This is a genomic window from Helicobacter pylori SA37A, assembly GCF_000476015.1.
GTDB lineage: Bacteria > Campylobacterota > Campylobacteria > Campylobacterales > Helicobacteraceae > Helicobacter > Helicobacter pylori_DB.
Map to the genome: position 1 here is coordinate 57,101 of NZ_CBOO010000001.1, position 57,671 is coordinate 114,771.

Consider the following 57,671-nt stretch of genomic DNA (forward strand, 5'->3'; position numbering starts at 1 on the left):
GATATTTTAGAAAAAGATATTTTAAACAGAAAAAAACTTGGCGCGATCGTGTTTCAAGATGCTCATGAGTTAAAATGGCTAGAGGATTTTTTACACCCCTTAATCCGTGAGTGCATGCTTAAAAAAGCCTATGAATTAGAAAAGAATCATCAAGCGTATTTTTTAGACATCCCTTTGTTTTTTGAAGTGGGGGGAAAAGAGCGCTACCCTGTGAGTAAAGTGGTTTTAATCTATGCGCCTAGGGCTTTACAAATTGAGCGCCTTTTAGAGCGAGACAAACTCAAAGAGGCTGAAATCTTGCAGCGCTTAGCTTGTCAAATGGATATAGAGCAAAAACGCGCCATGAGCGATTATATTATAGACAACAGCTCCAGTTTAAAAGATTTAAATAAGCGAGTTGAACGCTTTTTAAAAACGCTCTTATAAGCTCGTTTTGTCTCTAAGCATGTTAAACTACCATTAAATTTTTTAATAAGGCTAAAAACATGATCACTTTAAAACAAGCCCTTTCTTTATCCCAAGATGAATTAGAAACCCTTAAAAACGAAATTGACGCTAAGGTTAGAGCTTCAGATTTGAACGCTTACATTAAAGCTCCTAGCCTTAATGGCGCTAGCGCTAAAGGGGTGCCAATCCTTATTAAAGACAATATCAGCGTTAAGGGGTGGGAAATCACTTGCTCCAGTAAGATTTTAGAAGGCTATATCGCTCCTTATCATGCGAGCGTGGTAGAAAATTTGCACCAAAACAGCATGGCAGGGTTTGGGCTTTCTAACATGGACGAGTTTGCGATGGGAAGCACCACAGAATCTAGTTGCTATGGGATCACTAAAAACCCACGAGACAAAAACAGAGTGCCTGGAGGGAGCAGCGGGGGAAGTGCGGCAGCCGTGGCGGGTGGATTAGCCGTGGCGGCTTTAGGGAGCGATACAGGCGGGTCTATCAGGCAGCCGGCGAGCTATTGTGGGTGCGTGGGGTTAAAGCCCACTTATGGGAGGGTGAGCCGTTATGGTTTGATCGCGTATTGCTCTAGTTTTGATCAAATCGGGCCTATCACGCAAAATGTAGAAGACGCTTCTATTTTATTTGACGCAATTAGTGGGTATGATAGCAAGGACTCCACGAGCGCTAATCTCAAACCCACGCAAACCTTTAAAAACCTTAACAGAGACAAACGCTTTAAAATCGCTATCTTAAGAGATCACATTAAAGACGCGAGCAATGAAGTGCAACTCGCTTATGAAAACACCCTTAAAGCCTTGAAAGAAATGGGGCATGAGATTGTGGAAAAAAAGATGTTGGATTCGCATTATCAAATCTCTATCTATTATATTATCAGCATGGCTGAAGCGAGTTCGAATCTGGCCAGATTTGATGGGGTGCGTTATGGGAGAAGGGCTCAAAATATTAAAGATTTGAAAGAATTGTATCTCAAAAGCCGCAGTGAAGGTTTTGGCGATGAGGTGAAACGGCGCATCATGTTAGGGAATTTTGTCTTAAGCAGCGGGTATTATGACGCTTATTATTTGAAAGCCCAGCAAATGCGATTGATAATCAAAGAGCAATACAACAAGATTTTTGAAGAAGTGGATTTGATTTTCACCCCTGTTGCTCCTACGAGCGCCCACTTATTCAATTACCATGCAAGCCCTTTAGAAATGTATTTGAGCGATATTTACACGATTGGGGCGAATTTGAGCGGTTTGCCGGCTCTTTCCTTGCCGGTCGCTAAAGATCCTTTAGGCTTGCCCATAGGGATGCAATTCATTGCTAAGGCTTTTGATGAGCAAAGCCTTTTAGACGTTTCTTACGCTTTAGAGCAAGAATTAGATTTAAAATTAGATTAAGGATAGAAAATGAGAATTGTACAAAGGGCTTTGACTTTTGAAGATGTGTTGATGGTGCCTAGAAAATCCAGCGTTTTACCTAAAGACGTGAGCTTAAAGTCTCGCCTAACCAAAAATATTGGTTTGAATATCCCTTTTATTAGCGCGGCTATGGATACGGTTACAGAGCATAAAACCGCTATCGCTATGGCGCGCCTTGGGGGTATTGGCATCGTGCATAAAAACATGGATATTCAAACGCAAGTCAAAGAGATCGCTAAGGTTAAAAAAAGTGAGAGTGGGGTGATTAATGATCCTATTTTTATCCAAGCGCACAGGACGCTAGCGGACGCTAAGGCCATAGCGGATAATTACAAGATTTCAGGCGTGCCTGTGGTAGATGATAAGGGGTTGTTGATTGGGATTTTAACCAACAGAGACGTGCGTTTTGAAACCGATTTGAGTAAAAAAGTGGGCGATGTGATGACTAAAATGCCTTTAGTTACCGCTCATGTGGGCATTAGTTTGGATGAAGCGAGCGATTTGATGCACAAGCATAAGATTGAAAAATTGCCCATTGTGGATAAAGATAATGTTTTAAAAGGCTTGATCACAATCAAAGACATTCAAAAACGCATTGAATACCCTGAGGCCAATAAAGATGATTTTGGGAGGTTAAGAGTAGGGGCGGCTATTGGAGTGGGGCAACTAGATAGGGCTGAAATGTTAGTTAAAGCGGGGGTGGATGCGTTGGTGTTAGACAGCGCGCATGGGCATTCGGCGAACATTTTACACACTTTAGAAGAGATTAAAAAAAGTTTAGTAGTGGATGTGATTGTGGGGAATGTGGTAACTAAAGAGGCCACAAGCGATTTGATTAGCGCGGGAGCGGACGCTATTAAAGTGGGTATTGGGCCAGGAAGCATTTGCACCACTAGGATTGTGGCTGGAGTGGGAATGCCTCAAGTGAGCGCGATTGATAATTGCGTAGAAGTGGCGTCTAAATTTGATATTCCTGTGATTGCAGATGGAGGGATCCGTTATTCAGGCGATGTGGCTAAGGCTTTGGCTTTAGGGGCATCAAGCGTGATGATAGGCTCTTTACTCGCTGGCACAGAAGAATCTCCTGGGGATTTTATGATCTATCAAGGGAGGCAATATAAAAGCTATAGGGGCATGGGCAGTATTGGGGCTATGACTAAAGGGAGCTCTGATAGGTATTTTCAAGAGGGCGTAGCGAGTGAAAAATTAGTCCCTGAAGGCATTGAAGGGCGTGTGCCTTATCGTGGTAAGGTTTCAGATATGATTTTCCAATTAGTAGGGGGCGTGCGCTCTTCTATGGGGTATCAGGGGGCGAAAAATATTTTGGAATTGTATCAAAACGCTGAATTTGTAGAAATCACTAGCGCAGGGTTGAAAGAAAGCCATGTGCATGGCGTGGATATTACTAAAGAAGCCCCTAATTATTATGGGTGAATTTTAAAAGAAAGCAAGACAAATCGTTAAAAAACTCGTTAAAAAGCTTGGTTTAATGAGTTTTTAAAACTTAATTGCTACAATTAAGAAAATTTTCAATAAGGCTTAGAGAAACTTTTTCATGGAACACAGAGTATTTACTATTGCTAATTTTTTTAGCTCCAATCATGATTTTATCACCGGTTTTTTCGTTGTTTTGACAGCGGTTTTAATGTTTTTAATTTCTCTTGGTGCGTCGCGCAAAATGCAGATGGTGCCTATGGGGTTGCAAAATGTGTATGAAAGCATTATTAGCGCGATTTTAAGCGTGGCTAAGGATATTATAGGCGAAGAATTGGCCCGCAAATACTTCCCCCTAGCTGGCACGATCGCTTTGTATGTCTTTTTTTCTAACATGATAGGCATCATTCCTGGTTTTGAATCCCCTACGGCTAGCTGGAGCTTTACGCTGGTTTTGGCGCTGATTGTGTTTTTTTATTACCATTTTGAAGGCATTAGAGTGCAGGGTTTTTTTAAGTATTTCGCCCATTTTGCAGGCCCTGTGAAGTGGCTCGCCCCTTTCATGTTCCCTATTGAGATCATCTCGCATTTTTCTAGGATCGTGTCTTTATCGTTTCGTTTGTTTGGGAATATCAAGGGCGATGACATGTTCTTGCTCATCATGCTTTTATTAGTGCCTTGGGCGGTTCCTGTAGCGCCTTTTATGGTGTTGTTTTTTATGGGGATTTTACAAGCTTTTGTTTTTATGATTCTCACTTATGTGTATTTGGCAGGGGCTGTTTTAACCGATGAAGGGCATTAAACAAAGCGTCCTTGTTTGGCTTTGATATTATTTTTTAAAACTTTATTTTATGGTAAAGCTTAAAAGGATAGGGGGGGTGGTTTTGAAACCATGTTCCCCTTATCCTTTGATAACGCTTTTTAAAATTACCGCTTGCTTGTGTAAGTTCTATTTTATTATCAATACCCAATTTTAATAGCTTTTATAATTTTTTAAGCAATCATTAGATAAAATCCACCATACTTCTGTTTTGGATGTGTTTGGGTTTTAGAAGTGTTACTTTTTTATAACTTTTTCATATTCTTATGGGTATGTTGTCATTTTTTTACCGGAGAATTTTATCTTGAAAAACATTTATGTAGGGAATTTGGTTTATAGTGCTACCAGTGAGCAAGTCAAGGAGCTTTTCAGTCAATTTGGTAAAGTTTTTAATGTCAAACTGATTTATGACAGAGAAACGAAGAAACCTAAAGGTTTTGGCTTTGTAGAAATGCAAGAAGAGGGCGTTAGCGAAGCGATTGCTAAATTGGATAATACGGATTTTATGGGCAGAACGATTAGGGTAACCGAAGCCAATCCTAAAAAGTCTTAATCTTAAAGCGTTAGAAAATTAGAAAATAATTTTCTAATGTGCTTCGTTCTTTTAATGCGTCTTATTTAGATTGCTTATAGAAGCTAAAGGGGGTTAAAAACCCTTTTAAAATCCATTTAAAATTTTAATCCATTCTTAAAAGCGATTAAAAACTGGTTTTGTTCTAATCAAACAAGGACAACTAAAATTTTAAAACGCTCTTTAGTATTTTTATTATTGACTATACAAACTGCCAATATTTCAAATATTTAAAATGGAGTTCTCTCATTAAGGCGATTTTAGGGCTATAAGGTTCTTCTTTTCGCACTATCGTAGAGATCTGCTCATCATCAGCGATCACAAAAGGTTGTAACACCAGATTTTTCACGCCATGGATAAAAGTAGCGTCCATTATCGTATCCACAGGAACAACCCATTTTCGGCTGTGTTTCAAAAAAACTTTGGCAATCTTGGGCGTGATCACATAGCCTTGAGTCCCCACCCCATGACTATAAGCTTTAATGATCCCCACACGCTCTTGTATCTCGTGGTTTTTATGGCTCAATGGCTCACTTTTCACACTGGCTTCATACAATAAATACATCAAGCGGATATAGCCTAACTCTTGGATGTGTTTTTCTAAAAAATCCAAGCCCTCTTTAAAATCCTCTTTCAAGGTTATATCGTCTTCTAAAATACAGATCGCTTCATTGAGCTCTATGCATTTTTGCCACAAGGAATAATGACTCGCATAGCACCCAAGCTCCCCCAAGCTCATAAACTTCGCATGGTATTTTAAAGCGTAATAAAACTTAGAAACCTCACTGATGAGATTGGTTGTAATCCCCATGTCTTTGATGTTTTGCGTGATGAAATAAGGGTGTAAATGCTTTTTCACTAAGGGGTGCAACCCGCCTTCAAAAGTTTTAGAATAAATCGCATCAAAAATTTGCGCTTGGTGGTGGGTGGCATTGATGCTATTGAGTAAAGTCGTGGTGTCTCTAAAAACCAAACCAAATGTATCGCACACTTTTTGATTTAAAGAAATGATAAAAACACGCAAAGCTTAGACTCCCATAATTTTTAATAGAGTATATCGTTTTTAGGCTCTGTTTTACAATAAAACTCTTAAGAGAATAGGGGGTATTAAAATAGTTCTCCCCCCTACAACCCCCAACTAAATCCCCACAACCCCCTAAGGAGTGCTTTTTTGATTAAACAAGTTCTTTTATTATATTGATTGTAAAAAATGTTTTGAGCGTTTTTAAATTTTGTGATCAGTATTTAATTAAAACAAAGCAAGAGAACGAAATGACATTGCAATTAAACAAAAAACTAAAATACCTTACAAGCTTTGAAAATCCAATGAATGTTTGAAGCGAGAACTCATAACCCTAAAATCTAGGGCTATGAGCTTGATTTAATGGTGTTCTAAATAAGAAATCACGCTTAAAGCCGCCGTAGCGCCATCGCTTGCAGCGCAAACCACTTGCTTAGGGGCAAAAATGCGAATATCTCCTGCCGCAAACAAGCCTTCAACATCCGTTTTCATGGAAAAATCCACGACTATAGAGCCGTATTCATCGCATTTGCACAGCATAGAGCCGTCTTCTTGTTTCAACACAGCGTTATTCACATCATAACCCACAAAAATAAAAAACCCCGGCACGACTAATTCTCTTTTTTCGTTAGTGGCTGTGTTTTTAATGCTTAAAGAAGACACGCCAGAAGTATCGCCCTTGATTTCTTCCACCACATAAGGGGTTAAAAACTCAATCTTATCATTGTTTTTAGCATGCTCTAAAGTGATAGGTGCACACCTAAAACCATCTCTTCTGTGGATGAGATAGACTTTTTTGCAGATATTGGCTAGATAAATCGCCTCTTCTACGGCGGTATCGCCCCCACCAAGCACCGCTACTTCCTTATTTTTGTAAAAGAAGCCATCGCATGTCGCGCAAGTGCTAACGCCTTTACCCCAATATTCTGACTCGCCCTTGATGCCTGTGCGTTTAGGGCTACCACCGGTAGCGATGATCACGCTCTTAGCTTCAAAAGTCTTGCCATCTTCTGCCAAAATAACAAAATGAGAGTCTTTTTTAGAAACCCTTTGAACAGCAGTCATCTCATGCTTTAAGCCAAAGCGAAAGCACTGCTCCTGCCATGGCTGCATGAAATCCAACCCGCTCACCACTTCCTTAACGCCCGGATAGTTTTCAATCTCACTACTGCCAGTGATTTGCCCTCCAGGCATTCCTTTCTCAAACAAAACGGCGTTTTTAACACCGCCTCTAGTGGCATAAAGCCCTGCACTCAAACCCGCAGGACCACCTCCAATAATCGCGCAATCTATCATGGCTACTAGCCTAGAAGTTTGTTCAATTGCTCTTTTAAAGCAACTTTAGTTTGCACGCCTACCAACTGATGGACCACTTCGCCATCTTTTGTGAATAAAAGCGTAGGAATGCTTCTGATACCAAATTTCGCACTCAATTCTTCTTGCTCATCGGTATTGACTTTACAAATCTTAGCCTTACCTTCATATTCGCTAGCTAATTCATCAATCACAGGGGATAGCATCTTACAAGGACCACACCATGGTGCCCAAAAATCCACTAACGCAACCCCTTTTTTAATGGTGCTTTCAAAATTTTCTTCAGTTAATTCAATATAGTGACTCATTAGTTACTCCTAAATATATGATTTTGATTAACGAGAATTATATTAGCTTAAGAATGTTAATGAAAACGCATGGGTTTTGGATAAAAATCTAAAAAGTGATATTTTCTAAAAGCTCAAATTTACCATTTTTCACAATAATAGCGTCTATGCAAAAATCGCTATTGGGATCTTTTTGGGACAAATAACAGCGGATTGTTTTGATCATCTTTTTTAATTTGCTCGGCGTGATCGCATAAATGGGATCAAAATTTTCCCCGCTTTTGACTTCAATGAAATGCAAAACCCCTTTTTTCAAAGCGATAATATCAATTTCGCCAAATTTTGAAAAAAAGTTCCTCTCTACCATTTCAAAACCCAGCGTTTTTAAAAATTTGCAAGCTTCTTCTTCAGCCTTCAAGCCCTTTGCCCTATGTTTGTTATTCAAAAAGCGCATTCAATTTTCCAAACGGATCATTTTAGGGGCGTCCAACACGCTTTGTAGATTTTCAAGCTCTTTAAGGGCGTTCAGCATAGACTTTTCGTTGGTGGTGTGCGTGGAAAATAAGATTTTAGCCTTGTTGGAATGCGGGATTTCTTTTTGTAAGACATTGTTGAGCGAAATATCATTTTGGGCTAAAATCGCACTGATTTGAGAAAAAACCCCTTTTTCATCGCTCACCAACAAACGCGCATAATAAGCGCATTGGATTTCTTTTTTGGGTTTTAGGGGGAGTTTTTGAGGGGTTTCAAAGCCTAGCATTAAAGAGCTTTTTTTCCTTGCGATTTCTATAATATCGCTAATGACCGCGCTTGCGGTAGGCTCTCCCCCAGCCCCAGCCCCATAATACAAAGTCTCGCCCACCTTATCCCCTATAACGCTGATTGCATTCATCACCCCATCCACTTTAGAGAGCATGCATTCATTTTTAATCATGCTTGGATGCACCCTTAATTCAATGCAATCTGGGTGTTTTTTAGCGATGCCTAAAAGTTTAATGCTATAACCAAATTCTTTAGCAAATTCCATGTCGTCTGGCTCTATTTTTTCAATGCCTTCAATTAAAATTTCTTCTAATTTCGCATCAATGCCATAGGCTAAAGACGCTAAAATCAATAACTTGTGCGCCGCATCAATGCCCTTAATGTCAAATTCAGGGTTTAATTCCGCATAGCCTAAACGTTGGGCGTCTTTCAAAGCGTCCTTAAAGCTCGCTTGATTTTTAAACATCTGGCTTAAAATGTAATTGCTGGTGCCGTTTAAAATCCCTTTAAAAGAAAGGATGTGATTAGCGCTCAAGCCGTCTTTTAAAGCCTTGATAATAGGGATACCCCCACACACGCTCGCTTCAAAGCCTATGGGGGTGTTTTTAGCGGTTTGCTCTAATTCATAGCGGTGGTACGCTAACATGGCTTTATTGGCTGTAACGAAGGCTTTTTGTTTGGCTAAAGTTTTTTTAGCTAGAAGATAAGGCACTTCCACCCCACCCATAAGCTCCACGATAATATCAATTTCTTCATCTTCTATCAAGCTTTCTAAATCATTGCTGATTTCAAAAGCATAGCCTTTGTGCTTTTTCACATCTCGCACCACCGCTTTTTTAATTTTAATTTCCACGCCGGCTCTGTCTTTAATGATTTCTTGATTTTCTTGTAAGATTTTAGCGACCGCGCTCCCCACACACCCTAAACCCACAAGCCCTATATTCAATCTTTTTTTCATGTTTTTTCCTTTAGATTCGTTTTTTTAAAACGGCGTTTTTTTCCTGCTCGCTCGCTTTTTCTATCGCTTCAAAACTCCCAAAATAATCCAATAATTTTTTCACGCTGGCTTCTCCTATGCCCTTTTCTTTTAAAAGAGCGATTTGTTTCATGTTTTTAAGTTTAGTGGATCTATGGAAGTTTATCGCATACCGGTGGCTTTCATCGCGCAATTTTTGCACCCATTGCAAGCGTTTGTCGCTAGGGAGCAATTTAAAAGTATTGCTAGGCGTATGGATAATGTCTTTAGCACCCCCTTTAGAACGATAAGCCTTAGAATCCCTTTTTTCTTTAGAAATAGCGATCACTTCTACAAAACTCCCGCTGCTTTTTAAAATTTCTAAAGCGATGTTTAATTGCACCCTCCCTCCATCAATCACCCACAAATTAGGCGGTGGCTCTTTAGCAAAGTCTAAGGCTCTTCTGGTGAGCAATTCGCTCATTTGATCGTATTCGTTAGAGCCTTTTAAATGGTAGCGCCGATAAGAGTCTTTTTGAAATGCATTGTTTTCATACACGACCATTCCCCCCACGCATTGGCTGTTTGAATGGTGGCTTGTGTCAAAGATTTCCACCCTATAAGGCACGCATTCTAAATTGAAAAGCGATCGCGCTTCTTCTAAAATCAGATCTTCATTAGAGGTTTTTTCTTGGCTAAAAATCTCTTGAGCGTTTTTCATAGCGATTTCTATTAAAGCGAGCTTATCGCCTTTTTTAGGAATGCTAAGAGCGATTTTTTTAGAGTATTGATGAGAGATAAATTCTTGCAATTCTTTAAGCGTTTCATTAGAGCAAGCACTCAATAAGATCTGTTCAGGCATCAAAGGCAAATGCGATTGGTAATGATTGATAATGGCTTGTTTCATCGCTTCATCAGTGTCAAACCCATTAAGGGAGTGGATTTTTTCAAACGCTGAAGAAATGATTTTACCCCCACGCATGAACATTTTCACTAACACCGCCTTGTTGTTCCCACTATAAAAAGCAAAAATATCCAAATCGTAGAGTTTGGCTAAATCCATGCAAGTGAAAGGGGCGATTTTTTGGATTTTTGCAATCCTGTCCCTGTAAATTAGGGCTTCTTCAAAACGCAAGTTACTAGAAAGGCGCTCCATTTTCAATTCAAGCTCTTTGATGAGCCTGTCTTTATTTTCAATCATTTCTAAACATTCTTTAGCGATTTTTAAATACTCTTCTTTGGTGATTTTACCCTCGCATGGGGCTTTACAACGCTCTATTTGATAAAACATGCATGCCTTTTTATCCTTGATGCAATTTTTCTTTTGAACTAAATGGAACAATTCATACAAGCTGTCCAAAATATCCTTAGCCCCGCTCGTAAAAGGGCCAAAATATTTAACGCCAGGCTGTTTTAAAATTTTTCGTGTGATTAAAGGGATAGGGAAATCAGTGGAAAAATCCATGTAAATATAAGGGTAGGTTTTATCATCTCTTAAAAGAATATTATATTTAGGCTTGAGCTGCTTGATCAAAGAATTTTCTAAAATCAAAGCGTCTTGCTCGTTTTCCACTAAAATGGTTTCTAAAAAAGCGATTTGTTTGACCATCATTTGGATTCGTAAGCTTGCACGATGGTTGGGCGTGATTTCATTGTTATGGATAGAAAAATAGCTTTTGATGCGCTTTTTTAAGTTTTTCGCTTTACCGATATAGAGCAATTGGCGGTTTTTATCAAAATATTGATACACGCCACTGCTATTAGGAAGGTTTTTCAAACTGGACAATAAATCAGCCATTCATTCCTCAAAAAAACTGCGTTGGTAGTGGATCAAAGCGCGCGCTTTTTCAAAACATTCATGCAAACGAGCGTCTTTAATGGGGTTATGGAACAACCCTAAAGCGCTAGGGCGAAAAAAACGGGCTTGTTTTTTAATGGGGGCATAAAAATTGGCTTTTTCTAAGGAATCTTTAGGCACATAACCTAAAATTTCTAACCCATTCAACCCGTCAAACCCATAAGCATGCCCTTGCGTGTTTAAAAAATGGCTGATTTCTTTAGCGAATCGTTGGTTAAATTCTTTAGAAGCCCAAAGATCTTTAAACGCAAAAAGCAATTTAGAGTCTTTGATGAAGATAAAAAGCAAATTTTCTTGTAAACTTAAAGGCATAAAAACCTTAAGCTTTTTGAGTTTCAAAAGAGTTTCAAGCTTTTTATAAGACTTTTTTTGAATGAGTAAGGAGAAAATATTTTGTTCCATAAACCGATCTTAACATGCTTTTTAATACTTGTAGCGATAACGATTCAAGCTTGCGGCTATAAAGCCCCCCCATTCAATGAAAAACCCGCTAAAAAAACTTCAAACAGTTCTAATTCTTCTATGCAAACGCCCGCTAACAACACCACGCCAGAATTTTTAAACGAGCCTTAAAAATCACTGCTCTTGTTTAAGGGCTTTGATTTCTAGGGTTTTTGTGGCCAACTTTTGTGCCTCGCTCTCATCATGCGTTACCATAATGAAAGTAGCACAAGAATTTTGGTGGATTTCTTTGATGAGATCCTGTAAATTCTTACGATTTAAACTATCTAAAGCGCTAAAAGGCTCATCTAATAAAATGAGTTCTGGCCTGTGGATAATCCCCCTAATAATGCCCACTCTTTGGGCTTGCCCCCCGCTCAATTCATTAGGGAATTTATCCATAAGACTCTCATCTAACCCCATTTTTAACGCTAAGGCTTTGGCTTCTTTTTGAGCGGCTTGTTTGTTTATGCCTTGTAAATTAAGGCAAAAAGTCATGTTTTGCATGGCGTTTAAATGAGAAAATAAGGAATTGCCTTGAGCAATATAGCCTATTTTTTGGCGTAAAAAAGCGTTGTTTGAAAGGGTCTCATTAAAGATTTTAACGCTCCCAAAACTGGGTTTTAAAAGCCCTAAAATCAAGCCTAAAAGCGTGCTTTTGCCGCTCCCGCTCTCCCCTAAAACGCATAAAAAATCCCCTTCTTGAATGCTTAAATTAAAATCCTTAAAAATAGCACAATTGCGGTAGTTAAAAGACACATTCTCTATTTTGACGATTTCTTTCATGCTATAACCCTAATCTTTCTAAAAACTCTTTAGCTACGATTTTAGGGCTTTTTTTCAACACTTCCACCTGATAGTTTAAATCTTGCATCATTTCATCGCTAAATTTTGAATCCAGTTTTTCTAAGATTTTTAACGCTTCCGGATACTTTTTGACAACTTCTTTTCTTATGATGATGCCAGCCTGATAATTAGGGAAAAACCCTTTATCGTCCTTAAGCACCTTTAAATCCAGCTCTTTGATTTGAGCGTCTGTGGTGAAAACGTCTAAAGCGTTGATTTTATGGGATTCAAAACTTTTATAACGCAAATTAATATCCATTTCATGCAAACTTCTAAAATGAAAGCGATAAGTTTTCATTAAGCCCTTAAAAGCGTCCTCTCTTTCAAAAAAGTCAAACTCCGCTCCAAAATCAAAATTTGGGCTATGAAGGGCTAAATCGCTGAAAGTTTCAATAGCGTATTTTTGAGCGTCTTCTTTAGAAATTGCTAGAGAATAGGTGTTATTAAAGCCCAAAAGCCCCACCCACAAAAGATTAAATTCCTTCTCATAACGCTTTTTAATCGTTTCAAAATCCACTTTTTGCGTCAAAGGGTTTTTGAGCGTATTCACCCAAGCAGTGCCGGTATATTCCACATACAAATCAAAATCGCCCCTAATTAATGCCGGATGGATATTCATCGTCCCCCCACCAATGCCAAACGCTCGCTTGATAGGGATATGGTGTTTTTCTAACAAAAGGCTTAAAATCTCGCCCAAAATATACTGCTCGCTACTAGGTTTTGTGGCCACGACTAAGGGCTTTTCTTCTATGGCGTTTCTAGGAATGAGCCATAAAGCGCTCGCTAGCAATAAAAAAAGAAACACCGCTAAATTAAGATAAACTCTTCTTTTTTGTTTTTTGGTGGCGTTTTGAGAAAATAGGCGTTGCAAAGCGTTTTCATGCTGAAAGACGCTCACAAATTGATCCGCTAAAACACTAAAAAGAGCTATGATCAAACTGCCCGCTACTAAAAGCGTGGTGTTTTGCGTGTTTAGCCCTCTAAAAATCGCTTGCCCTAAGCCCCCAGCCCCAATGAGAGCCCCGATCCCAGCCATCGCCACTAACATCACCACCGCAATCCTTAAACCCACTAAAATTTGGGGGATAGCGAGCAAGAAGTACACCCTAAAAAACAACTCTTTGGGGTTACACCCTAGCCCGATAGCGGCCTTAATCACCTCTTCTCTCACCTCTTTTAAAGCGTTATAAGTGCTATGGACAATGGGCAATAAGCCGTATAAGACCAACACTAAAAGCGCATTTTTTAACCCCACCCCAATCACAGGAATGAATAACGCAAATAACGCCAGCGACGGAATGGTGTAGAGGAAATTCACCACAGGGAGCAAGAACGCCCTAGCCTTTGAGTTATAAAACACAAAAACCCCAATCAAAACCCCAAACACCAGCACGAGAAAACCAGAAAGTGCAACGATGATAAAATGTTGCGCGATCAAGTCTATAAAATAAATGAAGCGATCATGAAATTCTTTTATCAAATATTTTACCACGCTTATTTTTAACGCCATAGCAACTAAATGCTGTGTAGCCACATCTATAGAATGGAGCAACCATTCATACAATTCTTTGATCAATTGTTTAAAAACGCCCATGCCTAGCATTATAACTAAACTTATTTGATATAAAAAGGTTTTTCTTAATTGGGTTTAAATCAAATTTTTACCATCAACAATAAGCGCAAACTTTTTTAAAACAAAGCCAAAAACGAGTAAAATTAAAACTGAAAGGTGCGTTTGCCTAAATTGGTGCTCACTTCTATCCATAGCGGTTGGTTTTCGCATAAAATTTCATAGGCTACGCTTTGATTCCTCACTAAAGAAACGCTTTTAGGCGTGGGGTAGAGCGAGCAAGAACGCCCTTGATTGATGTCAATCTTTAAGATAACCACGCTCTCCACCACAGCACTCACCTTTAAATAATACGACTCCCTAGCCCCTTGCCATTCTAAATAGGGCGTTTCTTGGGGGACAATCTCTAACGCTACTAAAGGGCTTTGAGCCAGTTTTAAGCGCGTTTTTTGCTCCTGCTCTTTTAGTTCTTGTTCTCTGTTGATCCCCTTATCAATCAAATCAAAAAGGTTTGAAGAAGCGTCCTTTTCTCTAGCGATAAGACTCGCTAACAACAAAAAGATTGACAAAAAAATTCGTTTCATGCGATTCATTCTTGCTGTTTGTGGGGATTGAATTTTTCATCTAAAATAGAGTGGATCTTACTCAAATCGTTCGCATCGGTTGAAAAAAAGATTTCCACACGATTGTTTTTCATTCTGTTTTCTAGGGAGTCGTTAGGCGCAATAGGGTTTGTAGAGCCATAAGAAGAAAAAGACAATTGGTTAGGGTCTACGCCGTATTGCATAAGGACTTTCATCACCCTATAAGCGCGATTGGCGGCTAATTCGTAATGGCTTTTAAAACGGGTTTTAGTTAAAGGCGTATTATCTGTAAAACCTCTTACATTAATATGCACCCTTTTAGGGAGTTTTTGAATGATTTTAGCGATCCGTTCAATATAAAGCATCATGTCTTGATTGATCGTGTCTGAAGTAGCGTTTTCAAACAGCAAACTAGAGGGGAGCTTTAAGATAGAGCCTTGATCAATTTGCTCTAAAACACTGCCTTCGCCTTTGCGAGCGATAGTGGCTTTTGTTTCGGTGTTTTGCGAAGCCGGTTTGGAGCTTTCACTCGCCATTTGCTCTTCTTCTTTCCCTGAATCAGGGGGGATCACTAAAACCGGCTGCATCGCTTCTGGCTTGGGAGCGTAATTGAAAATTTTAATAAATTCGGTTTTTAAGGCTTCCACTTTGGATTTATTGACCGCTGAAATCGCATAAAGAGCGATAAAAAGCGCAAGCAACAACGACAAAAAGTCCGCATAAGGAACCGCCCATTTTTCACCAGCAGGGCATTCGGTGGGTTTGTTTTTCTTAGCCATGTTTAGCCTTCAAATTGAGACTTTTTAGGCTCACCGGGAGCGATGTAATTTAAGAGTTTGTTTTCTAAATCCCTTGGATTTTCCCCATTAGCGATGCCTAAAATCCCCTCTAAAAGAACGGTTTTTTCTTTAATAATGTCTTTAGATTTAGCCTTGAGCTTATGCCCAAAAGGGCCAAAAAGTGCATAAGCGCACATAATCCCTGTAACAGTAGCCGTGAATGCCCCAGCGATCCCTGCTGCCATTTCAGCCGGGTTGTCTAGTTTTTGCAAGGCTAACATAAGCCCCATAACCGCCCCCACTAACCCCATCGTAGGCGCGGTTTCGCCGGCAGTCTCCCAATAATGAGCGGCGCCGTGGTAGTATTCTTCCATTTCTTCAATGCTGATTTCTAAGCTTTCTTTAACGGATTTGAGATCCTTACCATCTATGATCATAGACAAGCCATTACGGGTGAAATCATCTTCAATTTGCGCCACTCGCCCCTCTAAACTCAACACCCCATCTTTTCTAGCTAAAGTGGCCAATTCCACTAAATTTTTAATGGTTTCATTCAAATTGATTTTAGGGTTTAAAAAAACAATTTTTATTTCTTTGTAAGCGGCTTTCACATAGCGTGCATGCGTGCCTGTCATAGCGGCAAAAAGCGAAGTAGGCACGATGATAATGACTGAACTCAAATGGATAATGTGCAACGGGTTGCCATCTTCTAAAATATCGCCTAACGAAATAGAAGCGACCGCCAATACCAAGCCTAGTATGGTTGATAAATCCAAAACTTACCCCTTAATCTAAATTTCATAATCTTGTAAATGCGTGATTTTATGCGTGCCACAAACCCTACATTCAGGGTTTTTGGGTGCTTGAATTTTTTTAAAATCCATCGTTTTAATATCGGCTATAAGTAAAGTATTTATAAGTAAAGTTTCAAACCCTAAAAAATATTTAAGGCATTCGCTCGCTTGGATACACCCTAAAACCCCAGGCAAGACCCCAAAAAGCCCTGAAGTAGGATTCAATCCCTTTTTAGGGGGCTTATCAAAAACACACGCTAAGCATGCGCTATGGGGTAAAACGCTCATGCTTTGCCCCCTGTATTTTAAAACCCCGGCATGCGAATAGGGTTTTTGGGCTAACACGCAAGCGTCATTGATCAAAAATTTAGCGTTAAAATTGTCCGTGGCGTCTATGATAAAATCATAAGGCTCTATGAGAGGAAGAGCGTTATGAGCCTTAAAGCGTTCTTCAAAGGTTTCTATTTCAATACCCGCATTGAGTTGTTTTAAGCGTGCTTTCGCGCTAGAGGCTTTAGAATGGTTTAAAAAATCCTGTGAATGGATGATTTGTCGTTGCAAATTACTCATATCCACCACATCAAAATCCACAATGCCTATTTTTCCTATCCCAGCAGCGCACAGATACATCAAAACCGCTGATCCAAGCCCACCGGCTCCAATGACTAAAACGCTAGATTTTAAAAGCTTCAATTGGCCTTCTTCGCCCACATCTTCTAGCATGATATGGCGCAAATAACGCTCTTTGTCTAGCCGGCTTAACAATTAAGCCATCCTTGAAACCCAAATTTTAGAATGCTCTCTTTCGGCAAAAAAACTTGTTTTATCCCCATGCCCTGGATAAATCTCTATGTCTTTAGGGAAATCTAAATTTTGAAACCTTAACAGGGACTCTTTCATGTCTTTTTCATTAGAATAAGGGAAATCATAACGGCCAATGCTGCGATAAAAGATAAAATCCCCGCTAAAAATCACCCCTCCAATTTCTATGATAGAACAACCGGGCGTGTGCCCGGGAAAATGCCAGTATTTAATGGTGGTGTTTGCTATCTCTAAAGTGGTGCAACCCTTATTGCAAGGCACGCTAAATGTGGGGCTAAAAACCGGCATGCCCAAATGGAAAATATCATTTTCTAGCATAAAAACATCGTCTTTGGGGGCGTAAATGGGGGTGTCTTTAAGGGCTTTTGACAATTGAGCGCTATCCCATACATGATCATAATGCCCATGCGTGATTAAAATCGCCTTAGGGTTTTTGGCGTTTTTTAACACCCATTCGCTACTAGAAAATCCGGGATCAATGATAAAATCCCCACTAGAAAGCTTTACAATATAAGCGTTTTCTTCCACCGCCCCACATTCTCGCCTTAAAATTTCCAAACTTCAAACTCCCTTCAAACTTAGCTTCAAAAGTCATTATTATTGAATATCATAGCGCAAAAATAAGGCGATTTTGACTAGAATAGCAGTCTCTTATTGTTGGTTGAGATGAGTTTAATGGAAGGAAAATCGTGCGATCGTTTGGGAATTACATGCAAGAGTGGCTTTATGGCGAAAAAGGGTATTACAGAAAGGCGCTAATCGGTCCAAAAGGGGATTTTTACACTTCGGTGTCTTTGAGTAAGTTTTTTGGGGGTGCTATTGCGTTTTATATCATTAGGCTTTTAGAAGAAGAAAAATTGTTTTTGCCTTTAAAAATTGTAGAAATTGGCTCTCATCATGGGCATTTTTTGAGCGATATAGCCAGTTTTTTAAACGCTTTGAGCGTGGGCGTAATGGAAAAATGCACGTTTATCAGCTGTGAGCCTTTAAAGGAATTGCAAAAACTCCAACGAACTATTTTCAAACAAGCCACGCAATTGGATCTGATGATCTGCGATCTGAAAGATCTAGATTTCAAGGGGCATGAAAGCGCGTTTGTTGTTTCTAATGAATTGTTTGACGCGTTCGCTTGCGAGATCATTAAAGATAACCAAATGCTTTTTATCACCCATGATCATCAGGGCGTTTGGGGCGGTATTGATGAACCCACTAAAGAACTTCTTAAAAACTTAAATTTAAAAGAAGGGTGCGCGCCGTTGTTTTTAGAGGCTTTTATTAAGAATTTGTTAGAAAAATTGAATGAGGCTTCTTCTTGGGTGTTTTTGAGCTTTGATTATGGCGATGAAACAGAGAGAAAAGACATGCATTTAAGGGCTTTTAAAAACCACCAAGCGCTGGATTTTAAGGATATTTTAAACAACCTGGCTTCTTTGTATCAAAAGAGCGATTTGACCTATGATGTCAATTTTTCTTTGGTGCGCTTTTTGTTTGAAAAACACCATGCGCGATTTTCATTCTTTAAATCGCAGGCTAACGCTTTGCTGGATATGGGGCTTATGGGATTGTTGGAAACGTTTTCAAAGAGCGTGGGTTATGAAAGGTATTTAAAAGAAGCGGCTAAAATCAAGCCCCTAATTAGCCCTGGGGGTTTGGGGGAGCGTTTCAAAGCGTTAGAATTTGTGAAAAAAAATAAAATGTAAATTAAAAGCATTTTGACAATCTAATAATAATTAATAAAATAAAGAGTTTGCGTTTTTTTAAAGGGGGAAAGGTAAGAGCGTCAGGACATTTTAATGAAAAAGTTTATTAAAATGCTAAGTTATAGTAAAGAAGGAAGGAATATAATGCCCTTCGCTCTTACCTTCGCCGGCCATTATACCAAAAAAAAAAAGATGTTACTTGAGCTTTATTTTTAACATTCTATTTTTCTTTTTTACAAAATGAAACATTTTTTGAGTTTATTTAATATTGGTATTTAAAAGAAAGAATTGCTATAATTTGAAACAATTTAAGTCTATTGATGAGGTAAAAGGGGTTTTTTGAAAATTTTTCTTTCTTGTAAGTCTTTGTTGATCCAAAAGAGTTTGGAATTTTACTTGAGCGGTTGCCTCTCTCCTATAGAAGTTTGCGACTTTGTTTTAAGCGATGATGAAACGCTAGAGATTAATAAGCCCCTATGCTTTATAGAAGAACGCTTAAGAAAGCCTTTCACTAAACAGAGCGTGAAAGAAGATGTAAAAAATTTTTATCGCGCTTTAAAAGAGAGCGAAAAACCTTGCGAAGAATGCGAAGAAATCAAAATTTCTAAAGATCAAAAGATTCAGCAATTATTAGAAGAATACACCCAAAAATTATGCCAAATCATCAGCCAGTAAAAAAATTTAAGATCATTGGGGGGGCTTGTAAGGGATTGGGCTTGAATTTGCCTAACACTTCTAGCACGCGCCCCACCAAAGCGATCGTAAGAGAGTCGTTTTTTAACACCTTGCAAGCAGAAATTATAGGAGCGCATTTTATAGAAGTGTTTTCAGGCAGCGCTTCTATGGGTTTAGAGGCTTTGAGTAGGGGGGCTAAAAGCGCGGTGTTTTTTGAGCAAAATAAAAGCGCTCATGCCACGCTTTTAGAAAATATTTCCCTCTTTCAAAACCGCTTGAAAAAGGAAATGGAAATTCAAACCTTTTTAGATGACGCTTTCAAGCTTTTGCCCACGCTGGGTTTAAAAAATGGCGTTTTGAATATTATTTATTTGGATCCTCCTTTTGAAACAAGCGGGTTTTTAGGGATTTATGAAAAATGTTTTCAAGCTTTAGAAAGGTTATTAAACCGTTCTCATTCAAAAAATCTTTTAGTGGTTTTTGAGCATGAAAGCGTGCATGAGATGCCTAAAAGTCTCGCAACTTTAGCTATAATCAAACAGAAAAAATTCGGGAAAACCACTTTAACTTATTTTCAATAGGAATAGGCATGGCAGAAGAACAAGAAAATACCGCGCAACAACCCCAAAAAAAAAGCAAAGCCCTTTTATTTGTCATCATTGGAAGCGTGCTAGTGATGCTTTTGTTGGTGGGGGTGATTATCATGCTGCTTATGGGGAATAAGGAAGAATCCAAAGAAAACGCTTCTAAAAACACCCAAGAAGTTCAGGCTAATCCTATGGCAAATAAGAATCAAGAAGCCAAAGAAGGCTCTAATATCCAGCAATATCTGGTGCTTGGGCCTTTGTATGCGATTGATGCGCCTTTTGCGGTGAATTTAGTCTCTCAAAATGGCAGACGCTACCTTAAAGCTTCCATTTCGTTGGAATTGAGTAATGAAAAACTTTTGAATGAAGTTAAGGTTAAGGACACAGCAATTAAAGACACGATTATAGAAATCCTATCGTCTAAAAGCGTGGAAGAAGTGGTTACTAACAAAGGCAAAAACAAGCTTAAAGATGAAATTAAGAGCCATTTGAATTCGTTTTTGATTGATGGCTTTATTAAAAATGTCTTTTTCACTGATTTTATCATCCAATAATTTTAAATGATTGGCGTAGATATTGTTTCTATTGCTAGGATAGAAAAGTGCGTGAAACGCTTCAAAATGAGGTTTTTAGAGCGTTTTTTATCGCCAAGCGAGATTCTTTTATGCAAGGATAAATCAAGCAGTATCGCCGGGTTTTTCGCGCTTAAAGAGGCTTGCTCTAAAGCCCTTCAAGTAGGCATTGGTAAGGAATTGAGCTTTTTAGACATGCATATTTCTAAAAGCCCTAAAAACGCCCCCTTAATCACCCTTTCCAAAGAAAAAATGGATTATTTTAATATCCAAAGCTTGAGCGCGAGCATCAGCCATGACGCTGGTTTTGCGATAGCGGTTGTGATGGTTTCTTCGTCAAATAGATAAATAACGCGCTCTAAAACCCCCTAACATTCTGTTTTAAAAAACGCTTAGTGGCTGTTTAAAAAACACTAAAAACCTTTTTCAAATCGTTTTGATAACAAATTGTAAATCAATAGAATCAAACTTCAAAATTTAAGTTAATTATAATAATTATTTTTATAGTATGCATCGGTTTGAATTAAATGAGAAAGGTTATCATAATGAATGGTTATTTGAGGGTAAAAACCCCGTATTTTTTAGCGTTATACACTTTGACTTTTTGGACTTTTAGTTCTTTTATGATCGCAAAAGATAAGCACCATTTTTTAAAAAAAGTTACAACCACCGAGCAAAAATTCAATTCCAGCGCCCCGCTTTCATGGCAAAGCGAAGAGGTGCGTAATTCCACAAGCTCTCGCACGGTGATTTCCAACAAAGAACTCAAAAAAACGGGTAATTTGAATATTGAAAACGCTTTGCAAAATGTGCCAGGGATTCAGATCAGAGACGCTACAGGCACGGGCGTGCTGCCTAAAATTTCGGTACGCGGTTTTGGTGGGGGCGGTAACGGGCATAGCAATACGGGCATGATTTTAGTCAATGGTATCCCCATTTATGGCGCGCCGTATTCTAATATTGAACTGGCGATTTTCCCTGTTACTTTCCAGTCAGTGGATAGGATTGATGTGATTAAAGGGGGTACGAGCGTGCAATACGGCCCTAACACTTTTGGAGGCGTGGTGAATATCATCACTAAAGAAATCCCAAAAGAGTGGGAAAATCAAGCAGCTGAAAGGATCACTTTTTGGGGGCGATCCTCTAATGGGAATTTTGTAGATCCCAAAGAAAAAGGCAAGCCTTTAGCCCAAACCTTAGGCAATCAGATGCTGTTTAACACTTATGGGCGAACGGCTGGAATGTTGGGTAAGTATATAGGCATTAGCGCCCAAGGCAATTGGATTAATGGGCAAGGTTTCAGGCAAAACAGCCCCACAAAGGTGCAAAACTACTTGCTTGATGCGATTTATAAGATCAATGCGACCAATACTTTTAAAGCTTATTACCAGTATTATCAATACAATTCTTACCATCCAGGCACTTTGAGTGCGCAAGATTATGCTTATAACCGATTCATTAATGAGCGCCCTGACAATCAAGATGGAGGGCGAGCCAAACGTTTTGGGATCGTGTATCAAAATTATTTTGGCGATCCGGATAGGAAAGTGGGGGGCGATTTTAAATTCACTTATTTCACGCATGACATGAGCAGGGATTTTGGCTTTTCTAACCAATACCAAAGCGTGTATATGAGCAGTCAAAATAAGATTTTACCCTTTAAAGGCAAGGGAGAAATTAGCGCGAAAAACCCTAATTGCGGTTTGTATTCTTATAGCGACACGAATAGCCCTTGTTGGCAATTTTTTGACAATATCCGCCGCTTCGTGGTGAATGCCTTTGAGCCAAAACTCAATCTTATCGTCAATACCGGTAAAATCAAACAAACTTTTAACATGGGAATGCGGTTTTTAACTGAAGATTTATACCGCCGATCCACCACCAGGAAAAACCCTAGTGTGCCTAATAATGGGAGTGGTTTTGATGCAGGAACTTCACTCAATAATTTCAACAATTATACCGCTGTGTATGCCAGCGATGAAATCAATTTCAATGACGGCATGCTAACGATCACGCCGGGATTGAGATACACTTTTTTAAATTACGAAAAAAAAGACGCTCCCCCTTTTAAAGAAGGCCAAACAGGAAAAACCATTAAAGATCGTTATAATCAGTGGAATCCGGCACTGAATGTCGGCTATAAACCCATTAAGGATTGGTTGTTTTATTTCAACTATCAAAGAAGCTACATTCCGCCACAGTTCAGCAATATCGGTAATTTTGTAGGCACAAGCACGGATTATTTTCAAATCTTTAATGTCATAGAAGGCGGCTCAAGATATTATTTCAACAATCAAGTGAGTTTTAACGCGAATTATTTTGTGATTTTTGCGAATAATTATTTTACCGGGCGCTACGGGGACAACAGAGAGCCGGTCAATGCGAGATCGCAAGGCGTGGAGCTAGAATTGTATTACACGCCTATTAGAGGGCTTAATTTCCATGCGGCTTACACTTTCATAGACGCTAATATCACCAGCCACACGATGGTAACTAACCCTGCTAATCCTAAAGGGCCTAAAAAAGATATTTTTGGCAAAAAACTCCCTTTTGTCAGCCCGCACCAATTCATTTTAGACGCGAGTTACACTTACGCCAAAACCACGATTGGGTTGAGCTCTTTCTTTTATAGCCGAACTTATACAGATGTGTTAAACACCGTGCCTTTCACAGAATACGCGCCCACGATTAAAAATGGGGCTATCACCACCAAAACAGCGGGCATGACGCCGTGGTATTGGGTGTGGAATTTGCAAATTTCTAGCGTTTTATGGGAACGCAAAAATCAAAGCGTTAGTGCGAGCTTGCAAATCAATAACATTTTTAACATGAAATATTGGTTTAGCGGGATAGGCACTAGCCCTAACGGGAAAGAAGCCGCGCCTCCTAGAAGCATCACAGCGTATGTGAGCTATCATTTTTAATGCTTAATCTTTAGGGCTGTAGTTGCTTAAGCAGTTGGGTGTAAAAAACAACCCTTTGTTTTAAATGCTCTCTTAGAGCGCGGTAATTAGGGCAAAAGGTTTGAACGCAACGCCAGAAATTTTGAGAATGGTTTTTGTGGATCGTGTGGGCGAGCTCATGGATGATGACATAATCAATCGCTTCTTTTTGGGCACAAACCAATAAAAGAGCGAAACTCAAGCGGTTATGATAAGAGCAGCTCCCTAAAACTTTGGCGTTGTTTCTAACACTAAAACCGGTATAGGAAGTTTGCATTTTTTGAGCGATTAAGGGGAGTTTTCGCTCCAAATAAGTTTTTAAGATTTTTTTAAGATCTGTTAGGGTGTAATCGTTGGCGTTTTTCACCTCATCAAACACAAGGATTTTATCCTTATAAGTGTTTAGGTGCGAGCGTAAGAGCGAGTGTTTTTCTTGCATCGCTAAAAGGGTTTTTTTTAGCCAAGCTTCTTGCTCTTTTAAAAAAGCGCTCGCCCTAGCTTGAGGGCAAGAATCAGGCATTTTGAGAATCACTTCTAAAGAGGGCGTGACATTCAAGCTCAAAGTTTTGATTTTTTTACTTTTTTGAATGGTAATAGGAATATCATCTAACATGGTGCGTATTTTACTAAAATTTGCGCTAGAATGTAAGTCTGTTTAACATTGATTTTATTTATATTAAGAATTAAGGCTAACATGCGTGTTTTTATTATTCATTTAAGCCCCAAAACCTGTCAAAACTTTTCTTTAAAAGAAACTCATATAACCCCCCTTTTAGAGAGCCTTAAACTTCAAGGGATCTCTTATGAAATTTTTGATGCGATCTATTCTAAAATCTCTCCCACTCAATTACACCCATTGGTCTTAGAGCATTTGCACCCTTCTTTTGCGGTTGGAGATTTGTTGGCTTTTTGTAAAAATAAAAAACACCCCCCTTGCGCGTTAAAAAATTTCTTTTACGCGCTCAAGCATTGCGGGAAGAGGATGGGGTTTGGGGAGCTTGGGTGCTATGCGAGCCATTATTTGTTGTGGCAAAAATGCATAGAGCTCAATGAAGCGATCTGTATTTTAGAAGATGATATTGTTTTAAAAGAGCGTTTTAAAGAGAGCCTAGAGTTTTGTTATAAACACATCAACGAGTTAGGCTATATCCGTTTGATGCATTTAGAAGAAAATGTGGCTAAACAAAAAACTTTTATTAAAGGGGTTTCTCAAATCTTACATTTTAAAGATGGCATTGGCACTCAAGGGTATGTTTTAGCCCCCAAAGCCGCACAAAAATTATTGAAATACAGCGCAAAAGAATGGGTGATGCCTATAGATTGCGTGATGGATAGGCATTATTGGCATGGGGTCAAAAACTATGTGTTAGAGGAATTTGCGATCGCTTGCGACGGGATGAACGCTCAAAACTCCAACACAGAAAAACAAAGGCCTAAAAAATTACCTTTAAGCATCAGGATTGGCCGTTTTTTGCATAAAAGCACAATTAAACAATGGAATATTTTGAAATCGTTTTTTCCTAATCATATAATCAAGTGATAATCGTTATTAAACATGCTATATTTCTTGTTTTTATAACACTCAATATTATTGAATAAAAGGGAGTTAGAATGATCTTAAGAAGAGTTACTGAAGCTTTAGAAGCGTATAAAAATGGCGAAATGCTCATTGTCATGGACGATGAAGACAGAGAAAATGAGGGGGATTTGGTTTTAGCCGGGATTTTTTCCACCCCTGAGAAGATCAATTTCATGGCCACGCATGCTAGGGGGTTGATTTGCGTGTCTTTGACCAAAGATTTAGCGAACAAATTTGAATTACCTCCTATGGTTAGCGTGAATGATTCTAACCATGAGACCGCTTTCACGGTTTCCATTGACGCTAAAGAAGCCAAAACCGGGATTTCTGCTTTTGAAAGGCATTTGACGATTGAATTATTGTGTAAAGACACCACCAAACCGAGTGATTTTGTGCGCCCGGGGCATATTTTCCCTTTGATCGCAAAAGATGGAGGCGTGCTAGCGCGCACCGGTCATACTGAAGCGAGCGTGGATTTGTGCAAATTAGCTGGATTAAAGCCCGTGAGCGTGATTTGTGAAATCATGAAAGAAGACGGATCTATGGCGAGGAGAGGGGATAAATTTTTGAGCGACTTTGCCCTTAAGCACAACCTTAAAACCCTCTACGTCTCTGATTTGATTAGCTATCGTTTGGAAAATGAAAGTTTATTGAAAATGTTTTGCCAAGAAGAGAGAGAATTTTTAAAACACCAAACTCAATGCTACACTTTTTTAGACCACCAGCAAAAAAACCATTACGCTTTTAAATTTAAAGGCGTAAAAACCCATGATTTAGCCCCTTTAGTGCGTTTCCACCCTATCAAAGAGGATTTTGATTTTTTGACGACTGACGCGTTTGAAGTGTTTTTTAAAGCGTTAGAATATTTGAAGCGCGAAGGGGGTTATTTGATCTTTATGAACACGCATTCCAAAGAAAACAATATCGTTAAAGATTTTGGGATTGGGGCGTTAGTGTTAAAAAATTTGGGGATAAAGGATTTTAGGCTTTTAAGCTCTTCTGAAGACAGGCAGTATAAGGCTTTGAGCGGGTTTGGGCTTAAGCTTGTAGAAACGATTAGCCTCTAGAGGCTTGTTGAGCTTCATTGAATGTGTTGTAATGTTTTTAAGGTATAATAAACTCTTTTTAAGTCAAGCAATAAAGTTTGCAACCTGATGAGAGTAATAATAGAGTTTATGCTGATTTCATTAAAAACATTCCTAAAAATATTATTGAAAATATTCCTAAAAACCTTCCAAAAGATTTGGATGGTTTGCGTTATTATTTGGGGGTTAGGCTGTAGTTTTTTAAACGCTAACAGCATTCAATTAGAAGAAACGCTCAAACGAAGCCCTAAAAATCTTATTTGGCAACACTTTAAAAAGAAGTTTAAAAAGAGCAATACGATCCCTTATGCCCCAAATAGCCGTTGGAAATATTTAGGCGCAAGTATTGGGATTTTGGGCGTGTCGTTGGTGATAGGGATTGTGGGGTTGTATCTCATGCCAGAGAGCGTAACGAATTGGGATAAAGAAAAGTTTGGTGTCAAAAGCTGGTTTGAAAATGTCCGCATGGGGCCAAAACTGGACAATGATAGTTTTATTTTCAATGAAATTTTGCACCCTTATTTTGGGGCTATGTATTATATGCAACCGCGCATGGCTGGGTTTGGCTGGATGGCATCAGCGTTTTTTTCTTTTATCACTTCCACGCTTTTTTGGGAATATGGCTTGGAAGCGTTTGTGGAAGTGCCTAGCTGGCAGGATTTAGTGATCACGCCTTTATTAGGCTCTATTTTAGGGGAAGGGTTTTACCAGCTCACGCGCTATATCCAACGCAACCAAGGCAAGCTTTTTGGCTCTTTATTTTTAGGGCGTTTGGTTATCGCTCTTATGGATCCTATCGGCTTTGTGATTAGGGATTTAGGGCTTGGGGAAGCTTTAGGGATTTATAATAAACATGAAATCCGTTCTAATTTAAGCCCCAATGGCTTGAATTTGACTTACAAATTTTAAGAGCTTAAAATTTAAGAAAATTATAAAGAGTTTTGATAGAATACCTTTTTTTAAAAGATGCGTTTTTAAAACTAATTTTAGGAGTATCCTTGAAACGATTAGAAGTCTCTAACCAAGCCAAATTACCCACTCAATTTGGGGAGTTTTATATCCAGTGTTTTAGAGAAAAGGGTTCTAATGGCTCTAAAGATCATTTAGTCATTTTCACCCCTAATTTTTCTCAAAACCCCTTAGTGCGTTTGCATTCAGAATGCTTAACGGGTGATGCTCTAGGCTCTCAAAAATGCGATTGCGGAGGGGCGTTGCAAATGGCGTTAGAAAGGATTTCTAAAGAAGGGGGACTAGTGATTTATTTGCGCCAAGAAGGGCGTGGGATAGGGCTATTTAACAAAGTCAATGCCTACGCTTTGCAAGATAAGGGCTATGATACCATTCAAGCCAATGAAATGATAGGGTTTAAAGACGATGAAAGGGATTATAGTGTTGCGGGTGAAATTTTAGAATACTACCATATTAAAAAAATGCGCTTACTCACAAACAACCCTAAAAAGATCGTCGCTTTAGAAAAATACGCTGAGGTAACAAGAGAGAGCTTGATCGTGTGCGCTAATGAACACAATCAAGGGTATTTGGAAGTTAAAAAGCTCAAAATGGGGCATTTATTGTGAGAACTAAAAGCACTTTTCAAAGAGGTTTTAAAAATATTTAAAATCATGCTTTAAAAGGTGCAATATAGGGGTAAGATAATGGTAGAAGTGCGATTTTTTGGACCCATAAAAGAAGAAAATTTTTTCATCAAAGCGAATGATTTGAAGGAATTAAGAGCGATTTTACAAGAAAAAGAGGGCCTAAAAGAGTGGTTGGGCGTTTGCGCGATAGCCCTTAATGATCACTTGATAGACAATTTGGATACGCCTTTAAAAGATGGCGATGTGATCAGTTTATTACCACCGGTTTGTGGGGGCTAGGTGTTAAAAATCGTTCAAGGGGCATTGGATACTAGCGAGCTTTTGAAAGCCTACCAAGAGGAAGCTTGCGCGAAAAACTTTGGAGCGTTTTGTGTGTTTGTGGGGATTGTGAGAAAAGAGGGTAACATTCAAGGCTTGAGTTTTGATATTTATGAAGCGTTGTTAAAGACTTGGTTTGAAAAATGGCGCCATAAAGCCAAAGACTTGGGCGTGGTGTTAAAAATGGCGCACAGCCTGGGCGATGTTTTGATAGGGCAAAGCTCATTTTTATGCGTTTTAATGGGAAAGAATAGAAAAAACGCTTTAGAACTATACCAAGATTTTATTGAAGATTTTAAGCGTAACGCCCCTATTTGGAAATACGATTTGATTGATAATAAACGCATTTACGCTAAAGAAAGAAGCCACCCTTTAAAAGGGAGTGGGCTTTTAGCTTAAAAAGGAGTTAAAATGCAAACGATTCATATAGGCGTTTTGAGCGCGAGCGATAGAGCGTCAAAAGGGATTTATGAAGATTTAAGCGGCAAGGCGATACAAGAAGTGATGAGCGAATACCTGCTCAATCCTTTAGAATTTCATTATGAAATTGTCGCTGATGAAAGGGATTTGATTGAAAAATCGCTGATTAAAATGTGCGATGAATACCAATGCGATCTAGTCGTTACTACAGGAGGCACAGGCCCTGCTTTAAGAGACATAACCCCAGAAGCCACAGAAAAAGTGTGCCAAAAAATGCTTCCTGGTTTTGGAGAGCTTATGCGAATGACTAGCTTAAAATATGTGCCTACAGCGATCCTGTCGCGCCAGAGCGCTGGCATCAGGAATAAGAGCTTGATTGTCAATCTCCCTGGTAAGCCAAAAAGCATTAGAGAATGCTTAGAAGCGGTTTTTCCAGCGATTCCTTATTGCGTGGATTTGATTTTAGGGAATTGCATGCAAGTGAATGAAAAAAACATTCAAGCGTTTCGCCCCAAACAATAGGATAAAAAAATGCCGCTCACTCATTTGAATGGAGAAAATCAGCCTAAAATGGTGGATATAGGGGATAAGGAAACCACTGAAAGAATCGCTCTAGCAAGCGGTCGTATCAGCATGAATAAAGAGGCTTATGACGCTATTATCAATCATGGCGTTAAAAAGGGTCCGGTGTTACAGACTGCTATTATTGCTGGGATTATGGCGGCTAAAAAGACAAGCGAGCTCATTCCCATGTGCCATTCAATCATGCTCAATGGGGTGGATATTGATATTTTAGAAGAAAAAGAGACTTGCAGTTTTAAACTCTATGCGAGAGTCAAAACTCAAGCTAAAACGGGCGTAGAAATGGAAGCGCTAATGAGTGTGAGCATAGGGCTTTTAACCATTTATGACATGGTGAAAGCCATTGACAAGAGCATGACAATTAGCGGTGTGATGTTGGAGCATAAAAGTGGAGGCAAAAGCGGGGATTATAACGCTAAAAAATAGAAAAAAACTGATAATCTAAAGATGTTAGGGTAAAATAACATTTTGACAACAAAAGCGTGTTGGTTGCTTCGGGTTTGTTGTTATAGAAGTCTAAAATATTACAATCAAGGATAGAACGATGAAAACAAATGGTCATTTTAAGGATTTTGCATGGAAAAAATGCCTTTTAGGCGCGAGCGTGGTGGCTTTATTAGTGGGGTGTAGCCCGCATATTATTGAAACCAATGAAGTCGCTTTGAAATTGAATTACCATCCAGCTAGCGAGAAGGTTCAAGCGTTAGATGAAAAGATTTTACTTTTAAAGCCAGCTTTCCAATACAGCGATAATATTGCTAAAGAGTATGAAAACAAATTCAAAAATCAAACCACGCTTAAGGTTGAAGAGATCTTGCAAAATCAGGGCTACAAGGTTATCAATGTGGATAGCAGCGATAAAGACGATTTTTCTTTTGCGCAAAAAAAAGAAGGGTATTTGGCTGTCGCTATGAATGGCGAAATTGTTTTACGCCCCGATCCTAAAAGAACCATACAGAAAAAATCAGAACCCGGGTTATTATTCTCTACCGGTTTGGATAAAATGGAAGGGGTTTTAATCCCGGCCGGTTTTGTCAAGGTTACCATACTAGAGCCTATGAGTGGGGAATCTTTAGATTCCTTTACGATGGATTTGAGCGAGTTAGACATTCAAGAAAAATTCTTAAAAACCACCCATTCAAGCCATAGCGGAGGGTTAGTTAGCACTATGGTTAAGGGGACGGATAATTCTAATGACGCGATCAAGAGCGCTTTGAACAAGATTTTTGCAAGCATCATGCAAGAAATAGACAAAAAACTCACTCAAAAGAATTTAGAATCTTATCAAAAAGACGCCAAAGAATTAAAAGGCAAAAGAAACCGATAAAGACAAATAACGCATAAGAAAAGAACGCTTGAACAAACTGCTTAAAGGGGGTGTTTTAGCGTTCTTTTTGAGCGTGTATTTAAGGGCTGATGATCTGGTTACTTATACCATCATCAAAGAAAAAGATCTAGGATACCAGCGGTTTTTAGCCAAGAAGTGTTTAAGGGGCAAAACCCACCCCCCATGTTTTACTGAGCCTAAAAAGCCCAAAAGAAAACTTTTTAACATAGACAAAAGCTCCCATTATTATGGCACAAGCGTGGTGCAAATGTCATGGCTACAGAGTAGGGAAAAATTTGAAAACCATTCAAAATACCGAGACATTCCTTTTGCTGAAGTCAGTTTGATTTATGGCTATAAACAATTTTTTCCTAAAAAAGAGCGCTATGGTTTGCGTTTTTATATTTCTTTGGATTATGCTTATGGGTTTTTTCTTAAAAATAAGGGCATATTGGGCGATAGTTTGAGGGAGAGTTCACAAATCCCTAAAAGCTATAGAGAAAAATTGCAAAGAAAAGAGACTTTTATTAACGCTATTTTTTATGGCGCGGGAGCTGACTTTTTATACAAACGCGCTTTTGGAACGCTGATTTTAGGGATGAATTTCGTGGGAGAAACCTGGTTTTATGAAACAAAGATTTTTAAAAAGTGGGCTAAAGATCCTTTGAGCGTTTATCACCCTTACATGTTTCAAGTGATGTTGAATGTGGGGTATCGTTACCGCTTTTCAAGGTATAAGAATTGGGCGATAGAATTTGGCGCACGCATCCCTTTTTTAACCAATGATTATTTTAAAACCCCTTTATACACCCTTCATTTCAAGCGCAATATTTCTGTCTATCTCACTTCAACTTATGATTTTTAGTTTTTTAAATTTTTGAAAACCAGAATTAACCGCTTTTTATAAACTAGAATTAAAACAAATTAAGATATAATGATACAAAAATTTAATTTTTTAGCCATTAAGGAAAAAAATGAATCTTGAAGTGAAAAAGATTGACACCGCTAACGCCCATTTGAGCGCTAAACCTTCCATTGAAAATTTAGAAAAGCGTTATGATAAAATCGCTCAAAAAATCGCCCAAAAAGTTAAGATTGATGGCTTTAGAAGAGGTAAAGTCCCCCTTAGTTTAGTGAAAACCCGTTATCAAGCCCAAATTGAACAAGACGCTCAAGAAGAGATGATCCAAGAGGTTTTAAAAAACGCTCTTAAAGAATTAGGGATTGAAAATAAGGATCTCATCGGTAGCCCCAATTTCACTAAATTTGAAAAAAAAGATGTGCATTTTGAAATAGAAGCGGACATCGGCTTAAAACCCACGATTGTTTTAGACAAGATCAAAGAGTGCGTGCCTAGCGTGGGAGTGGAAATTCCAAATGAAGAAAAAATTAATGAGCGTTTGAAACAGCTCGCTAAAGACTATGCGAAATTTGTGGATGCTGACGCTCAAAGAAAGGCTCAAAACGACGATAAATTGACGATTGATTTTGAAGGCTTTATAGATAATGCGCCTTTTGAAGGGGGCAAGGCTGAGAATTTCAGTTTGATTTTAGGCAATAAGCAAATGCTAGAAGATTTTGAAAAGGCTCTTTTAGGCATGCAAGCTAGCGAAGAAAAAGAATTCCCTTTGACTTTCCCTAGCGGATACCACGCAGAGCATTTAGCCGGCAAAGAAGCCCTTTTTAAAGTGAAATTGCACCAGATTCAAGCGCGTGAAGTGTTAGAAATCAATGACGAACTCGCTAAAATCGTGCTAGCCAATGAAGAGAATGCGACTTTAAAGCTTTTAAAAGAAAGGGTTAAAGGGCAGTTGTTTTTAGAAAATAAAGCCAGACTCTATAACGAAGAGTTGAAAGAAAAATTGATTGAAAATTTAGATGAAAAGATCGTTTTTGATTTGCCTAAAACGATCATAGAGCAAGAAATGGATTTGTTATTCAGGAACGCTCTTTATTCCATGCAAGCTGAGGAAGTCAAATCCTTACAAGAAAGTCAAGAAAAAGCCAAAGAAAAGCGTGAAAGTTTTAGGAATGATGCGACAAAAAGCGTGAAAATCACTTTCGTCATTGACGCTTTAGCGAAGGAAGAAAAGATTGGCGTGCATGACAATGAAGTCTTTCAAACCTTGTATTATGAAGCGATGATGACAGGGCAAAACCCAGAAAGTCTCATTGAACAATACCGCAAAAATAACATGTTAGCGGCGGTGAAAATGGCGATGATTGAAGATCGGGTGCTGACTTATTTGTTAGATAAAAACCTGCCTAAAGAGCAGCAAGAAATTTTGGAAAAAATGAGGCCTAACGCTCAAAAAACTCAAGTGGGTTAAACAATTAAAAGGGAAAAATGATGGGATACATTCCTTATGTAATAGAAAATACAGAGCGTGGCGAACGCAGTTATGATATTTACTCACGCCTTTTAAAGGATCGCATCGTTTTATTGAGCGGTGAAATTAATGACAGCGTGGCGTCTTCTATCGTGGCCCAACTCTTGTTTTTGGAAGCCGAAGACCCTGAAAAAGACATTGGCTTGTATATCAATTCTCCCGGTGGGGTGATAACAAGTGGTCTTAGCATTTATGACACCATGAATTTTATCCGCCCTGATGTTTCCACGATTTGCATCGGTCAAGCGGCTTCTATGGGGGCGTTTTTACTGAGCTGTGGGGCTAAGGGCAAGCGCTTTTCACTGCCCCATTCAAGGATTATGATCCACCAGCCTTTAGGGGGGGCTCAAGGGCAAGCGAGCGATATTGAAATCATTTCTAACGAAATTCTCAGGCTTAAAGGCTTGATGAATTCTATTTTGGCTCAAAACTCAGGGCAGAGTTTGGAACAAATCGCTAAAGACACGGACAGGGATTTTTACATGAGCGCTAAAGAAGCTAAAGAGTATGGCTTGATTGATAAAGTGTTACAGAAAAATGTGAAGTGATTGCATGGCGTTATTAGAGATTATCCATTACCCTTCTAAAATCTTAAGAACGATTTCTAAAGAGGTCGTTTCTTTTGATTCAAAACTCCACCAACAACTAGATGACATGCATGAGACTATGATCGCTAGTGAGGGGATAGGGTTAGCCGCTATTCAAGTGGGTTTGCCTTTAAGAATGCTTATTATCAATCTCCCACGAGAAGACGGCGTGCAACACAAAGAAGACTGCTTGGAAATCATTAACCCTAAGTTTATAGAAACTGGGGGGTCAATGATGTATAGAGAAGGGTGCTTGTCTGTGCCGGGATTTTATGAAGAAGTGGAGCGTTTTGAAAAGGTTAAGATAGAGTATCAAAACCGCTTCGCTGAAGTGAAAATTTTAGAAGCGAGCGAGCTTTTAGCGGTAGCCATTCAGCATGAGATAGATCACCTCAATGGTGTGTTATTCGTGGATAAATTATCCATTTTGAAGCGTAAGAAATTTGAAAAAGAACTCAAAGAGCTGCAAAAAAAACAAAAACACAAGTAACCACCATGATTAACACGATATTTTGCGCGACCATGCAAAGGGGGGTGGCAGAAATCGTGGCTGTGGAGGCGACTTTCACAAGGGCTTTGCCGGCGTTTGTGATTTCAGGCCTGGCTAATAACTCTATCCAAGAAGCTAAACAGAGGGTCCAATCGGCTTTACAGAATAACGATTTCACTTTCCCGCCTTTAAAAATCACCATCAACCTTTCCCCCTCAGATTTGCCTAAATCCGGGAGCCATTTTGATTTGCCTATCGCTCTTTTAATCGCTTTGCAAAAACAAGAATTGGCTTTTAAAGAGTGGTTTGCTTTTGGGGAGTTAGGGCTTGATGGCAAGATCAAACCCAACCCTAACATTTTCCCCATGCTATTAGACATTGCCATTAAACGCCCCCATGCTAAAGTCATTGCGCCTAAAGCGAATGAGGAGCTTTTTTCGCTCATCCCTAATTTGCAATGTTTTTTTGTGGAGCATTTTAAAGAAGCTTTAGAAATCTTGCAAAACCCTGAAATCAAAGCAGACACCCACACAAAAAAACTACCCTTTAAAACGATAGAATTGAACGATAAAGAGTATTATTTTTCAGACGCCTATGCCTTAGATTTTAAAGAAGTTAAGGGGCAAGCTGTCGCTAAAGAAGCCGCTTTGATCGCTAGCGCTGGGTTTCATAATTTGATTTTAGAGGGAAGTCCAGGGTGTGGGAAAAGCATGATTATTAATCGCATGCGTTATATCTTGCCTCCATTAAGCCTGAATGAAATCTTAGAAGCGACAAAATTACGCATTTTAAGCGAGCAAGACAGCGCCTATTACCCCTTAAGGAGCTTTAGAAACCCTCACCAGAGCGCTTCAAAATCCAGCATTTTAGGCTCAAGCTCTCTAAGAGAGCCAAAACCCGGCGAAATCGCGCTAGCGCATAACGGCATGCTTTTTTTTGATGAATTGCCTCATTTTAAAAAGGATATTTTAGAAGCTTTGAGAGAGCCTTTAGAAAACAATAAATTGGTGGTTTCACGAGTGCATAGCAAGATTGAATACGACACCTCTTTTTTATTTGTAGGGGCTCAAAACCCTTGCTTGTGCGGGAATTTACTCAGCACCACCAAAGCATGCCGTTGCCAAGATAGAGAAATCACGCAGTATAAAAACCGCTTGAGCGAGCCTTTTTTGGATAGGATTGATTTGTTCGTGCAAATGGAAGAGGGGAATTATAAAGACACGCCGTCGCATTCTTGGACTTCAAAAGAGATGCATCAATTAGTATTATTAGCTTTCAAACAGCAAAAGTTAAGGAAACAGAGCGCTTTTAATGGTAAGCTTAATGAAGAGCAGATCGAACGATTTTGCCCTTTAAACGCTGAAGCAAAAAAGTTGTTAGAGCAGGCGGTTGAAAGGTTTAATCTGTCCATGCGTTCTGTTAATAAGGTCAAAAAGGTCGCTAGGACGATTGCGGATTTAAACGCTTGCGAGGATATAGAAAAAACTCATGTGCTTAAAGCGCTGAGTTTTAGAAAGATTTCTTAAAAGGATTTTTATAAGGGAGAGAAAATGCAAGAATACCACATTCACAATTTGGATTGCCCTGATTGCGCGGCTAAATTAGAAAGGGATTTAAACAAACTGGACTATGTGAAAAAGGCTCAAATCAATTTCAGCACCAGTAAGCTGTTTTTGGATACGAGCGATTTTGAAAAGGTTAAGGCTTTCATCAAGCAAAACGAACCGCATTTGAGCCTGTCTTTTAAAGAGGCCGCAGAAAAGCCCTTGAGTTTTACCCCACTCATCATTACGATCGCTGTCTTTTTAGGCGCGATTTTAATCTTACACCTAAACCCTAGCCCTTTCATTGAAAAGGCTATGTTTTTCGTGTTGGCTTTAGTGTATTTAGTGAGCGGTAAAGATGTGATTTTAGGGGCGTTTCGTGGGCTTAGAAAAGGGCAATTTTTTGATGAAAACGCTTTGATGCTCATTGCGACTATTGCGGCTTTTTGCGTGGGGGCTTATGAAGAGAGCGTGTCTATTATGGTGTTTTATTCAGCGGGCGAATTTTTGCAAAAACTCGCTATCGCTCGCTCTAAAAAATCCCTTAAGGCTTTAGTGGATGTCGCTCCTAATTTAGCTTATTTGAAAAAGGGCGATGCATTAGTGGGTGTCGCGCCTGAAGATTTAAGAATTAATGACATTGTGGTGGTGAAAGTCGGCGAAAAAGTGCCTGTGGATGGCGTGGTAGTTAAGGGCGAAAGTTTGCTAGATGAAAGGGCGTTGAGTGGGGAGTCTATGCCTGTTAATGTTAGCGAACGCTCTAAAGTTTTAGGGGGGAGCTTGAATCTAAAAGCGGTCCTTGAAATTCAAGTAGAAAAACTTTATAAAGATTCTTCTATCGCTAAAGTGGTGGATTTAGTCCAACAAGCCACGAATGAAAAGAGCGAAACGGAGAAATTTATCACTAAATTTTCACGCTACTACACCCCAAGCGTTTTATTCATTGCCTTAATGATCGCTATATTACCGCCCTTGTTTTCTATGGGGAGCTTTGATGAGTGGATTTATAGGGGGCTTGTGGCTTTAATGGTGAGCTGTCCTTGCGCGTTAGTGATTTCTGTGCCTTTAGGGTATTTTGGAGGCGTGGGAGCAGCGAGCAGAAAGGGCATTTTAATGAAAGGCGTGCATGTTTTAGAGGTGCTTACCCAAGTTAAAAGCATCGCTTTTGATAAAACCGGCACTTTGACTAAAGGCGTTTTTAAAGTAACAGATATTGTGCCACAAAACGGGCATTCTAAAGAAGAAGTTTTGCATTACGCTTCTTGTTCGCAGCTTTTATCCACGCACCCTATCGCTTTATCCATTCAAAAAGCATGCGAAGAAATGCTAAAGGACGATAAGCACCAGCATGACATTAAAAATTATGAAGAATTGAGCGGGATGGGGGTTAAAGCGCAATGCCATACGGATCTAATCATCGCAGGGAATGAAAAAATGCTCGATCAATTCCATATCGCGCACAGCCCTTCCAAAGAAAACGGCACGATCGTGCATGTGGCTTTTAACCAAACTTATGTGGGCTATATCGTCATTAGCGATGAGATTAAAGATGACGCCATAGAGTGCTTAAGGGATTTAAAAGCGCAAGGGATAGAAAATTTTTGCATTTTGAGCGGGGACAGAAAAAGCGCGACTGAGAGCATCGCTCAAACTCTAGGCTGTGAATATCATGCGAGCTTGTTGCCTGAAGAAAAAACGAGCGTGTTTAAAACTTTTAAAGAACGCTATAAAGCCCCGGCGATTTTTGTAGGCGATGGCATCAATGACGCTCCAACTCTAGCGAGCGCTGATGTGGGGATTGGCATGGGGAAAGGCTCAGAATTGAGCAAGCAAAGTGCAGACATTGTGATCACCAATGACTCCTTAAGCTCTTTAGTGAAAGTTTTAGCGATCGCTAAAAAAACGAAAAGCATTATTTGGCAAAATATCTTGTTCGCTTTAGGGATTAAAGCCGTTTTTATCGTGCTAGGGCTTATGGGGGTAGCGAGCTTGTGGGAAGCAGTCTTTGGCGATGTGGGGGTTACGCTTTTAGCCTTAGCCAACTCCATGCGCGCGATGAGGGCTTAAAGCCTTGATCGTATCATTAGCCATTTAGAAGGGGGGGCAAAATGCATAAAATAGAGCGCGTTATCTTTTTTAAAACCATTCAAAAGAACGCATGGACGCATTAATGCTGCCCTCAAATTGGCAAAAAGTAAGGCTTGGGGATATTGCTCACATTTTTGATGGCACGCACCAAACTCCACAATACACACATTATGGTGTTGCTTTTTTTAGTGTAGAAAATATTGTAAGCGATAAGCCTAGTAAATTTATATCACAGCAAGATTATTTGACAGCCACTAATCAAAACAGACCCGAGTATAACGATATTCTATTGACAAGAATAGGGACTATTGGAGTTTCAAAAGTTGTCAATTGGAATTATCCTTTTAGTATCTATGTAACCCTAGCAGTGATTAAGCAGTCAAAATATTTTAATTCTTATTACTTGCATTATTTCATTCAATCAAACTTTTTTCAAAAGGAATTAAAAAACAATTCTTTATTACAGGCTATCCCTTGTAAAATTAACATGAATGAATTAAAGAAATGCGAAGTTATCCTACCCCCTCTAAACGAACAAATCGCTATCGCTAACATTTTAAGCGCTTTGGATAATGAAATCATTAGCCTTAAAAACAAAAAACGCCAATTTGAAAACATCAAAAAAGCTTTAAACCACGATTTAATGAGTGCTAAAATCAGGGTTTTAAAAAAATAAGTTTTACAACTAAAATAAAACCTAAAAAAGGCTAAAAAGCATTTTTTATAATCAAATAATAAAAGAGCTTGATTTTAATCAAGCGATAATTTTTTAAGGCGGTCTTCTTGGGGTTAGGGGGAGAATTATTTCAAAATACCCCCTATCCCCTTATAAAATGAGTTTTAGATAAAAGTTTAAAATGAGTTTTTGAGTTTTGTGATAAGTTTAATAAAACAAATTTTAAAATGACAAGAACAAAAAAGCCCATTTTTAAAAAGTTTTAGTATCACGGAGCCAAAAATAGCGTAATAAAAAAAGTTTAAAAATCCTAACGCTTTTTAAAAACAAGCCCTAAAATGGGCGATAAAGCGGTTTTTAATGGCTGTTTTAGGCTGGGCGTTTTAACAAACCCTTTAAATAAGGGTTGTTATTTAAAGAGAGTTTAAAGCTTCCACACTATCTCGGTAAAAATGTGGCTCCTGTCTTGATCGGTAGCGGGTTGGCTGTCTAATTTTGGCCCGTTCCACCCCATTTTATAGCCTTGATGCATCAACACATTATAATATTCAAATTTAATGTCGGCTGAGAAATTTTTAGTGAATTTATAGCCCAAGTTGAGCGATAGGACTTGTTCGTTCGCCCTAGGCCCATAAGTCAAACGCCCCAATAAACCCCAAAGGAATTTCCTATGCACCCCACCGCCAAAGGCAAACACGGTGAAAGCGTTCGCATCCATCATGTAAGACAAAGAGTTAAGGGTGTTTGCATAAACGGTGTTCGTCCAAAAGTCAAAGCCTAAGCGGTTACCATGGTAGCCTATCATCCAGTTAGCGTTCCCAAAGGATTTATAAATCCCAAAACCAAAATTGTATTCATTCCATTCAAACTTTTGTTTGATCATCAAACTATGCGCGTTTTTACCGGCTGGCATGCCAAATTGATAGGTGTCCCAAAATCTTTTAGCATAAAAGGGATTAAGCACGGTAACATCGGTTTGAGAGCGAAACCCTAATCCGGTAAAAGTGGGGTTACTATCATAAGTGATCGTAAAGTTAGGGTCGTATTCGTTAAAGGGTGAAAAATAGACAAAAGGCTGAATGCTGAAACCCTTGTAATTCCAAATGATATAAAAGGCATGCACCCCTGGGTTTATGGTTTGCCCGTTTTTAAGAGTGTAGGTTTTAGGCGAATAGAAATTATAAAGCCATTCGTTATAGGCAAAGCCACGACCAAAAGAGCTAAACCACCAGAATTTGAAATTCCCTAAATTTAAGGTCATGTCCAAGCCTTGGTTGTAACCACTCATATAATCCGCCGGGGATTCGTACCTTCCGCCCCTAATTTGAAAAATATCCTTGTAGTTGTAGCGCAAGTAAGCGTTATAAATCACATAGTTTCTGGTGTGAGCGGCATAACCTTTTGCGCAAGTGGAAGCCGCTAAAGCTTCTTGATCAGACAACTGCGTCATTTCAGCTTGAGTCATCTTATCGTATTGGCCTTGAGTCAAATTCCCTGTGGCTAACCCGCAACTAGCCCATGGTTTTTGCCCCACAAGACCGCCCCAATAGCCCACATAGTTCCAAGCCATAGCCCCATAGGTTTTCCCTGTAACTTCGTTAATAAAATCCTTAGTGCTATCATAAATTACGGCACCCCCCCAACCTCCAAGGCTCCCGTCTAAATGATGCCCGTTAGCCGTAGCGCTTTTGGGCAAGAGCTCCGTAAAATCCACTTGCATGTAGGCCATGACCGTCATAAAGGTTTCGGTAGGGTAAAGCCCTTTATTAGTGTTGATAGGTTTGTTATTGAAACCGACTTTAGAGAAACTTTCAGCACCCGCTTTGATTTTAGCGATTTTACCCAAATCAAGAGCTTCACTTTGAGAAGAGAATAAAAAAAGAAGCGTTGCGATATTTTTAGCAGATGCAACTTTGTAGTTCATGCGTTTAACCTTTAGTATAAACCAAAAATTCTAAATAGAGTAAGCCAACACCGTTCAAAGAAAATTTTTTCTTGCAGATCTTAAACATCTAATCAGTCTGTTCATCTTCTGTCCTTTTTTCTACGAAGTCCGACTTACAAAGTTAATTCTTAACTAAGTCGTGCGTTAATACTAGCATAATATTATGGTTTTTTTTAATTTTGAGAATAAAATTTTTCTTTGTCAGTCAAATACAGACACTCAAAGCCTTATTTCATCTCAATATTATTTATTTTTTTAATTTATTCATTCCTTAACACGCTTAAAGCGTCAATAGTAGAAGCTTTTTTAGACGGGTAATAAGAAGAAAGCCCTACGATAATCACAGAACCTATGAGAGTGAGCGTAAAATCCATTAAAGACAAATCCAAAGGCAAGGTGTTAATGCCATAGACATCTGCTGGGAGCGAGATGATAGGGAACACGCTTAAAAGATACATGCTTAAAAACGCTAAAACCACCCCAAGAATCACACCGCCTAAACCAATGATATTGCCCAAATAAAAAAAGGTTTTTTGGATTTCTTTTTGACTGCTCCCCATGCTAAAGAGTAGGGCGATTTCTTTACGCCTGTTCATCACCACCATTAAAAGCGAGCTGATGATATTCAAAGACGCCATTAAAATAATGAGCATGAGCACAATGAATAACGCTCTTTTTTCTAATTCCATCGCCGAGAAAAAATTCCCGTTTTGTTGCCACCACCCTTCAATGCCTATGCCATGGTGGTTGATTGTTTTTAAAGCGTTGCGTAAATTTTCAATATCTTTCATGGGCGTTTTAGAATAGACATGCACCCCATCATAAAGCCCTAAGGGCAACCTCCTGATCGCACTTATGGCTTGAAGGCTCGCATACATGTAGCTCATGTCATAAGATTTTAGCCCTGAATCAAAATCGCCTTTTATGGTAAAACGCTTCATGATAGGGGAGAGCGTGAGACCGGTTGGCTCTAATTCGGTGAAAAACAAATCGGCTTTTTGATTGAGATCTAAATTCAAGCTATATCTCAAGCTTTTCCCCACGATCAAATTAAAAGGGTTTTTAAAAAGATCGTTTTCATTAATGTTTTTTAAAGCGTCGTTTAAAACTTCATTGATGCGCCTTTCTTTAGAAAAATCAACCCCAAACACCACGCCACCATTCATGGAATGCGTGCTTTTAATCAGGCTTTGAGTTTGCAAATAGGGGCTAAAAAGCAAATTAGGGAACTTTTTTTCTAAAGCTTGAACCACTTCTTCGCTGATCCCATAAGGGCTTGTGGTATAGAGCGTTAAGGGGTAGTTCATCACAAAAAGTTTTTTTTCAAATTCCTTACTCATGCCGTTCATGATCGCCATAGCCACAATCAAAACCATCACGCCAACCGCTACGCCAAAAAAAGCTAACAAAGCGGTGATACTAATAAAAGGCTGGCTTTTATCAAAACGCAAATAACGCTTGATAAGGAAAAAAATCAACGATCTATTTGGCAAATAAGCCCTTTTTAGGCCCACTTTTAGCGCAACAATCTTTGTATTTTTTCCCGCTCCCGCAAGGGCAAGGCTCGTTTCTTTTAGGGGTTTTAGAAAAAGCTTTCATGGACATATTCAAATCTTCGTCTAAGGCTTCTTCATGGCGGTAAGTTACGCTCTCATGCTCTCTTTCTTCGCTAAAGTTATCCAAATAACGCTCGGCATCGCTAGAATCTTGCTCATTTTCAAACTGGATCTTAGAAAAGGTTTTGATCGCTTCTATTTTAATGTCTTCAATGAGTTCTAAGAAAAGGTTATAACTCTCTTTTTTGTATTCTACAAGGGGGTCTCTTTGGTTATAGCCTCTCAAATTGATACCGGTTTTGAGATTATCCATCGTGTAAAGGTGCTCTCGCCATGCGTTGTCTAAAATCTGCAAATACACGATGCGTTCGATCCGGCTTCTTTGTTCGCTATCCAAAACTTTCATTTTGTTTTCATAATCGCTTTTTAATTTTTCAGCCACAAATTTTTCAATAGGGGAGGCTTTTTCTAAATCTTCTAATTCAACATGAGCGTTAAAATCTTCTTTTAAGATGTTTTTAAGCCCTAAAAGTTCCTCTTCAGACAGGTTTTGATGGTCAAAGGCTTTGAGTTTAGAAAAGATTTGATTGAGCACGTATTCTCTGTTTTCAGCGATTTTAGCACTAATATCGTAATTGACATCTAATAATTCATCTCTAAATTTATACACGCTTTTTCGTTGCTCATTAGCCACATCATCGTATTCTAACAAATGCTTACGGCTTTCAAAATGCAAGTTTTCCACTTTTTTTTGCGCGTTTTCCACCGCTCTTGTTACAAGCTTGGATTCAATGTGTTCGCCGTCTTTAAGCCCTAATTTTTCCATCACCCCCTTAATCCTATCGCTCCCAAAAATGCGTAACAGATTGTCTTCTAAACTCAAATAAAACTGACTTGTTCCCGGATCGCCTTGGCGCCCACTTCGCCCCCTTAATTGGTTGTCAATCCTACGGCTCTCATGCCTTTCAGTGCCAATGATATATAGCCCCCCAAGTTCTTTAATTTCATCAGTGAGTTTAATATCAACGCCTCTCCCTGCCATGTTGGTCGCAATTGTAACCGCCCCTTTAAGCCCGGCGTCTTTGATGATTTCAGCTTCTTTAGTGTGTTGCTTGGCGTTTAAAACGGTGTGAGGGATGCGCTCTTTTTTGAGTAAAGCGTGCAAGGTTTCACTCTTTTCAATGCTGGCCGTGCCAACTAAAACGGGCTGCCCCTTATCGTGCAATTCCTTAATCTTAAGAATCACAGCGTCAAATTTTTCTTTTTCACTCTTATAGATGAGATCGTTCAAATCTTTTCGCTTGATCGCTAGATTAGTAGGGATAGATACCACTTCTAAATTATAGATTTCTAAAAATTCTGTGGCTTCGGTTTGAGCCGTGCCTGTCATGCCTGAAAGTTTAGAAAACATCCTGAAATAATTTTGGAAAGTAATATCGGCTAAGGTTTGGCTCTCTTCTTTAATGCTCACGCCCTCTTTAGCCTCTAAAGCCTGATGCAGGCCCTCACTAAAGCGCCTCCCCTCAGACAAACGACCGGTAAATTCATCTACAATCACCACTTCATTATTGGCTACAATATAATCTTTATCAATAAAAAAGAGGTAATTCGCTTTCAAAGCTTGGTCTAAATGGTGCGATAGGGCGGCGTTTTCAATCTTGTATAAATTATCCACGCCAAAGAGGTTTTCGGCTTTTTTAATCCCCTCTTCAGTGATTAAAATCGCGCGGTTTTTTTCGTCTATGGTGAAATCCACTTCCACTTGCATGCTTTTAGCGACTTCATCAGCCTTGTTGTAATTTTCCATGCGCCTATCCACAGGCCCTGAAATGATTAAAGGGGTTCTCGCTTCATCAATTAAAATGGAATCCACCTCATCAACAATAGCGAACGCATGCGATTTTTGCACCTTATGCTCTAAAGAATATTTCATGTTATCCCTTAGATAATCAAAGCCAAATTCATTATTAGTGCCATAAACAATGTCTTTAGAATAAATTTCTAAGCGCTCATCATCGTCTCGCACGCTTGCGGTGATCGTGCCTACGCTATAACCTAAGAATTGATACAACGGCTCCATTTCTTTAGAATCCCTATGGGCTAAGTAATCATTGACCGTTACCACATACACGCTTTCACCTTTCATAGCGTTCAAAGCCACCGCTAAAGTAGCGACTAAAGTCTTACCCTCACCGGTTTTCATTTCAGCGATCTTGCCATCGTTTAAGACCATGCCCCCAATGAGTTGCACATCAAAATGGCGCATCTTTAAGATCCTTTTGCTCGCTTCTCTAGTGATAGCAAAGCTTTCTGGTAAAACTTCTAAAAGGGTTTTTTCTTGCAAATCTTTTTCTACAGATCGCACACGATTTTTTAATTCTTCAAAAGCGTTTTGCAGCTCAACATCGCTCATTTTTTCATAAGCAGGCTCTAAGGCGTTGATGGCTAGGACTTTTTTTTTGTATTGTTTGATCCAGCGATCGTTTCTAGTGCCAATGATTTTTCCAATGATTGCTTTTATCATGGTAGTAGTAACCTTTTAAGAGTGCTTCAATCCCATTTATTTGATTAAAGCGTCAGTTTTTGATCCCATTTTAGCATGGATAAAATAAAAGTCTTGTAAAATAAAGGGTTTTATTAAAGATGAGAGATTATTTTAAGGTTTGATTAATGAAAGCTTTTTTAAAGATTTGCATGGTTTTGATTTTTATGAGCGTTGCCTATGCTAAAAATCCTTTAACCCTTTCTAAAGAAGAAGAAATTTTACAAAATTTGCAAAGTTTTAGCGCGCATTTCAAGCAAGTGTTAAAAAATGAAAAACCCTTAGTTTATTATGGGGTTTTAAAGGCTAAAGCCCCTAATTGGGCTTTATGGGTTTATGAAAAACCCTTAAAAAAAGAAATTTACATGAACGATAAGGAAGTGGTGGTTTATGAGCCTAATTTATTCCAAGCGACTATCACGCCCTTAAAAGACAAGACGGATTTTTTCACCATTCTCAAGCGGTTAAAAAAGCAAACTGACGGATCGTTTCAAACGACTATCAATAAGACCACTTATCGTTTGGTTTTTAAAGACGGCAAGCCTTTTTCGTTGGAATTTAAAGATGACATGAACAATCTTGTTACGATCACTTTTTCTCAAGCAGAAATTAACCCTAAAATCCCTAATGAAATCTTTGTTTTTAAGCCTAAAGATGAAAATATTGATATTGTGCACCAATGATTTTTAGCCGCTCATTAATAAAAGTTAGTTACAATAACCAAGCTTTTAAAATCATGGGGCTGACTTGGATTTCGACAGATTTCTTGTCGCACAGATAGCATGCCAAGTGCTACTTGTAAAACAGCAACAAAAATAACTGTAAACAACGCAGATTACGCTCCAGCTTACGCTAAAGCTGCGTGAGTTAATCTCCTTTTGGAGCTGGACTGATTAGAATTTCTAGCGTTTTAATCGCTCCATAACCTTAAGAAGCTAGACGCTTTTAAAAGGTGGTTCGCCTTTTAAACTAAGAAACAAGAACTCTTGAAACTACCTCAAGGTTTTAGAAAGTTGGACCAGAGTTAGTTTTAAGGCTAAAAAACTAACCAATTTTCTAAGCATTGTAGAAGTTTGTGTTTAGGACAAGATTTTTGGACTGGGGTTCGATTCCCCACAGCTCCACCATATTAAAAAAGTATCATTTTTATAGCGTATTTAAGGAAGGTAAATGCAGAAGTTTTTCTCTCGTTTTAGAAGGTGGGCGTTGCCCTTTTATTTTGTGAGCGCTTTAGCAGCGATTGATATTGATGAAGTAACAGAAGCTCAAGCTAACAGCATTAAATTAAGCGATCAGTTAGTGAGCCTGAGCGATAAGCTTTTAGAAAAAGCAGTGGATAGGGGGCGTAATACCGATCACTTAAAAGAGCTTAACGATTTGCATGAAAAAATCAAACACTTGCGCCTGGTTTTAGAGCCTAAGCCTAAGGACAAAGAAAATAATCCTAACTTAAAAGATCATCAAGGCTCTGAAACGATTGAAATTGGCGAAGCGATTAAAAAGGCTTTAGGCAATCCGGTTGACCCGCAAGACGCGCTAGACGCCGCTTTGCAAATTGACAAACAGCTGGATTCTTTCAAGCAAGACAATTTGATTGATGTTAAGCCCTTAAAAGATGTTTTAGCCCAGCTAGAAGCCGAATTGAGAAAAGCCATTGATTTCCAAAAACAATGGCTCAATTCTACCAAGCCTAATTGAATAGGGTTTAAAAAAAGAATTTCACGCTAACCATAAGGTTACTCCTGTCTTGTGTGTTCGCTTTAAAGGCTTTGTTGAAAGGGCTAGTGAGATCATTAACCTTATAGCCAGTGTGCATGCTCACCGCATAGTATGCTAAATTCACATCAACGCTAGCAAAAGAACCCCATTTATAGCCCAAGTTCAAGCTAATGGTTTCTTCGCTCGCTCTAGTGGCGTAAGTGTATCTGCCTAAAATACCCCATAAAAATTTTTTATATACGCCCCCACCAAAGACATATCCGCTAACAGAGTCTGCGGTAATAGCGTTACTAAAAACCAAACCATAAATGCTGTTGCTTCTTATATCAAAAGGAATAGGGTTACCATACCAGCCAATCCTTGCGTTAGCGTTGCCAAAATTTTGGTAATAACCAAAGCCAAAGTTAAACTCGTTGCAGTCAAAGCGTTGGTGGATTAAAAGCGATGAACCCCATTCGCCAATCTTAGAGTTACGCCAATACACATCGTATAAATCTTTAGCATAAACGGGGAAAATCACATTAATAGTGGTTTGAGCCCTTAACCCTAAACCTATAAATTTTGGGTTGCTATCAATATGGATTTTAATCCCGGGTGCTTCGTAAGTTTTAGGTGAAAAATAAAAAAAGGGCGTGGCTTGAACATGTTTGCTAGAAAAATAGAGTTGCACAGCATGGATGCCATAATCAACATCTTTTCTGCCATCTTCAGTTACAATAGGGGCATACCAATCCCTAATCCATTGCCCCGCAGCTAAAGCCCTCCCAAAAGAGCTGAACCATTTTAACGACACCTTAGGTTTGATTTTATATTCTAATTCAAAACCCTCTGTATAACCGCTCATAAAATCCATGTTAGAAAGGTAACGCCCTAATTTTAGGTGGAATTTATCGCCGTAAGAATAAAATAAATAGGAATTATACAGCACATAATTACGAGTGTGAGCGTCAGATTCTATGCGGGAGTCTTTCCAAGGAGCATCGCCTAAATACCCCCACCAACGCCCTATGAAGTAAAAAAGTTCTGAGCCATAGACTTGGTGCGTGGCTTGGTCTATGAGCGTTTTGGTGGAATCGTAAGCGAGCGCTCCTAAAATCCCCCCAACGCCTATTTTTAAGCTGTGTTTTTCAATGTTTTTAGGGAGCAGATTGGAATCCACTTGAAGCTTGATTGTGGCGGTTACAAAAGTGGCTGTAGGGAAAATCCCTTCTTTGGAATTGAGTTTGGAATGGTTAAACCCCACTTTAGAAAAAGATTCCGCTACCCCGCTAAACTTATAATCAAAAGCCAATAAAGGGCTTTGATTGTAAAGAATAAAAACAAACAATAAGGGTAATTTTTGAAATTTTAACACCGCACCAATCCTTTTTAATTTCCCACTCGCATAATAGTCTATCTTTCTTAAAAACCCATTAAAAATAAAAGTATTCAAATAATTATCTAAATATTATTCTTTTTTTGTTTCGCTTTCGTTTTTTATCGGCTCAAAAGAATACCCTAAAGCCTGATAAATTTGATTGTGGTAACGGACTTGATTGTCTTCCAAACTCTCTTGAAAAGACTTTTTAAAATGCGGATCTAGCGTGTTTAAAAACATCTCTAGCCCAATTGCACTGGAATAATTCACCCAATCATGCCTTAAATCGCTCTCTAATAAGGAGGCGTATTCTATAAGCGTTTCATCGCTATTTTGCAAGGCATTGACAATGAATAAATCCTTTCTGTCTTTAGGCTGGGTGAGTAAGAGTAAAGAGGGGTTGAAATTGATTTGTGTGGAAAGGATTTTAAAGGGCTTGTATTCTAAAAGCCCTATTTGAGAAAGGATCAGGCCGCTTTTAGTGGTAGGGGTGTTCAAAATCAAAGTAGAATTTTTAAAAAACGCATCATGTTTTCTAAAATTTTTTGAAAAACTCGTGGCTTGCTTGTAAGAAATATTTTCTTGGTGTTTGACTTCAATGTTTAAAGACTCCGTGATTTGCCTCAAGCGTTCGCCTATTAAGCCATCATCATCGTATTCAATCACGGGCGAATTAGGGTTAATGAAAGCCGTGAGCATGCCTAATTGCTCTTTATAGTCAATCCCCCCAAAATACAAGCGCTCGCTTAAAGAAGGCTCGGTATGATTTTCTAATTGCGTTTTATTCACCGTAGGCACATAAGTAGGGGTGCTGATGGTGGTGTTTTGGAGCAAATTTTCCACGCCCTCTTTAGTCAATAAAGCTATCACAAAAGGGAATTTTTCTTTTTCAATTTCTTTATAGGTTTGCTCTAATTTTTCAGGGCTTTCTTCATCGCTGTCAAAGACTTGGATATTGAAATCGTTGTTTCTGGTGTTCAAATACGCTAAAAGGGTGTTCATCACCGAAATCGCATAACGCCCCACGACCTTTTTAGGCAATAAAACCGCTAATTCAATCTTAGGCTCATAGCTTTCTTTAGCTGGAGTTTGAGAAGCGATGGATGCGGGGTTGAGTTTGTTTAAGATGTCCTTGTAATAAGTTTTAAGGCTCTCATCATGGTTATTGTCATCGTATTGAGACACAAAAGAAAAAATTTGATTTTGCAGCATCAAGTCTTTCAAGCATTCCAAAGAGCAAGGCTCTGTCTTAATGATTTGCTGGTGTGCTGGAGGCAGTGGGGAAAACAGATAGCTTTTAGCGTTCAAGCTTATCGCGCAAAAAGTGGAAACAATCAGCGCAAGGCGTTTGAAAAATCTTTTTCTTAAGGCGTATGGCATTTTTTAATATCTTTTAAACTGAATTTCCTAAAATTTTATTATAGAATAATTAATTCTAATAAGGGGACTGATTTTACCCCTACAATCCAACAAGAGGACTTTTTTCAAGGCGTGTGGGATTAAACGCGCTTTGGACACTCAAACCCTATAAAATCCCTATTATAAGGGCACAAAGCGAAAACCAAACCCCCCAACTTTAATTTCTTTAATCATTAAAGGATTGCATCAAAGGATCAAATAGCGCATGCTTTCATGTTTTGATGATCCTCTAGCGCCAATTATAAATATAAGGCCTTAAGCTAATGCAATAATCTCTAGTGCTTAATATATCCTTACGCATGTCCACTAATTGCCCAGATAACACTTCTTGCACTTTTCTTAATTGGTTAATCTCCGTGTTTTGCGCGCTGATGATTTTTTTCAAATCCCTTATCTCTTCAATCAAATCCGCATTACTGATCGCTTTATTGGCTTGTGCTGGATCCGCGCTTAAAAAACCTAACGCCACGCATAAACTCACAACGACTTTTTTCATCACCGCTCTCCTTTTTATCCTCTCCCAACACTCAGCCATAGCCAAATAAAAGGGATCATTCCCTTTTAATGAAAACAAAACTAGAGCCTGAAATTCTCCATTAAGTTAAAGTTCATGTAGCGATAGATCTTGTCTTTTTGGCTCTCTAGTTTTTCGCTCACTAAATTCATGTATTCTTCTTTAGTGGGGATTCGCCCTAGTAAAGCGCACGCCGCCCCAAGCTCCGCGCTGCCCAAATACACTTTAGCCCCTCTGCCCATACGATTATCAAAATTCCGTGTGGAAGTGGAAAAAACGACCGCATTATCCCTAACCCTCGCTTGATTGCCCATGCACAAGCTACAGCCTGGGACTTCAGTCCTTGCCCCGGCAGCCCCAAAAATCGCATAATAGCCCTCATTAATAAGCTCTTGTTCGTCCATTTTACTGGGTGGCACTACCCAAAGGCGTGCTTGACTAGGGGGAGCGTTTTTAACGATTTCACCAAAGGCTCTGAAATGCCCGATATTCGTCATGCAAGAGCCAATAAACACTTCATCAATAGCGTGGGGTCTTTTGCCGGTCGTATCCGCTAAAACTTCGCTCAAAGTAGCGACATCATCGGGGTCATTAGGGCATGCCAAAATAGGCTCCGTGATTTCTGCCACATCAATTTCAATGACAGCGGCGTATTGAGCGTTACTATCTGGCTCTAACAGAACCGGATTATCCACCCAAGCTTGCATCGCATCTCTGCGTTTTTTCAAAGTCTCTTTGTCTTCATAACCGCTTGTAATCATCTCATCAATCAGCTTGATATTGGATTTCAAGTATTCAATCATCGGCTCTTTATTCAAACGCACCACGCAAGCAGCCGCACTCCTTTCTGCGCTCGCATCGCTTAGTTCAAAAGCCTGCTCCATTTTAATATCAGGCAAGCCTTCAATCTCTAAAATACGCCCGTTAAAGACATTGATTTTACCCTTTTTCTCCACCGTGAGTAACCCTTTTTTAATCGCATAATAAGGGATCGCATTCACCAAATCCCTTAAGGTGATCCCAGGATTCATTTCCCCTTTAAAACGCACCAACACGGATTCTGGCATGTTCAATGGCATCGTGCCTGTAACCGCTGCAAAAGCGACTAACCCGCTCCCTGCCGGGAAACTAATGCCTAAAGGAAAACGAGTGTGGCTATCCCCCCCTGTGCCTAAAGTGTCAGGCAATCCCATGCGATTCAGCCATGTATGGATCACGCCATCGCCCGGATGCAACGCCACGCCCCCTCTTTGGGTGATAAAGCCAGGCAAGGTTGCATGCAAACTCACATCGCTAGGTTTTGGGTAAGCGGCGGTATGGCAAAAACTCTGCAACACAAAAGGCGCATCAAACTTCAAACTCGCTAATTCTTTAACCTCATCTCTAGTCATCGCCCCTGTGGTGTCTTGACTGCCCACGGTGGTAACCTTTGGCTCACAATAAGTCCCAGGTAAGATCCCTTTTACCCCGCAAGCATGGCCTACGATTTTTTGGGCCAAAGTGTAGCCTTTAGCGTCGCTTTTAGAAGCGGATGGCTTTTTAAACGCTTCAGATTCGCCTAGCCCTAAAAATTTACGCGCTTTATTCGTCAAACCCCTGCCAATGATTAAAGGGATACGCCCAGAAGCCCTGACTTCATCTAATAAAGTTTCAGGCTCTAGTTTAAAAGCGCTAACCACCTTATCGTTCAGCGTGATTTCGCCTTTATAAGGGTAGATTTTAATCAAATCGCCCTCTTTTAGATCCTTAACATCAGCCACAATGGGTAACGCCCCGCTATCTTCACAAGTCGCAAAGAAAATCGGAGCGATCACCCCTCCAATCACAATGCCCCCACTCCTTTTATTAGGCACAAAAGGAATGTCCTTACCAAAATGCCACATGATGGAGTTTGTCGCGCTTTTTCTAGAGCTTCCTGTGCCAACCACATCGCCCACATACGCCACAGGAACGCCTTTAGTTTTAATGGCTTCAATGCGTTGTTCGTAATTTTCAATCCGGTTTTTTAACATGGCTTTAGCGTGCAAAGGAATATCGCTTCGTGTGAAAGCATCGCTCGCTGGGCTTAAATCATCGGTATTGGTTTCGCCATCAATTTTAAGCACGCACGCTTCAATGCATTCGCTCAAAGGCTCTTTATTCAAAAACCATTCTGCATTCGCCCATGACTCTATCACTTCTTTAGCTAAAGCGTTAGTTTTACTCATTGCGGCGATTTTATCAAACGATCCATAAACTAAAAGAGTGGTTTTTAAAGCTTTCGCGCTCTCTTTAGCGATTTCTTTGTCTTGGCTTTCTAAACCCATAATCAAAGGCTCTACATTATAGCCTCCAAGCATCGTGCCTAAAAGAGTGGTCGCTTCTAAAGCGCTAATGTGTGCGCATTCTAGTTTTTTTTGAGACAATTGGGCTAAAAATTCCGCTTTGACTTTCGCCCCTTCATCAACCCCAGGGCTTACCCTATGAATGAGTAATTCTTTAGCGAAAGCGGCGTTTGTGGGATCTTTCATTAAAATCTCAACGACAGCTTCCACTTGTTTAGCGCTTAAGGGGAGTGGCGGGATACTCTCACTTTCTCTTTCTGAAACGCTTTTTTTGTAATCTTCTAAAAAATCTTTCATCATTTCTCCTTTATAAATAGCATTATTTGCTAATGCCCTAATCATTTGCCCCATGATAACAAAACTCTTTTTACTTTTAGTTAAGTTGTAAGAAACTTTAGCTACCATGCGATGCAAAAAAGGATTTTAAGTGCGTTTTGGTAAAATTGATTATTTGAACATGCTCCCTTTTGATGTGTTTATCAAATCCTACCCCACCCCTTGTTATTTCAAACAATTTTTACGGCTTAAAAAAACCTACCCTTCCAAACTCAATAAGAGTTTTTTATTCAGGCGTATTGATGCGGGGTTTATTTCTTCTATCGCTGGTTATTCATTCGCTCTCCATTCCCATTCTCTAGGCATTGTCGCTTATAAAGAAGTTTTAAGCGTGTTGGTTGTGGATACAAAAAACGCTTTTGACAAAGAAAGCGCTTCTTCAAACGCCCTCTCTCAAGTTCTAGGGTTAAAGGGCGAAGTTTTAATCGGCAATAAAGCGCTGCAATTTTATTATTCCAACCCTAAAAAAGATTTTATAGATTTAGCCGCTCTTTGGTATGAAAAAAAACGCTTGCCGTTTGTTTTTGGGCGTTTGTGTTATTACCAAAACAAGGATTTTTACAAGCGTTTGTCTTTAGCTTTCAAACATCAAAAAACAAAAATCCCTTACTACATCCTTAAAGAAGCCGCTTTAAAAACCAACTTGAAACGCCAAGATATTTTAAACTATTTGCAAAAAATTTACTACACTTTAGGCAAAAAGGAACAATCAGGCCTTAAAGCATTCTATCGTGAATTGTTGTTCAAACGCATTCAAAAACCCAAGAGGTTTTAGTGATTCGCTGGGAATGTGGGCTTAAAATTCAGAAAGGGTGTTTTTAAGCAAGATTAGGTTACAATCACAAGTTTTATTAAAATTTTATTAATTAATTAAGAAGGGATCATGCAAGCAAAGATAAAAAACAAACGGGTTTTGGTGAAATTTTCTGGGGAAGCGTTAGCTGGGGACAACCAGTTTGGGATTGACATTCATGTGTTAGATCACATCGCTAAAGAGATCAAAAGTTTAGTGGAAAACGATATTGAAGTGGGTATTGTGATTGGTGGAGGCAATATCATTAGGGGGGTTAGCGCGGCTCAAGGGGGGATTATCAGGCGCACCAGTGGGGATTATATGGGCATGTTAGCCACCGTGATTAATGCGGTAGCGATGCAAGAAGCTTTAGAACATATCGGCTTAGACACAAGAGTGCAGAGCGCGATTGAAATCAAAGAAATTTGTGAAAGTTACATTTACAGAAAAGCGATCAGGCATTTAGAAAAGGGTAGGGTGGTGATTTTTGGCGCAGGCACGGGAAACCCGTTTTTCACTACGGATACGGCTGCCACTTTAAGAGCGATTGAAATTGGATCGGATTTAATCATTAAAGCGACTAAAGTGGATGGCATTTATGATAAAGACCCTAACAAATTTAAAGACGCTAAGAAATTAGACACTTTAAGCTATAACGATGCCTTGATAGGGGATATTGAAGTGATGGACGATACCGCTATTTCTTTAGCTAAAGACAATAAGCTCCCCATTGTGGTGTGTAACATGTTCAAAAAAGGGAATTTATTGCAAGTGATCAAGCACCAACAAGGCGTATTTTCTATGGTAAAATAAGCCCTTTAAAATTGGATAGAGCTCAAAATAAAAGGATCAGTTTGAAAAAAGAGAGAACAGAGAGTTTAGTCGCTCAAGCCTTAAAAAATATTGGGAACGACCGCTACATGCTAGATAATTTAGTTTTCGCTCGGGTGAAACAATTAAACGCCGGAGCCAAAACTTTAGTGAATATGGACCCTAAACGCCATAAATTAGTGGATATTGCCATTAGAGAAATCGCTGAAGGGAAAATTGATATAGACAGGATAGATGAACGAAATTGATAAATCCGTTGATATCGGATTCTTACGGATTTTGGATGTTATCAAAAAAGTTACGACCCCAAAGGGCGGCATTGAAATCTTAAGGACTTTAATTGATTTCACGCCCAAAATTGAAAACGCCCTAAATTTAGCGACCAAAAGCCATAAGGGGCAATACAGAAAAAGCGGCGAGCCTTATATTGTCCATCCTATTTGTGTGGCAAGCTTGGTAGCGTTTTGCGGGGGCGATGAGGCGATGGTGTGTGCTGCACTTTTGCATGATGTGGTGGAAGACACGCCTTGTAAGATTGAAACGATTGAGCAAGAATTTGGGCAAGATGTGGCTAATTTAGTGGATGCGCTCACTAAAATCACTGAAATCAGGAAAGAAGAGTTAGGAGTGAGCTCTCAAGATCCCAGAATGGTGGTTTCAGCGCTCACTTTCAGAAAGATCCTTATTAGCGCGATACAAGATCCAAGAGCCTTAGTGGTAAAAATTAGCGACAGGTTGCACAACATGCTCACCTTAGACGCCTTGCCTCATGACAAGCAGGTGCGTATTTCTAAAGAAACTCTAGCGGTGTATGCCCCCATAGCGAGCCGATTGGGCATGTCTTCAATCAAAAATGAATTAGAAGACAAGAGCTTTTATTATATTTATCCAGAAGAGTATAAAAATATCAAGGAATATTTGCACAAAAACAAGCAGTCTTTGCTCTTAAAACTCAACGCTTTTGCGAGCAAGTTAGAAAAAAAACTTTTTGACAGCGGGTTTAGCCATTCGGATTTCAAACTCGTTACAAGGGTGAAGCGCCCTTATTCTATCTATCTTAAGATGCAACGAAAGGGCGCGGTTAATATTGATGAAATTTTGGACTTGTTAGCCATTAGGATTTTATTGAAAAACCCGATTGATTGCTATAAAGTTTTAGGGATTATCCATTTGAATTTCAAACCCATTGTCTCTCGTTTTAAAGATTACATCGCTTTACCGAAAGAAAATGGCTATAAGACGATACACACGACCATTTTTGATGAATCTTCTGTTTATGAAGTGCAGATTCGCACCTTTGATATGCATATGGGGGCGGAGTATGGTAATTCAGCCCACTGGAAGTATAAAGCTGGGGGCGTGGATCATGAAGATCATCATGAGGGCATGAGGTGGTTGCAAAATTTTAAGTACCATGACAGCGATCTAAAAAACGACCCTAAGGAATTTTACGAACTCGCTAAGAACGACTTGTATCGTGAAGATATTGTCGTTTTTTCGCCTCATGGGGACACTTACACCTTACCGGTAGGAGCGATTGCGTTAGATTTTGCTTACATGGTGCATAGCGATTTGGGCGATAAAGCCACGGACGCCTATATCAATAGTAAAAAAGCCTTACTCAATCAGGAATTAAGAAGCGGGGATGTGGTTAAAATCGTTAAAGGCGATAAAATAATACCTCGTTTCATTTGGATGGATCAGCTTAAAACTTCTAAGGCTAAAAACCATTTGCGCATCCAAAGAAGAAACCGCTTGAAAGAAATTGACACTAAAAGCATGATTAATATCTTAGCGACTTTTTTTGGGCGTTCTGTTTTTGAAGATGTGGGTTTAAAAGATTATAAAAATTTTGAAGAAAGATTAACCGATTGTGGGGTGGAGACCACTTTAACAGAAGCGATGAAAAGCTTTGAAAATTTAGCCAAACTCACTGAAGAAATTGAAAATAAGGTGTTTTCTTTAAAAGAAGATGCGATTTTAGAATACCAAGAGATGAGTTTATGGACTCGAGGTTTAAGGTATTTGGGTTTTAAAACCAATGTCTTGAATTTTTTAGCCCCAAACCGGCAGTGGCAGTGTAAGGAATTAGAACATTTTAGCGTTTGTTCAAGCAACGCTTTAGAAATCAAACAGGTGTTGTTGAATGATTGTTGTTACCCTAAATATGGCGATGAAATCATTGCGATTGTAACGGATTTAAAAGATCCAAAAGCGATTGCGCACCATAAATTTTGCAAAAAAGCGATGGCGGAAGTGGATGCTAAAGTGCCTATGGTTTATATAGAATGGCACAAGCGGGATCGAACGATTTATAAAATGATGTTTTATTTGGGCGAAAAAAAGTCGGTTTTAGCGGGTTTATTAACTTTTTTAAACAGGAATGAATGCAACATTGTGGGCGTGTCTTACTTAGGCTATAAAGACAAGTATTCTAGCCACTGCGAAGTGAGTTTTGAAATAGCCACAGATAAGGCGGATTGGATCAGAGCCTTAATCAATCGCAAATATCAGGATAGGATTGTAGAATTATCCAGTCTAGATGACGCTTATGAGTCATAATAAGCCCTAATTAAGGAATAAACATGGAACAAAAAATCAGTACCGCCTTAAAAGAGATCAAAAGAGGCGCTAATGAAATCATTGGATTAGAATATATTGAGAAGCTGGTGAGGAAATATTATGAAACCAATGAACGCTTTATCGTTAAAGCCGGGTTTGATCCTACCGCTCCCGATTTGCATTTAGGACATACGGTATTGATCCAAAAATTAGCTTTATTGCAGCAATATGGGGCTAGGGTCAAGTTTTTGATTGGGGATTTTACCGCTATGATAGGCGATCCTACAGGGAAAAATGAAACGAGAAAACCCTTAAACCGGGAGCAAGTCTTAGAAAACGCTAAAACTTATGAAGAGCAGATCTATAAAATTTTAGATCAACAACACACCGAAGTGTGCTTTAATTCCGCTTGGTTGGATACTTTAGGCGCAAAGGGCATGATAGAATTGTGCGCGAAGTTTTCAGTCGCTAGAATGCTAGAAAGGGACGATTTCACTAATCGCTATAAAGAAAATCGCCCCATTAGCATCGTGGAATTTTTATACCCTTTGTTGCAGGGCTATGATTCAGTAGCGATGGATGCGGATATTGAGCTTGGGGGCAATGATCAAAAGTTTAATTTGCTAGTGGGGCGTTTTTTGCAACGGGCTTATGGCTTGAATAAAGAGCAGTCTGTCATTACCATGCCTTTATTAGAGGGGCTTGATGGGGTGCAAAAAATGAGTAAAAGCTTGGGGAATTATGTGGGGATCACTGAAGAGCCTAATGCGATGTTTGGGAAGATCATGAGCGTGAGCGATGATCTTATGTGGCGCTATTACACCCTTTTGAGCGCTAAGACTTTAGAAGAAATTGAAGACTTAAAACATGGTATTTTAAACCAAACCCTGCACCCTAAAGCCGTTAAAGAAGATCTCGCTGGTGAAATCGTGGCTCGTTATTATGATAATGAACAAGCGATTAAGGCTAAAGAGCAATTTTCTAAAGTGTTTAGCACAAACCTTTTGCCCGAAATTTTATCAGAGAGCGATTTTGATGAAGGGGTTGGGGTTTTAGATGTTTTAAAACAGATTGGCTTTTGCCCATCCACTTCACAAGCCAGGCGCGATATTCAAGGGGGAGGGGTAAAGATTAATCAAGAAGTGATAAAAGATGAGAGTTATCGTTTTGTTAAAGGAAATTATGTTATACAGCTTGGTAAGAAAAGATTTATGAAATTAAATATTAACTAATATTAAGGAAAGAGCTATGGTATCAACACTCAAACCGCTAAAAATCGGTAAGCACACCATAAAATTCCCTATCTTTCAAGGGGGAATGGGTGTGGGGATTAGCTGGGATGAACTAGCTGGAAATGTTGCCAAAGAAGGGGCTTTAGGAGTGATTTCAGCCGTAGGGACTGGTTATTATAAAAACATGCGTTTTGTAGAAAGGATTGTGGCTAAAAAACCCTTTGAAGCCTTGAATTTTTACTCCAAAAAAGCGTTGAATGAGATTTTTGCAAACGCTAGGAAGATTTGCGGGAACAACCCTTTAGGAGCGAATATTTTATACGCTATCAATGACTATGGCCGTGTTTTAAGGGACTCTTGTGAAGCAGGAGCGAACATTATTATTACAGGGGCTGGTTTGCCCACCAACATGCCTGAATTCGCTAAGGATTTTAGCGATGTGGCACTCATCCCTATTATTTCTTCAGCGAAGGCTTTAAAAATCCTTTGTAAAAGATGGAGCGATCGCTATAAAAGAATCCCGGACGCATTCATTGTAGAGGGGCCTTTGAGTGGGGGGCATCAGGGCTTTAAATACGAAGATTGTTTCAAAGAAGAATTCCGATTAGAAAACTTAGTGCCTAAAGTCGTGGAAGCTTCTAAAGAATGGGGGAAT

57 protein-coding genes, 1 other RNA gene and 1 pseudogene (2 of these 59 running past the window's edge) are annotated in these 57,671 nt (G+C 39.2%); 37 read left to right on the plus strand and 22 right to left on the minus strand.

Features of this window, described 5'->3' with window-relative positions:
• From coaE to QT76_RS00300, 5 genes are all read left to right on the plus strand, one after another.
• A protein-coding gene (coaE, locus tag QT76_RS00280; RefSeq protein ID WP_033616079.1) for a dephospho-CoA kinase crosses the window boundary here: on the plus strand, positions 1 to 426 show its 3' portion. The gene continues 165 nt to the left of window position 1, outside the view; only the last 426 of its 591 coding nucleotides appear in the window; its start codon lies off the left edge, out of view; the stop codon is at positions 424 to 426.
• 59 nt (positions 427 to 485) lie between these two features.
• Positions 486 to 1,847: an Asp-tRNA(Asn)/Glu-tRNA(Gln) amidotransferase subunit GatA gene (gene gatA / locus QT76_RS00285; RefSeq protein ID WP_033616080.1), complete on the plus strand. Its 1,362-nt coding sequence runs from the start codon at positions 486 to 488 to the stop codon at positions 1,845 to 1,847.
• Between the two features lie 9 nt (positions 1,848 to 1,856).
• Positions 1,857 to 3,302, plus strand: a complete 1,446-nt coding sequence (gene guaB, locus QT76_RS00290; protein ID WP_001223727.1) for an IMP dehydrogenase — start codon at positions 1,857 to 1,859, stop codon at positions 3,300 to 3,302.
• A 121-nt stretch (positions 3,303 to 3,423) separates the two neighbouring features.
• Entirely contained in the window at positions 3,424 to 4,104 is a 681-nt protein-coding gene (locus tag QT76_RS00295) for a F0F1 ATP synthase subunit A (RefSeq protein ID WP_000401225.1), read from the plus strand.
• 322 nt (positions 4,105 to 4,426) lie between these two features.
• Entirely contained in the window at positions 4,427 to 4,675 is a 249-nt protein-coding gene (locus tag QT76_RS00300) for an RNA-binding protein (RefSeq protein WP_000790557.1), read from the plus strand.
• Positions 4,676 to 4,895: 220 nt separating this feature from the next.
• Here QT76_RS00300 and QT76_RS00305 read toward each other — a convergent pair whose 3' ends face one another.
• The 7 genes from QT76_RS00305 to QT76_RS00335 all read right to left on the minus strand — a co-directional run bounded on the left by QT76_RS00305 (position 4,896) and on the right by QT76_RS00335 (position 11,292).
• Entirely contained in the window at positions 4,896 to 5,717 is an 822-nt protein-coding gene (locus tag QT76_RS00305; protein WP_033616081.1) for a glycosyltransferase family 25 protein, read from the minus strand.
• A 357-nt stretch (positions 5,718 to 6,074) separates the two neighbouring features.
• Positions 6,075 to 7,010 (minus strand): thioredoxin-disulfide reductase, encoded by a 936-nt coding sequence (gene trxB, locus QT76_RS00310; RefSeq protein WP_033616082.1) that lies wholly within the window; start codon positions 7,008 to 7,010, stop codon positions 6,075 to 6,077.
• 5 nt (positions 7,011 to 7,015) lie between these two features.
• Positions 7,016 to 7,336: a thioredoxin gene (trxA, locus tag QT76_RS00315; protein ID WP_000020199.1), complete on the minus strand. Its 321-nt coding sequence runs from the start codon at positions 7,334 to 7,336 to the stop codon at positions 7,016 to 7,018.
• A gap of 88 nt (positions 7,337 to 7,424) precedes the next feature.
• Entirely contained in the window at positions 7,425 to 7,769 is a 345-nt protein-coding gene (locus QT76_RS00320; protein ID WP_033616083.1) for a YraN family protein, read from the minus strand.
• Positions 7,770 to 9,035 (minus strand): homoserine dehydrogenase, encoded by a 1,266-nt coding sequence (locus tag QT76_RS00325; protein WP_033616084.1) that lies wholly within the window; start codon positions 9,033 to 9,035, stop codon positions 7,770 to 7,772.
• 10 nt (positions 9,036 to 9,045) lie between these two features.
• On the minus strand, positions 9,046 to 10,830 hold the full coding sequence (uvrC, locus tag QT76_RS00330; RefSeq protein ID WP_033616085.1) for an excinuclease ABC subunit UvrC: 1,785 nt from the start codon (positions 10,828 to 10,830) through the stop codon (positions 9,046 to 9,048).
• On the minus strand, positions 10,831 to 11,292 hold the full coding sequence (locus QT76_RS00335; protein ID WP_000437184.1) for a hypothetical protein: 462 nt from the start codon (positions 11,290 to 11,292) through the stop codon (positions 10,831 to 10,833).
• Between QT76_RS00335 and QT76_RS00340 the strand changes: the two genes are divergently transcribed.
• The gene (locus QT76_RS00340) at positions 11,284 to 11,463 is read left to right on the plus strand and encodes a hypothetical protein (protein WP_033616086.1); all 180 of its coding nucleotides are present in this window, start codon (positions 11,284 to 11,286) and stop codon (positions 11,461 to 11,463) included. The two genes, QT76_RS00335 and QT76_RS00340, sit on opposite strands and share 9 nt — an antisense overlap.
• Positions 11,464 to 11,466: 3 nt before the next feature.
• Here QT76_RS00340 and egtV read toward each other — a convergent pair whose 3' ends face one another.
• The 7 genes from egtV to QT76_RS00375 all read right to left on the minus strand — a co-directional run bounded on the left by egtV (position 11,467) and on the right by QT76_RS00375 (position 17,284).
• The gene (egtV, locus tag QT76_RS00345) at positions 11,467 to 12,117 is read right to left on the minus strand and encodes an ergothioneine transport ATP-binding protein EgtV (protein WP_033616087.1); all 651 of its coding nucleotides are present in this window, start codon (positions 12,115 to 12,117) and stop codon (positions 11,467 to 11,469) included.
• Between the two features lies 1 nt (position 12,118).
• Entirely contained in the window at positions 12,119 to 13,780 is a 1,662-nt protein-coding gene (gene egtU, locus QT76_RS00350) for an ergothioneine transport permease/ergothioneine binding protein EgtU (RefSeq protein ID WP_033616088.1), read from the minus strand.
• 113 nt (positions 13,781 to 13,893) lie between these two features.
• The gene (locus QT76_RS00355) at positions 13,894 to 14,331 is read right to left on the minus strand and encodes a hypothetical protein (RefSeq protein ID WP_001885597.1); all 438 of its coding nucleotides are present in this window, start codon (positions 14,329 to 14,331) and stop codon (positions 13,894 to 13,896) included.
• Positions 14,332 to 14,336: 5 nt separating this feature from the next.
• Positions 14,337 to 15,110 (minus strand): flagellar motor protein MotB, encoded by a 774-nt coding sequence (gene motB / locus QT76_RS00360; RefSeq protein WP_033616089.1) that lies wholly within the window; start codon positions 15,108 to 15,110, stop codon positions 14,337 to 14,339.
• A gap of 2 nt (positions 15,111 to 15,112) precedes the next feature.
• Positions 15,113 to 15,886, minus strand: a complete 774-nt coding sequence (gene motA, locus QT76_RS00365) for a flagellar motor stator protein MotA (RefSeq protein WP_033616090.1) — start codon at positions 15,884 to 15,886, stop codon at positions 15,113 to 15,115.
• Between the two features lie 15 nt (positions 15,887 to 15,901).
• The gene (locus QT76_RS00370) at positions 15,902 to 16,669 is read right to left on the minus strand and encodes a HesA/MoeB/ThiF family protein (RefSeq protein WP_033616091.1); all 768 of its coding nucleotides are present in this window, start codon (positions 16,667 to 16,669) and stop codon (positions 15,902 to 15,904) included.
• A complete protein-coding gene (locus tag QT76_RS00375) occupies positions 16,670 to 17,284 on the minus strand; it encodes an MBL fold metallo-hydrolase (RefSeq protein ID WP_033616093.1) in 615 nt (204 codons plus the stop codon). It abuts the gene before it with no gap.
• A 131-nt stretch (positions 17,285 to 17,415) separates the two neighbouring features.
• Here QT76_RS00375 and QT76_RS00380 point away from each other — a divergent pair, with 131 nt between their 5' ends.
• The 6 genes from QT76_RS00380 (at position 17,416) to QT76_RS00405 (ending at position 23,184) form a co-directional block, all read left to right on the plus strand.
• A complete protein-coding gene (locus QT76_RS00380; RefSeq protein ID WP_033616094.1) occupies positions 17,416 to 18,426 on the plus strand; it encodes a class I SAM-dependent methyltransferase in 1,011 nt (336 codons plus the stop codon).
• A gap of 339 nt (positions 18,427 to 18,765) precedes the next feature.
• Entirely contained in the window at positions 18,766 to 19,101 is a 336-nt protein-coding gene (locus QT76_RS00385) for a hypothetical protein (RefSeq protein ID WP_033616095.1), read from the plus strand.
• Complete coding sequence (gene rsmD / locus QT76_RS00390) at positions 19,080 to 19,682, plus strand: 16S rRNA (guanine(966)-N(2))-methyltransferase RsmD (RefSeq protein ID WP_033616096.1); 603 nt, start codon at positions 19,080 to 19,082, stop codon at positions 19,680 to 19,682. Before QT76_RS00385 ends, rsmD begins: the two co-directional genes overlap by 22 nt.
• Positions 19,683 to 19,690: 8 nt before the next feature.
• Positions 19,691 to 20,242: a flagellar basal body-associated protein FliL gene (gene fliL, locus QT76_RS00395; protein WP_000797032.1), complete on the plus strand. Its 552-nt coding sequence runs from the start codon at positions 19,691 to 19,693 to the stop codon at positions 20,240 to 20,242.
• A gap of 6 nt (positions 20,243 to 20,248) precedes the next feature.
• Positions 20,249 to 20,608 carry a holo-ACP synthase gene (gene acpS / locus QT76_RS00400; RefSeq protein ID WP_033616097.1) on the plus strand — a complete coding sequence of 120 codons (360 nt, stop codon included), beginning with the start codon at positions 20,249 to 20,251 and terminating at the stop codon, positions 20,606 to 20,608.
• 197 nt (positions 20,609 to 20,805) lie between these two features.
• Entirely contained in the window at positions 20,806 to 23,184 is a 2,379-nt protein-coding gene (locus QT76_RS00405; RefSeq protein WP_033616098.1) for a TonB-dependent receptor family protein, read from the plus strand.
• Between the two features lie 10 nt (positions 23,185 to 23,194).
• Here the strand turns inward: QT76_RS00405 and QT76_RS00410 are convergent, their stop codons facing one another.
• Positions 23,195 to 23,815, minus strand: a complete 621-nt coding sequence (locus QT76_RS00410) for a M48 family metallopeptidase (RefSeq protein ID WP_033616100.1) — start codon at positions 23,813 to 23,815, stop codon at positions 23,195 to 23,197.
• A gap of 81 nt (positions 23,816 to 23,896) precedes the next feature.
• Between QT76_RS00410 and QT76_RS00415 the strand changes: the two genes are divergently transcribed.
• From QT76_RS00415 to QT76_RS00490, 16 genes and pseudogenes are all read left to right on the plus strand, one after another.
• Positions 23,897 to 24,742 carry a glycosyltransferase family 25 protein gene (locus QT76_RS00415; protein ID WP_033616101.1) on the plus strand — a complete coding sequence of 282 codons (846 nt, stop codon included), beginning with the start codon at positions 23,897 to 23,899 and terminating at the stop codon, positions 24,740 to 24,742.
• A 71-nt stretch (positions 24,743 to 24,813) separates the two neighbouring features.
• The gene (locus QT76_RS00420; protein WP_033616102.1) at positions 24,814 to 25,848 is read left to right on the plus strand and encodes a bifunctional 3,4-dihydroxy-2-butanone 4-phosphate synthase/GTP cyclohydrolase II; all 1,035 of its coding nucleotides are present in this window, start codon (positions 24,814 to 24,816) and stop codon (positions 25,846 to 25,848) included.
• A 180-nt stretch (positions 25,849 to 26,028) separates the two neighbouring features.
• Positions 26,029 to 26,775: a DUF3943 domain-containing protein gene (locus QT76_RS00425; protein ID WP_229303887.1), complete on the plus strand. Its 747-nt coding sequence runs from the start codon at positions 26,029 to 26,031 to the stop codon at positions 26,773 to 26,775.
• A gap of 89 nt (positions 26,776 to 26,864) precedes the next feature.
• The gene (gene ribA / locus QT76_RS00430) at positions 26,865 to 27,443 is read left to right on the plus strand and encodes a GTP cyclohydrolase II (protein ID WP_033616215.1); all 579 of its coding nucleotides are present in this window, start codon (positions 26,865 to 26,867) and stop codon (positions 27,441 to 27,443) included.
• 78 nt (positions 27,444 to 27,521) lie between these two features.
• Positions 27,522 to 27,743 carry a MoaD/ThiS family protein gene (locus QT76_RS00435; RefSeq protein WP_000230570.1) on the plus strand — a complete coding sequence of 74 codons (222 nt, stop codon included), beginning with the start codon at positions 27,522 to 27,524 and terminating at the stop codon, positions 27,741 to 27,743.
• Positions 27,744 to 28,181 (plus strand): molybdopterin synthase catalytic subunit, encoded by a 438-nt coding sequence (locus tag QT76_RS00440; protein WP_033616104.1) that lies wholly within the window; start codon positions 27,744 to 27,746, stop codon positions 28,179 to 28,181.
• A gap of 12 nt (positions 28,182 to 28,193) precedes the next feature.
• Positions 28,194 to 28,724 carry a molybdopterin adenylyltransferase gene (gene mog, locus QT76_RS00445; protein ID WP_033616105.1) on the plus strand — a complete coding sequence of 177 codons (531 nt, stop codon included), beginning with the start codon at positions 28,194 to 28,196 and terminating at the stop codon, positions 28,722 to 28,724.
• 9 nt (positions 28,725 to 28,733) lie between these two features.
• Positions 28,734 to 29,210 (plus strand): cyclic pyranopterin monophosphate synthase MoaC, encoded by a 477-nt coding sequence (gene moaC / locus QT76_RS00450; RefSeq protein WP_033616106.1) that lies wholly within the window; start codon positions 28,734 to 28,736, stop codon positions 29,208 to 29,210.
• Positions 29,211 to 29,328: 118 nt separating this feature from the next.
• Positions 29,329 to 30,111, plus strand: coding sequence for a flagellar sheath lipoprotein HpaA (gene hpaA, locus QT76_RS00455; protein ID WP_033616107.1), 783 nt, complete (start codon positions 29,329 to 29,331; stop codon positions 30,109 to 30,111).
• A 28-nt stretch (positions 30,112 to 30,139) separates the two neighbouring features.
• Complete coding sequence (locus QT76_RS00460) at positions 30,140 to 30,976, plus strand: outer membrane protein (protein WP_033616108.1); 837 nt, start codon at positions 30,140 to 30,142, stop codon at positions 30,974 to 30,976.
• Positions 30,977 to 31,085: 109 nt separating this feature from the next.
• Positions 31,086 to 32,441 carry a trigger factor gene (gene tig, locus QT76_RS00465; RefSeq protein ID WP_033616109.1) on the plus strand — a complete coding sequence of 452 codons (1,356 nt, stop codon included), beginning with the start codon at positions 31,086 to 31,088 and terminating at the stop codon, positions 32,439 to 32,441.
• 20 nt (positions 32,442 to 32,461) lie between these two features.
• Positions 32,462 to 33,049 (plus strand): ATP-dependent Clp endopeptidase proteolytic subunit ClpP, encoded by a 588-nt coding sequence (clpP, locus tag QT76_RS00470; RefSeq protein WP_000540576.1) that lies wholly within the window; start codon positions 32,462 to 32,464, stop codon positions 33,047 to 33,049.
• 4 nt (positions 33,050 to 33,053) lie between these two features.
• Positions 33,054 to 33,578 (plus strand): peptide deformylase, encoded by a 525-nt coding sequence (gene def / locus QT76_RS00475; protein WP_001185872.1) that lies wholly within the window; start codon positions 33,054 to 33,056, stop codon positions 33,576 to 33,578.
• Between the two features lie 5 nt (positions 33,579 to 33,583).
• Positions 33,584 to 35,104, plus strand: coding sequence for a YifB family Mg chelatase-like AAA ATPase (locus QT76_RS00480; protein ID WP_033616110.1), 1,521 nt, complete (start codon positions 33,584 to 33,586; stop codon positions 35,102 to 35,104).
• A 24-nt stretch (positions 35,105 to 35,128) separates the two neighbouring features.
• Positions 35,129 to 37,189, plus strand: a complete 2,061-nt coding sequence (locus tag QT76_RS00485) for a heavy metal translocating P-type ATPase (RefSeq protein WP_033616111.1) — start codon at positions 35,129 to 35,131, stop codon at positions 37,187 to 37,189.
• A gap of 91 nt (positions 37,190 to 37,280) precedes the next feature.
• A pseudogene (locus QT76_RS00490) lies at positions 37,281 to 37,874 on the plus strand (restriction endonuclease subunit S); the annotation flags it as partial.
• A gap of 436 nt (positions 37,875 to 38,310) precedes the next feature.
• Here the strand turns inward: QT76_RS00490 and hofF are convergent.
• The 3 genes from hofF to secA form a co-directional block, all read right to left on the minus strand.
• The gene (gene hofF / locus QT76_RS00495; RefSeq protein ID WP_033616114.1) at positions 38,311 to 39,810 is read right to left on the minus strand and encodes an outer membrane beta-barrel protein HofF; all 1,500 of its coding nucleotides are present in this window, start codon (positions 39,808 to 39,810) and stop codon (positions 38,311 to 38,313) included.
• A gap of 281 nt (positions 39,811 to 40,091) precedes the next feature.
• The gene (locus tag QT76_RS00500; protein WP_033616115.1) at positions 40,092 to 41,324 is read right to left on the minus strand and encodes an ABC transporter permease; all 1,233 of its coding nucleotides are present in this window, start codon (positions 41,322 to 41,324) and stop codon (positions 40,092 to 40,094) included.
• Positions 41,314 to 43,911 carry a preprotein translocase subunit SecA gene (gene secA, locus QT76_RS00505; protein WP_033616116.1) on the minus strand — a complete coding sequence of 866 codons (2,598 nt, stop codon included), beginning with the start codon at positions 43,909 to 43,911 and terminating at the stop codon, positions 41,314 to 41,316. The genes QT76_RS00500 and secA overlap by 11 nt, the downstream gene beginning before the upstream one ends.
• Before the next feature lie 146 nt (positions 43,912 to 44,057).
• Here secA and lolA point away from each other — a divergent pair, with 146 nt between their 5' ends.
• The 3 genes from lolA to QT76_RS00520 all read left to right on the plus strand — a co-directional run bounded on the left by lolA (position 44,058) and on the right by QT76_RS00520 (position 45,627).
• A complete protein-coding gene (gene lolA / locus QT76_RS00510) occupies positions 44,058 to 44,612 on the plus strand; it encodes a LolA-like outer membrane lipoprotein chaperone (protein ID WP_033616117.1) in 555 nt (184 codons plus the stop codon).
• 55 nt (positions 44,613 to 44,667) lie between these two features.
• Positions 44,668 to 45,056, plus strand: a transfer-messenger RNA (tmRNA) gene (ssrA, locus tag QT76_RS07855).
• Between the two features lie 43 nt (positions 45,057 to 45,099).
• Positions 45,100 to 45,627 (plus strand): hypothetical protein, encoded by a 528-nt coding sequence (locus QT76_RS00520; RefSeq protein ID WP_033616118.1) that lies wholly within the window; start codon positions 45,100 to 45,102, stop codon positions 45,625 to 45,627.
• A gap of 7 nt (positions 45,628 to 45,634) precedes the next feature.
• On the opposite strand, the gene hofE is transcribed toward QT76_RS00520, so the two are convergent.
• The 4 genes from hofE to acnB form a co-directional block, all read right to left on the minus strand.
• Entirely contained in the window at positions 45,635 to 47,002 is a 1,368-nt protein-coding gene (hofE, locus tag QT76_RS00525; RefSeq protein WP_033616217.1) for an outer membrane beta-barrel protein HofE, read from the minus strand.
• A 93-nt stretch (positions 47,003 to 47,095) separates the two neighbouring features.
• Entirely contained in the window at positions 47,096 to 48,385 is a 1,290-nt protein-coding gene (locus tag QT76_RS00530) for a DDE transposase (protein WP_033616120.1), read from the minus strand.
• 268 nt (positions 48,386 to 48,653) lie between these two features.
• Positions 48,654 to 48,959, minus strand: a complete 306-nt coding sequence (locus tag QT76_RS00535; RefSeq protein ID WP_195741856.1) for a hypothetical protein — start codon at positions 48,957 to 48,959, stop codon at positions 48,654 to 48,656.
• Between the two features lie 41 nt (positions 48,960 to 49,000).
• Positions 49,001 to 51,559 carry a bifunctional aconitate hydratase 2/2-methylisocitrate dehydratase gene (acnB, locus tag QT76_RS00540; protein WP_033616218.1) on the minus strand — a complete coding sequence of 853 codons (2,559 nt, stop codon included), beginning with the start codon at positions 51,557 to 51,559 and terminating at the stop codon, positions 49,001 to 49,003.
• 130 nt (positions 51,560 to 51,689) lie between these two features.
• On the opposite strand from acnB, the gene QT76_RS00545 reads away from it, so the two are divergent.
• The 6 genes from QT76_RS00545 to fabX form a co-directional block, all read left to right on the plus strand.
• Entirely contained in the window at positions 51,690 to 52,373 is a 684-nt protein-coding gene (locus QT76_RS00545; protein WP_033616122.1) for an MqnA/MqnD/SBP family protein, read from the plus strand.
• Between the two features lie 108 nt (positions 52,374 to 52,481).
• Positions 52,482 to 53,204, plus strand: a complete 723-nt coding sequence (pyrH, locus tag QT76_RS00550) for a UMP kinase (RefSeq protein ID WP_001148056.1) — start codon at positions 52,482 to 52,484, stop codon at positions 53,202 to 53,204.
• 41 nt (positions 53,205 to 53,245) lie between these two features.
• The gene (locus tag QT76_RS00555) at positions 53,246 to 53,470 is read left to right on the plus strand and encodes a DNA-directed RNA polymerase subunit omega (protein WP_000712202.1); all 225 of its coding nucleotides are present in this window, start codon (positions 53,246 to 53,248) and stop codon (positions 53,468 to 53,470) included.
• Positions 53,457 to 55,784 carry a RelA/SpoT family protein gene (locus QT76_RS00560; RefSeq protein ID WP_033616123.1) on the plus strand — a complete coding sequence of 776 codons (2,328 nt, stop codon included), beginning with the start codon at positions 53,457 to 53,459 and terminating at the stop codon, positions 55,782 to 55,784. Before QT76_RS00555 ends, QT76_RS00560 begins: the two co-directional genes overlap by 14 nt.
• A gap of 23 nt (positions 55,785 to 55,807) precedes the next feature.
• Positions 55,808 to 57,016 (plus strand): tyrosine--tRNA ligase, encoded by a 1,209-nt coding sequence (gene tyrS, locus QT76_RS00565; protein ID WP_033616124.1) that lies wholly within the window; start codon positions 55,808 to 55,810, stop codon positions 57,014 to 57,016.
• Between the two features lie 16 nt (positions 57,017 to 57,032).
• Positions 57,033 to 57,671, plus strand: partial view of a decanoate oxidase/trans-2-decenoyl-[acyl-carrier protein] isomerase FabX gene (gene fabX / locus QT76_RS00570; RefSeq protein ID WP_000255243.1) — the 5' portion only. 453 nt of this gene lie beyond the right edge of the window; 639 of the gene's 1,092 nt are visible here — the first part of the coding sequence; the start codon lies at positions 57,033 to 57,035; its stop codon lies beyond the right edge, outside the window.

Excerpts from the sequence above, each read along its gene's own strand:
- QT76_RS00535 (WP_195741856.1), bottom strand. The coding sequence starts at position 48,959 with ATGGCTGAGTGTTGGGAGAGGATAAAAAGGAGAGCGGTGATGAAAAAA.
- QT76_RS00355 (WP_001885597.1), bottom strand. The coding sequence starts at position 14,331 with ATGAAACGAATTTTTTTGTCAATCTTTTTGTTGTTAGCGAGTCTTATC.
- egtU (WP_033616088.1), bottom strand. The coding sequence starts at position 13,780 with ATGCTAGGCATGGGCGTTTTTAAACAATTGATCAAAGAATTGTATGAA.
- hofF (WP_033616114.1), bottom strand. The coding sequence starts at position 39,810 with ATGAACTACAAAGTTGCATCTGCTAAAAATATCGCAACGCTTCTTTTT.
- tyrS (WP_033616124.1), top strand. The coding sequence starts at position 55,808 with ATGGAACAAAAAATCAGTACCGCCTTAAAAGAGATCAAAAGAGGCGCT.
- moaC (WP_033616106.1), top strand. The coding sequence starts at position 28,734 with ATGCCGCTCACTCATTTGAATGGAGAAAATCAGCCTAAAATGGTGGAT.
- QT76_RS00415 (WP_033616101.1), top strand. The coding sequence starts at position 23,897 with ATGCGTGTTTTTATTATTCATTTAAGCCCCAAAACCTGTCAAAACTTT.
- clpP (WP_000540576.1), top strand. The coding sequence starts at position 32,462 with ATGGGATACATTCCTTATGTAATAGAAAATACAGAGCGTGGCGAACGC.
- acpS (WP_033616097.1), top strand. The coding sequence starts at position 20,249 with ATGATTGGCGTAGATATTGTTTCTATTGCTAGGATAGAAAAGTGCGTG.
- QT76_RS00530 (WP_033616120.1), bottom strand. The coding sequence starts at position 48,385 with ATGCCATACGCCTTAAGAAAAAGATTTTTCAAACGCCTTGCGCTGATT.
- QT76_RS00335 (WP_000437184.1), bottom strand. The coding sequence starts at position 11,292 with ATGGAACAAAATATTTTCTCCTTACTCATTCAAAAAAAGTCTTATAAA.
- QT76_RS00435 (WP_000230570.1), top strand. The coding sequence starts at position 27,522 with ATGGTAGAAGTGCGATTTTTTGGACCCATAAAAGAAGAAAATTTTTTC.
- pyrH (WP_001148056.1), top strand. The coding sequence starts at position 52,482 with ATGCAAGCAAAGATAAAAAACAAACGGGTTTTGGTGAAATTTTCTGGG.
- egtV (WP_033616087.1), bottom strand. The coding sequence starts at position 12,117 with ATGAAAGAAATCGTCAAAATAGAGAATGTGTCTTTTAACTACCGCAAT.
- uvrC (WP_033616085.1), bottom strand. The coding sequence starts at position 10,830 with ATGGCTGATTTATTGTCCAGTTTGAAAAACCTTCCTAATAGCAGTGGC.
- acnB (WP_033616218.1), bottom strand. The coding sequence starts at position 51,559 with ATGAAAGATTTTTTAGAAGATTACAAAAAAAGCGTTTCAGAAAGAGAA.
- rsmD (WP_033616096.1), top strand. The coding sequence starts at position 19,080 with ATGCCAAATCATCAGCCAGTAAAAAAATTTAAGATCATTGGGGGGGCT.
- secA (WP_033616116.1), bottom strand. The coding sequence starts at position 43,911 with ATGATAAAAGCAATCATTGGAAAAATCATTGGCACTAGAAACGATCGC.
- def (WP_001185872.1), top strand. The coding sequence starts at position 33,054 with ATGGCGTTATTAGAGATTATCCATTACCCTTCTAAAATCTTAAGAACG.
- QT76_RS00325 (WP_033616084.1), bottom strand. The coding sequence starts at position 9,035 with ATGAAAAAAAGATTGAATATAGGGCTTGTGGGTTTAGGGTGTGTGGGG.
- trxA (WP_000020199.1), bottom strand. The coding sequence starts at position 7,336 with ATGAGTCACTATATTGAATTAACTGAAGAAAATTTTGAAAGCACCATT.
- QT76_RS00425 (WP_229303887.1), top strand. The coding sequence starts at position 26,029 with ATGGTTTGCGTTATTATTTGGGGGTTAGGCTGTAGTTTTTTAAACGCT.
- QT76_RS00420 (WP_033616102.1), top strand. The coding sequence starts at position 24,814 with ATGATCTTAAGAAGAGTTACTGAAGCTTTAGAAGCGTATAAAAATGGC.
- tig (WP_033616109.1), top strand. The coding sequence starts at position 31,086 with ATGAATCTTGAAGTGAAAAAGATTGACACCGCTAACGCCCATTTGAGC.
- mog (WP_033616105.1), top strand. The coding sequence starts at position 28,194 with ATGCAAACGATTCATATAGGCGTTTTGAGCGCGAGCGATAGAGCGTCA.
- QT76_RS00410 (WP_033616100.1), bottom strand. The coding sequence starts at position 23,815 with ATGTTAGATGATATTCCTATTACCATTCAAAAAAGTAAAAAAATCAAA.
- QT76_RS00295 (WP_000401225.1), top strand. The coding sequence starts at position 3,424 with ATGGAACACAGAGTATTTACTATTGCTAATTTTTTTAGCTCCAATCAT.
- guaB (WP_001223727.1), top strand. The coding sequence starts at position 1,857 with ATGAGAATTGTACAAAGGGCTTTGACTTTTGAAGATGTGTTGATGGTG.
- QT76_RS00560 (WP_033616123.1), top strand. The coding sequence starts at position 53,457 with ATGAACGAAATTGATAAATCCGTTGATATCGGATTCTTACGGATTTTG.
- lolA (WP_033616117.1), top strand. The coding sequence starts at position 44,058 with ATGAAAGCTTTTTTAAAGATTTGCATGGTTTTGATTTTTATGAGCGTT.
- QT76_RS00520 (WP_033616118.1), top strand. The coding sequence starts at position 45,100 with ATGCAGAAGTTTTTCTCTCGTTTTAGAAGGTGGGCGTTGCCCTTTTAT.
- QT76_RS00320 (WP_033616083.1), bottom strand. The coding sequence starts at position 7,769 with ATGCGCTTTTTGAATAACAAACATAGGGCAAAGGGCTTGAAGGCTGAA.
- QT76_RS00480 (WP_033616110.1), top strand. The coding sequence starts at position 33,584 with ATGATTAACACGATATTTTGCGCGACCATGCAAAGGGGGGTGGCAGAA.
- QT76_RS00485 (WP_033616111.1), top strand. The coding sequence starts at position 35,129 with ATGCAAGAATACCACATTCACAATTTGGATTGCCCTGATTGCGCGGCT.
- hpaA (WP_033616107.1), top strand. The coding sequence starts at position 29,329 with ATGAAAACAAATGGTCATTTTAAGGATTTTGCATGGAAAAAATGCCTT.
- fliL (WP_000797032.1), top strand. The coding sequence starts at position 19,691 with ATGGCAGAAGAACAAGAAAATACCGCGCAACAACCCCAAAAAAAAAGC.
- gatA (WP_033616080.1), top strand. The coding sequence starts at position 486 with ATGATCACTTTAAAACAAGCCCTTTCTTTATCCCAAGATGAATTAGAA.
- QT76_RS00405 (WP_033616098.1), top strand. The coding sequence starts at position 20,806 with ATGAATGGTTATTTGAGGGTAAAAACCCCGTATTTTTTAGCGTTATAC.
- trxB (WP_033616082.1), bottom strand. The coding sequence starts at position 7,010 with ATGATAGATTGCGCGATTATTGGAGGTGGTCCTGCGGGTTTGAGTGCA.
- motB (WP_033616089.1), bottom strand. The coding sequence starts at position 15,110 with ATGGCTAAGAAAAACAAACCCACCGAATGCCCTGCTGGTGAAAAATGG.